We start from the raw sequence: 57671 nt of genomic DNA on the forward strand, positions 1-57671 counted from the left end.
CACGGGCACAGCTCCGCAAGCTTCGCCAGCAGCCAAAAACAACGGGGGGAGAGGGGAGCTGGCCGGTCACCTGAGCCGCCCCACCCACCAACCCTTTCGGCAAAAAAGGAGCAACACCATGAACGACCGCATTGCACGCGCAGCCCTGACCCGCCTGTTCGAACCAAACGACACCGTTGGGCGGACCCTCGTGGGCAGGCTAGGCGCGTACGCCGCGCTGCGGCTCGCCACCGGCGCCCAACCCGCCCACACCCTCCCGGACGTGACAGCCGAGGAACTGGCCGACGCGCTGAAGCGCTGGGCACCCCGCGTGCCGGAGCTGGACCCGGAAAAGGACCTGGCCACCATCGAACGCCTCGGCGGCGGTTTCCTCATCCCCGGCGATGAGCACTGGCCCACAGGCCTGGACGACCTCCCAGACGCGCCCCTGGGCCTCTGGTACCGCGGCAACATCGGAAACGGCATCCCCGACCCATCCAGCTGCGCCGCACTGGCCGGATCACGTGACTGCACGAGCTACGGCGCGGCCGTCACCGGTGACCTCGCCTACAGCCTGGCCCAGCGCGGAATCTGCGTCATCGCCGGCCTCGCCTACGGCATCGACGCCCACGCCCACCGCGCCGCACTGGCCGGAAGCAGCGGAGAAGGCCCGGCCACCATCGCCGTCCTCGCCGGAGGACTGGACCGGGACTACCCTTCGGGCAACGCCGACCTCGCGGCCGCGATCCGCGCCAACGGACTCACCCTCTCCGAGCTGCCCCCAGGAACGGCGCCCACCCGGTACCGCTTCTTGCAGAGGAACCGCATCATTGCAGCCCTTGCCGGGGTGACGTGTGTCGTGGAGGCCCGCTGGCGCTCCGGTGCCCTGAATACCGCCCACCACGCCGAAACCATCGCCCGGCACGTGGCCGCCGTCCCTGGCAGCGTCCACAGCGCCAACTCCGCAGGGTGTCACCGGCTCCTGAAAGAAGGAGGCGCGGAACTGGTGACCGACGCGGCCGAGCTGACCGAACTGCTCGCCAGCTAAGCCCACGGGTGGCCGGTCTTTCGGGGCCGGTCACCGCGGGCGGTCCGCCGTCGTGGCCGGCTTTCGCTGATGGTTGGCGGCGGCGGACCGCCCATCCCGCAGCAACCAAGTGCCGGGGCGGCGCCCGCCGGCGGCAAGCCTGGGCTGGTGGTGTCGTTGGGTTGTTCCTGGCCCGGGAGAGGCAGGCTCGCAGGGCTCGCCCTGGTTTCCGCTGCGCTGCAACCAGTTGAAGGGCGTCCGCTGGCGCGGCCGGCTGCTGGGTGCTGGCGGTCCGTCGCAGAGCTCCTGCCCGTCATCACCTGCTATGTCTGCGACGATGCTCCTATAGTCGTCAAATCCCGGAGGGCGCCGCTGAACGCGGCAGCCTAGATTTTGTCCGGGTGAAAGGCCTCAAACCCCTCGGGTATCCCTCCGAGGGGGCCATCCGGCAGGGGAGTGCCAACGTCTCCCATAAAGACTTCTGTTTCCTGCCGCTCCTGCAAATTGCTCACGACTACGTCCTCTGTGAAGACATCTTCGGATAGCTTAAGGATCCCCTCAGCCCGCAATTTGATGATGAGGTTCAGCGTCATTATTGTGCTGACCATCGCTATTGCGACCAACATTGCTGCAGCTCTGTATCTCTCATTGATGCCGAAAGCATCGCCCTCGGCTCGCCGGAGGAGGTCGGCGTGCACAACGTCCCCGTAAAACCACGCCAACCCCAGCGCGTTGTCCGTTGCCGCGGTAGGTTTAGGGGCGTCTTCCTTCTGTACCTGGACGTAGTATGCACGAGCCTTTCCCGCTGGAGGCTGGACTTTTTTCCAAATTTCCCGCAGGTCTCGGATGGCCTCATCCCTGAAATCCGGTTTCCCATGGCCTAGGTATGACAGTGCCTTAAGCGTCTTACCCCAATACACAGGCTCGGAATTGAGCAGAATGGGGCGTACCCGTGCAGCGGCCGATTCAGTCGTTTCCTCATCGGGTACGGGGCGTGTCAGAAATTGCTTGCCCGTGGAATGGTCGAACTCCAGAGTCATACTCCCTTGAGCCAACGCAAGCAGAGCCTTTTGGTCGGCAGCCAGGGAATGCTGGGCAACTCGCCTTGCACGCAATACGAATGCCTCCACCGTTGCCCGATGCAGCCCAGCCAGTTCTTCCCGCTTCACTTCATCCATGCCTCAACCATGACATGAGCAACCTCTCCGTACGCCTCCAGACCGCCATGGACCGGCTTTCGCCCGCTGGCAGGTTCTGAGCCGGCAATTCATGCGAGGTGCATGCTCGCAGGGCTCGCACCCGTTTGGGCGTCCGCTGGCGCGGCCGGCTGTGGGGTCCAGTGCCGGCTCCGCAGGGCTCCGCCGTCCCTGGCCCTGTGTTGTCTGCGACGCTTTTTGGCTGCTGTCCTGACGGATTCTACGTGTCCGCTCCGGTCGGTCTAGCCCCTCCTTCGTCGGGGCCTGCAGGCCCCAGAATCGGCTCCGGCGCTCCTTCGTCGCTGATTTCCTCCGCAGATTCCACGGCCCTTGCCCTGTGGGTAGACAGGCCTCCGTCGGCCACAGCTCCGCAAGCTTCGCCAGCAGCCAAAAATCAACGGGGGGAGAGGGGAGCTGGCCGGTCACCTGAGCCGCCCCGCCCGCCAACCTTTCGGCAAAAAAGGAGCAACACCACATGAACGCAGCACCCACGCTTGAAATGCTGGACCCGGCCACGCTGACGGTCGATATCAATGTCCGTAAGGACGCTGCCCTGACCGCTGATTTCATCGCCAGCATCAAAGAACATGGCGTGATGGAACCGGTGATCGCCCACCGCAAAGAGGACGGGACCGTGCACGTGCTGATGGGCCAGCGCCGCACCCGCGCCGCCGTGGAAGCGCAGCGGCCGCTGATCCCGGTGATGATCATCGAGTCCCCGGAGGAGGCCGAACGTATCGTGACGCAGGTGGTGGAGAACATTCAGCGCGCTGAACTGACCGAAGCGGACGAGGCCGGCGCCTACCACCAACTGTCCCTGATTGGTGTCTCGGCGGCCGCGATCGCGAAGAAGACCGGGCGCACCAAGACAACGGTGGAGTCCGCATTGAAGGCCAGATCCTCCGACGCGGGAGCCGCCGCCCTGGGCAAAGGATGGACCATCGAGGAGGCGCTGCTCATGGCTGAGTTTGAGTCAGATGAAGAGGCCTCGGCCGAGCTCGAGTCGGTCATCATGGACAAACCTGACCAGCTTCTGCACGTCGCGCAGCATCTGCGAGACCGGCGCGAAAGCGCCGCCGCCCTCGCCGCGCTGATCGCCGACCTGGAAGCCCAGGGCAAGACCATCGTGGAGGATGCCGGACACTACGCCGACGACGACAACCTCTACGTCACTGCCGCCAAACGGGAGGACGGGGAACCGGCCACCGAGGACGACGCCAACGCCGTTCTGATCACCACGGACTACCGGGGCCAGCACCGGACCCACTCCGTGATCGCGGGGTGGAAGGACACGGGCTTCGCACCGAAGTACGAACGCTACGACGGCGGCCGCCCAGCGCAGAAAGGCCCCATGACCGAGGAGCAAAAGGCCGAGCGCAAAACCCTGATTGAGAACAATAAAGCGATGCTGTCCGCGCAGGTGGTACGCCGTGAATTCGTGACCGGCCTGCTGTCGAAGAAGCAGCCACCCAAGGGCTGGCAGTACTTCACCGTCCACGCGATCACCCACCACCCCGAAACGGCCAGCGGTTACGACGGCGAGGTGGCCGCGGGAATGGTCGGGGCGAAGGTTGACGAGCCGAAGACCTGGGCGTGGAACCCGCTCCGCACGCACGTGGCGAAATCCACCGCGCGGCCCGAATTCTCCCTGATCGCACTGATCTGCGCGGGCTATGAGAAAACGATCGCGAAGGACTCGTGGCGGTCCCCCTCCCAGACTCACAGGGACTACCTGAACCAACTGGTTCTTTGGGGATACAAGGCATCAACTGTTGAACAGCTGATCATCGACAGCGGCAAGCCAGCCGAGGAAGAAACCCAAGCGGCCAAACTCCAAACCTTGCCGGGCGGAACACCACCGCCCGGCAAGGTTTCCCCGCCATTCACCACGGCAGGGCCGGGAACCTCGCAAACGTCGGGCGGTCCGCCGCCCGGGGCGAACCACGGCAGCCACTCACCAGCGGCGGACCGCCGTTAGGCGCGGCATGGGCAGAAGCTCACCAGGAGTGCCGCGCACACCAACGTGACGGGTACGCGGCGTCGTCCGGGTCGCGGCATTAAAAGCCGCCGGCACACACGGGGTGCCTAACCAATGCACACCTCATGGCTGCGCTAGAGTCAATGAAAAATTTCCTTTTGCCGAAGGACAAAAAAGGACCGGAATGTTCCGGTCCTTTTTTGTGTGCAGCGGCTTTCAGGGGTGTCAGCGCGGCGGCTTGGGTTTCACAACAGCGTGGGTTTTAAGCTCACTCTTCGCTGAAGGATGTGCCGGATTCCTGGGCGGCATCCTGTTCGGATCCGGCGGAGCGCTTTGCCGTCCGCCGGCGCTTTACCGCAGATGGTTCAAGGCCAAGTTTCTTCAGTTCCTCCGCGCTCCATCCATCCCGGGTGGCCTGCACGTAGGCGCGCTTGTCATCGCGTTCGGCCGCCACAAGCTGGTCCCGCAACTCGGTAATTCGCTGGCGGCTCTTCACCAGGGCAGTGACGGATTCAATGCGGGAGTCCAGCAGCGCGCGGGCTTGGTTTCGTGTCTGTTCAATGTCGAGGGTAGCCATGGATCCAGCCTAACGATCATCCCGACGCCGGCTCCGCCGGACGCGCCCATCCTGGCATGACATGTCCGAGGTAACCGGAGGATCTTGCGCCAGGAGATGGGCGTTCCGGGGATCGTTGAACCAGTCCCGCAGATAGTCGTCGGAGTAGCTGACGGTTCGTGCTGTGAACTGGAAGTATTCGGGCCCGATGCCGCGCCGCCGCCACTGCCGCAGCTGCATCGGGGAAACCCCGTATTGCCTGGCCACTTTGGTAGGTGAGATGAGAGCCAAAACTGTACCTTTCGCTTGCCCTATGCCGCGTTCCTTTCGGCACGCTTGCCGAAACTTGGCCGGTGAAGGAATTGGCCAGTTGGAGCGGCCGGACCGTGGAATACCGGAGCGGAGCGAGGATATGCCGCGAAAGCCGGCTGCGGAGACTTGCCAAGGAAGGACCGGGCAGTAGCCTCAACCAGCCGAAACGGAACGACGCAGTCGTTTTGAACAAGTCAGACGCGCAGCGTCCTGCAGGGCAGTGCCAAGGAACCACGCCAAGCGCTAAATGCGGGCGCAGGTGATTTCCCGGAGCAAGCTAGAGAGTTATGTGCCATAACCCGCGTGTCGAGCCACGGCCTGCGGCCCTGGATGCGGCACACTCGTCAGTGTGGCCCGGAGATTCCGGGGCGCTGCGCTGGGCATTGGGGGAGGGGGCCGGGATGACTGAAGAGCCGAAGTCGCCACGCCGGATCTCCCGCCGCCGCCGCGCCAACATTGACGGCGACACCCAGTACGTGCGGGTGTCGATGTCGGAGTTCGAACGCGCTCAGTTGAAGGTGCTGGAAGAACGGACCGGGCGCAGCCCGTCGGAGATCCTTGTCAGCGCTGCCCTGTACGCGGAGAACTCGGAGTCGCTGGCTGAGCGGCGGGCGATGGCCGTGGAATTCATCGCGGCCCGCCGCTACCTTGCTGCCCTGTCGAACAACGTCAACCAGCTCGCCCGGCACGCGAACGCCACGGACGAATTCCCGGAAGCAGCCCGCACGGTGTTGACCCGGGTCCGTGCCGTCGCTGACCGGATCAATTTAATGCTGGATTCGATGGTGCGCTGATGATTCCCAACATCACCAAGGGCACCCGCATGCACGGGCTCATCGCATACCTTGCCGGTCCCGGCCGGGCGAACGAACACACCGACCCGCACCTTGTCGCGGGGTCACCGTCGATCATGGCCTGGCACAACGACGACGAACTGAACGCCGACGCAGCGCAGGCCATCGCAAAGGAACTGGACCGGGCCCGAAGCGTCCTGGGTGTCGAGATTACCGGCGGCCACGTCTGGCACTGCTCCCTTTCGCTGCGCGCCGAGGAAGGCGACCTGACCGACCAGAAGTGGGCTGAGATTGCGCAGGACGTCATGGACGAGATGGGGTTCACCGAAGCCAGCGGACGGGCCCCGGCCCAGTGGGTGGCGATCCGTCACGGCCACAGCAAAGCCGGAAACGACCACATCCACATCGCGGCCTCCATGGTCCGCGAGGACGGCACGAAGTGGAGCAGCTGGCGGGACTTCCCCCGGGCACAACAAGCCGCCCGTGAGCTTGAGAAAAAGTACGGCCTGGAAGAACTTTCACCCACGCATTCCACCCGTGGCCTCCGGCCCGGTGAGCGTGAAGCCTCCGAACGGCGGGGAGCCCCGGAACCGGAACGCCGGTCCCTGGAACGCAAGGTCCGCGCCTGCGCGACTTCCGCCCAGGATGAGGCCGAATTCATTCGACGCCTGCGCCGCACCGGTGCCCTGGTCAGGCCTCGGTACGCGTCCGGACGTGACGACGTCGTGGTCGGCTACAGCGTGGCAGAACGTCCCCCCAAAGGTGGCCGGCCGGTCTGGTTCGGAGGCGGTCACCTCGCCAAAGACCTTGCCCTGCCCAAGCTCCGTGCCGAGTGGCCTGACACCCCGCAAGGTGCCGCCGAGGCCGTCGCGGAATGGCAGGCAGCTGCACGTGGACGCCGCCCGGTCACCATCGGCCGCGAAGCCCACGAACCGGACCCGCAATTGTGGGAACAATACAGCGACGAAGTTGCCCGGCTCCGCGAAACGCTGCGCTCCGCCCCCCTGGACGATCACGCGACCTGGGCGCACGTTGCACGCGAGACATCTGGCGCCTTCGCAGCCTGGTCCACGGCAACCGAGGCAACGCCCGGACCACTCGCAGCAGCAGCCGACGAGCTGTCCAAGACAGCACAACTGCGGCGCTACCCGGTCCGCCCCATCCGCAGCCCAGGACCATCTGCCCGTGGAGCCTCACTCATGCTCATGGCAGCTTCGATGGGCGGCACCGGAACCGCCGCGCAGGCAATCATGCTGCGCCAGCTGCTCAACGTCGCTAAGGCCGTCCACGACATGCACAAGGCCTCAAATGATCTGCGCAGAGCACACCAGATCAGCCACATGGTGAAGCAGCACCTAAGCAAGGTCGCGGCCGCACTACCCAGCGTTCCAGCGACCACGCTCACAGCGGATAGCGAAGCTGCCGCCGCGGTACACGCGAGTACAGCCGGCCAGGTTGCCGGTCGGTCCGCTGGCTCCGTGCTGCCGCCGAAATACGTGCAGGCACGCACTCAAGCGAGCACCCGAAGCGGGAGTACCCGCCCAGACATTGAGAGATAACACCAAGGAGGGGAACCATGAGCGAATCTGACGGCATTGATGAGGCTCTTGAGGGAATGTCGCGCGTTGCGCTGACCGTCGCCGGCCGGCTCGGTGAGCAGCTGGCCAGGGCACGCGAGCAAGAGCTGCGCCGCGCCCAAGCGGCCGAGGAACAACAGGCCCGCGAACTGCAGGCTCGGTTCGACGCGGAGCGGGCAGTTGCCCGTGCACAGCTCGCTCCCGTCATGGACAACCGGTGGTGGGAAACAGCCAACGGCCGGGACATCGAAAGGGCACATGAGGCGGCCACAGCGTGGAAGGACCACGACCCGGCGGCGCGCGACGCGGCGGAGGTGATCCGTGACCAGGTGCAGCGCCGCTACGGTTTGGACGTGGACAATCTCGGTGCCAATGAAGCGATGGTGGCGGAGGCCCTAACTAAAGCCGAGCGGGACCGTGAACAGGCAGAACAGGAACGCCGTGCCGGCCGTGGTGAAAACGCCCAGGCTGTGCAACTGCTGGCCGAAGCCGACCGGGAAGACGGGGACCGTGAACGAGACGTCATTGAAGAGAACCAGCGCCCTGAAGCGCTGCGTGAAGATGCGGGGATCAAGTACGACTCAGCCGAACGTCGTGCGGACTTAGCCGCCAGTTTGGAAGGTGTCGCTGATCGCGAAGCCGTACAGGCACGGCTCAGTGCCGATCAAGACCAAGGCACGCCACCCAGCGCCTCCGTGGCCAAGGGAGCAGGGCGGAATCCGAAGGCCCGCAAGACACGCGGAGCCAGCGGCCAGACCAAGCTCCTGCAAAAGGGCATGAGCCGGTAGATCCAGGGCCACTGTCCTGCTGTGCCTGTAGCTGGGCACCTTACACAGGAGCCTTTCCCGACTTGAGTCTGTGCGGGCTAATCGGAGGCGCTCCAGCTTGTTCGGTTCTGGGCCTGGAGTTTAGGTGCAGTCATCACCATCTGTTTAGTTCATGATTGGGAAGTCCCTATGTGCGCAACTAGAGCCACTGCTAGTGGAACTGTGAAGAAGAATTTTTGGTTCGACTTCGAGGATCTACCCGGGGATCACATCGGCTACTTTGTCAGAACGGATCAAGCGAATCCGTTCATTAGTGCTGATACTCAGCCCGTAGAGGAAGCATTGGCAGGTTTCTTTCGGGCAGCGGGCCTGCGAGCTCTGAAGGCTCAAGGTAAACCTGTTGGGAGTACGACGGCTGCCATGCTTGTGGCTTTGCTTCCGAAACTCGTTGGCCCAACGATTTCTATCGCTAAATTTTCTATGGGGTGGATGGCTAACAAGGCGTATCAACGGCGGCGCGAGCAGCTTCCACAAGTCAGCATCACTATCCTGGCCGACCATATGGATCCCGTTCGGCGCGGGGAAGTGGCAGCTTATGATTCGGCTCGGACCATTGCCATTCTCCTTCCGGAGTTACTGGCTCATCTGCAGGAAGCCTTTCCGGCGCGACAATTTCGCCTGAAAATACGGGCTCGTGGGGCAAGGGTTGAGCATGTGGAGCTGCGCCTAGGGGCCCTGCCCCTGAGCGACAAGAACGTACTTAGCATCTTGAAGCTCTTAGACCAGGACGCGCCAAAGCTCACGATCATGCACACAAAGGGTTGGTTTGGTCGACCGACCGTCGTGGCGGCCCGGTGGGTGGGACCACCGGATCTCTCTCGGATGGGAAGAGTGTGGGGCCTCGGCAAGACTTGGGGTGTGGAGGAACCCTAGACGAGGTCGATCGCCCGAGTGTGAGGTCGTCGCCCTTGTTCCTAGTTACTCTCCATGTTCACTGGTGGAACTTCCCAGCGTTTCTGGGCTCCCTGCCTGCTGATGCCAAACGCTTTACCGATCTTGTCCCAAGAGACGCCCGACGCCCTGGCGGCGGCCACGGCCTCGTCGAGCTGGGCCTCGAGATCTTTCAAGCTCTGGCCCAGAGTGCGGATGGTGTGCAGCGACAGGTCCGGGGCGATATGCCGGTGCCACACATCCAGGAACAGCGGCTCCAAGTCTTCCCGGTCCCCTATATCAGCGGCGTCGGCGCTGGAGGGATCCCCAGCGTAGAGCCTGTGGGCGGCAGGGTCTTCATCAGCAGGGTCCCAGACCCGTGTCCACAACGGGTCCAGGATGACGTGTTCCCGGAACGGAACACAGCTGCAGGCGACCCGCCAGCCGACCACCTGCGACGGCGGCCGCCATGCGTCCCTGCCCAGCTCATTCTCCTGCGCGACCGGCCGGCCGTCGGGCGTCATCAGGTTGATCTCCATATCCCTGCCACCGGACCCGTACATGCCGTCCGCGAAGACGCAGACCACATAGCCTTCGTGCTCGCTGCCTTCGGTGAACCAGCCCATCGTGCTTCCCTTCATCGGCCGCCAGTTGCTACAGTGACAGTATGGTCGATGACAACTCTTGTTGACAAGCGCTGTAGCTATAGCAACTCTAGTTGACATAATCATAATTATCGGCGTTTGAAGAAGAACGGGGGAGTGCATGCAAAGAGGCTGTTTCCTTTCGTCATTCCTGGCTTCTTCTCCGGTCTCCCTAAGTCGGAAGTGCTCGGCCAGCCCCCAGGAGATGCACGAAGCAAAACTCCTAGCAGAGCCCCGTATGAGGCAGGTCCTAGTACCTGCTCCAGGAGGATGGCAAGCTTCCCAAACAGGTTGAAGCCGAGCTGGAGCTGTTGCGCAGCCTGCGCCGGCCGAGGTTTGGAACTTCACAGCCAGGGCTTTGGGCCCGGTAGATCCAGAGACGTTGAACGCGATAGCCAAGATCCTCGACGAGGCGCAGCGCTGTTTTGTCGGTGTTTCGGGGGAAGATGCCTACATCATGACGGAAGAGCAGATACAGGATATTGCCAACAGGGTTATTGCTGCGCTGGAACAGCTGGCGCCATCCGACCCCGGATTCAGGCTCGCTGACGCCAGTCCCATTGCGGTCCTCATAGCCGCTGTCGTAGCACTTCTCATTGGCCTGGCGACTGTGAAACAGAAGCGTGAAGCCGATGCCCGGAGCGAGTGGTGGAAGCGGACTCAATGGGCCCTCGAAGCCTCTGCCTCGAAAGACCCGAAGATGTATGCCTATGGCACAGGGATGCTCGACTTGCTGGCCCAGAGTGAGCTTGCCGGGCCCAAGGACAAGGAGCTGCTCGACGCTGTCTGGGAGACCGGTGACACCGGGATGAAGGACGAGGACATCGCACAGCTCATCAAGGAGGCCAGCGAGCAGGACGATCTCTCGGCGGAGGACCTGCTGTCGCTGATAAGTTTCGCTTCCGAGGATTTCGATGTTCTTGAACAACTCAGGGAGCAGGCAGACAAACTTCCGCCCGAGGATTCTGCGAAGGCTGCCTTGATATATGGCGTGATAGCCGGCCATGAGGCGATGGCGGCTATGGACGCTAAAGACGCCCGTGCCGCCGCCCGTGCTGCCGATGCACCAGGCGCATCAGGCTCGACAGAGCCGCCGAAACCCGTAGATCATGCGGATATTCCCAGCGGTAAGTTTGCGCGTTTCCGCACATTTTTCAAAAGGGTCGGAAACTCAGCGAAGCCTGCGTCCGTAGACGATTCACTGACCCCGGGCGATAATGTAGAGGACACGAAGGAGGTGCACGATGGCAACAGGTGAGTTCAGAGTCATTCGCAAGAATCGCAAGGAAGAAGTGTTCGACACCCTGCGTCGCGAGATCCTCGCCGCTCGGCTCAAGGTCACCTTGGACGAGCAGCTGAAGCGTCCGACATCCCCCACAGTCAAACGTCTGGCTGGCATGAAGCTGCCACCGATGGTTCGTCCGCATCGCTCTGTCGGTAAAACCCGGGTCCCGAACTAGTTCGATCCGCTAAATCCCGAGCAAAGAAGCCCCCATCCGGATCACCCGAATGGGGCTTCTTTTATTGTCTATTTTGCCTTGAGGTCAGTCAGGCAGCCTGCAACTATGATGCTAAAGGTGTTGTCTTTGACCTGGGGTCATTCGCGCTGCCGGGGATGCAGTCCAGGATGTCCATCTCGTTGATGCCGTACTCCTGGCGAGATTTTACGAGTACGCATCCCGCTCGGTTGTAGCAGTGTCGGAGCCGCAAAGGCGTTGTTCAGGGCCAATTTGATTTCGGTCATCTAAGGGCTGCCGTTGAACGAAATCAACAGCACCACACCTTGGTTGGCCGGGCATCTTGCCCGGCGTGAATGCGGCATCAATGTAACCGCTGACGGCAATACGACTTCTCCCTGGAATTTCACTTCAGCTTGAACCCCTCAGGCTGTCAAAGACGGCCTGCTTGAGCCCTAGGCAGCTTTACGGAATATAAGCTATCGGCTCTTTAATCCGATAGCAGAAGGGGCTATGGAAGCTCCCGATTCCACGGGGAAAGCCAGGGTTCTTCAGACGGAATCTGTGCCTACCGTGCGCGATACTTCCTGGTAATGCTGAGGCGCTGCAGTCAGCTGACGCATGATCCCACGCACTAGAACCAGGCGTGGACTTGAAAACAAGATCCTAAGCATGCTTATGATGCTTGTAGCCGCGTGCGAACGGCTGCCAACCAGAGGAGGAAACACCATGGGATTGGGCGACAAGATTGAGAACGCCGCCGAGAAGGCCGGCGGTAAGGGCAAGGAAGCGGCAGGCGCTGCCACAGGCGATGAGAGCCTGCGGACCGAGGGCCAGGCCGACCAGGCCAAAGGCGATCTGAAGCAGGCCGGCGAGAAGGTCAAGGACGCCTTCAAGAAGGACTGACGAGACCACAGAGAAGGACGCGCCCAGCGAACGGGGCGCGTCCTTTTGTTTGCCCCGAACAGGAGCGGGTACGCGCCATTTCCGCCGTGTCAGCGGGAAGGCCCGGGCACCGGATGACGCCCACCCGAGGGTACTCCCCCTGGCTTATAGCGGCGAGTACCTAAACCCGAGGCGTGGCTCCGACCATAAGGCAGTAATTCACTCTGGCTTCGATGGCAGTTGACGAAATCCTTATATTATCGGCGTTTGAACGATCTGTGGGAGACGGCGCGCATTAGCCCAGTAGGCGCTGGCGTTTGACAACGCCAGCGCCTACCAAAGGTTGTTATGTAGAGAAAGTGGCTCTCAGACTGTTAGTTCGTCAGTGCTTGTGTCGGAGTTTTGGGTTTCGGGTGTTGGGTGTCCATTGAGCGTTGTTAGGGCCAGTACTCCAGCGATGACGAGAATAGCGGCGGCGCCTAGCAACGCTGTACTGTATCCCGCTGTGAGGGCTGCCCCGGGGCTGACGCCGGCGTGTTCCTGCGGCACTGAGATGGTGGCCGCGACAGCGGCCAGTACGGCTAGGCCGAGAGCGACGCCGATCTGCTGGGCTGAGTTGAGCAGTGCCGAGGCGATGCCTGCCTTGTCCTGGTCAACGAGGTAAACGGCGGCCTGTGTGAGCGCAATGACGCCCAGGCCGAATCCGAGGGCGAGCACGAACATGGCTGGAGCCAAGTGGAGCCAGTAGCTGGCGTTCTCGGCGATGGCGGAAAACCAGAGCGCCGCGACGGCGCTGAGGAGTGCCCCGGTTGCAGCGACGAGGCGCGGCGCTATCTTCAGCAGAAGCTTCGGGGCGCTACCGGCGCCCAGTATGAGTCCGGCAGCGAATGGCAGCCAGGCGGCACCGGTCTGGAGCGGGCTGAATTGCTGGACCTGCTGGAGGTAGAGGGTGACGACGTAGAAAGTGCCCATCGGGCCGATGGCGAGCAGCAGCATGGTGGCGTAGGCGCCGGCACGGTTGCGGTCCCTGAAGAGGCTTAGGGGCACCAGGGGGTTTTTGCTGCGAGCCTGAGTGAGTGTGAACGCCAGGAGCAGGACGGCGGAAGCGCCGAAGAGTGCCAGTGCTGCCAGATCAGTGAATCCGGCCTCACCGAAACGTGTGATGGCGTACACGAGTGCGACCATTCCGCCGGTGGCCAGTACCGCGCCGAGGATGCCGGGCTGTCCGTGGTGACCGCGGGTGGCCGGGAGGGTCCGGCTGCCCAGAAAAACGAGCAGACCGATGGGGATGTTGATGAAGAACACCCAGCGCCAGCCGAGGGTGTTCGTCAGGACGCCTCCAAGGAGCAGGCCAATGACGAGGCCGAGGGCGGACATCGCCCCATAAAGGGACAGCGCTGTGTCGCGCATCTTACGGTCAGGGAATGTCGTTGAGATCAGCGCCAAGGCGTTGGGGGCTGCCATAGCTGCACCCAATCCCTGCGCAGCCCTGGCGATGATGAGCATTTCTGTGGTTTGCCCGAGCCCTCCGGCCAAGGAAGCCAATACGAAGATTGCGATGCCCAGCTGCAAGGTGCGCCGCCGGCCCCACAAGTCGCCGAGACGCCCGCCCAGCAGGAGGAGTGCGCCGAACGCCAGGATATAGGCGTTTACAACCCACGGCAGGTGAAGGGCTTCCACGCCCAGCTCCCGCTGGATGCTAGGCAGCGCAATGTTCACAATCGAGTCATCCAGCACCAGCATCATCTGGGTAGTTGCTATGACCAGCAGGGGTATCAAACCGCTCTGCCGTCCTGTTTTGGGTGTCACTTCGTCTCCTACGTCCCAGACGGGACTTACTCCAGTTGCCAAAACCGCAAGATACCCCTAGGGGGTATATTTTCGCTTAACTTTATACCCCTAGGGGGTACCGTGGTCAACTGCAGCAGACCTATGGTCCGAGGTAACTTCTTGAGACGGTGGGTAAGTAGGCGGCCCTTGCAGGGGGCCGGCCCTTTCCCTACCGGACGCCCTTGACGCGGAGGATGGCGGCCACGCCGAGGAGAGTTGATGCGCCGGCGACGATGAAGAGCACAGAGTAGTCGCCTCCCCCCCCGAGGCCAGGATGAGGGGGGCGATGGCAGGGACGATCGATTGCGGGAGTCCACTGGCGATGGTTAAGACTCCGAGATCTTTGGCGGCGGTGCTTGGACCAGGAAGTACATCGGCAACAGTGCCAGATCGACGGCGAAGTAGCGGCCTGTCTGACGAACCCACCGTTGACGACGATCGCCGTCGATCACAAAGTTTAGGCAGATCGCATAGTGGAAATCGTCCTGGCCTGCGAAACGATGCCTCCGCCCAGATACCGGACGTGGCTGAGATGCTCCAGCTCATAGAACGGGAATCCGTCTGACCTTGGCGTAGTGGCGCTGATAGGTGGCCGGCACACAGCGGCGGCGTGCGCCGGCAAGCACAGAAGTTCGCTGGCATCACCTCACGCTGACGGACCCTGGCGGCATCCGGGCCCCGGGGTGCCGGGGATCTGGCCACCGGAAGTACGGCAGGGCAATAGCCCGTCCCACCTGCCGCCACAATAACTAACACGACCCTTGGCCCCGATGCAGTTGGCTTAGACTCGGTTTGACAGAGGAGAACAGTATTGGCCAGTCCCATCGAACCAATTACCAGAGACCGAGTGAGCCAGCTGGTCTACGACGACCTTAAGATGCGCATAGTTGCCGGCGAGTTTGACGTAGATCAACGCCTACCGTCCGAAGGTACCCTAGCGCGTAACTTTGGGGTGAGCCGGTCGTCCGTCCGTGCGGCATTGCAGCGACTGCAAATGCTGGGCCTTGTGGAGATTCGGGTTGGAGAGGGGTCGTTCGTGCAGGAGCGCACCTTCAACAACCTAATGAGCGAGGTGAGTGCGCTGGTCGCCGAGGACGCGATGATCCCGTACGTGCGTGAGCTGCGACAGACGATCGAAATTGCTGCGACGCGCTTAGCGTTGAACCGTGCGAGCGACGAAGAGCTCTCAGGCTTTGTCAAACAGGCCCGAGAGTTGGGCGAAACCGCTCGTCTCGATAATGGGGAAGAGTATATCGAAGCGGACTATCGGTTCCACCTCACGCTCTGCTCGCTAAGCCAAAACCGTCTCTTCGAGCTTGTTTATGCCAGTATCCGTGACCTGTTCCGGCTCGATATCGTAAGGAATCTGGAGAAGTCGAGGACGCTGCATCCCAGCCCGTTCGTCGCGGGTGCAGAGCGACATATTGCTCTTGCGGTGGCCTTGGCGTCGCGTGATGTTGAAAAGGCCATGCGACTCATCGAGGACATTGTGGATTTGCGTGTGAATGAGGAACAGCCCCCTCGTCTTTCAGACTGAGGAGGCTGTTCCTTTAGGTTTTTCCTTGCGGTTTTCCCAGCACTTGCGGTGGCATCCGCCACGCTGCGCCCTCTAGGATCGTCTAGAGCGATCGCCTCATCTGTGCAGACAATCCCGGAAAGTGATTGAGATCAGACGGTCGCCATTTGCCCCGGGGTAAGAGCAATGACTCGTTCGCCGATGCCTTTATCGGTCGCAAGTTTTTTCATGCTCTCGGCGGTTTGACTGAAATGTTCCCACGAATCCGCGTGGATAGGGAGGATCGTCGCATTTTCGAGAATCTCAGCAGCAGCGACAGCCATTTCGTCACTGAAGGCGAGGTAGACACCGTCGAAGACCTCGAACGACGGTCCACCAGCAAAGAGCAGGGCGACAGCAATGTCGGGGAATTTTGCGGCCACCTCATGAACGGGTTCAATAGACGCATTGTCTCCCGAAATGTAGATGATTCGATCGCCAGGAGAACTGATCACGAATCCGATAACCGGTCCAAGCGCGTCCCTAAGATGTTCGGGTCCGTGAATAGCGGGCACGGCCGTGATGCTTACATCGCGGCCGTCGGGCGACTTCACAGTGCGTGTCTCCCACTCAGATAGTCCCTGAGCTCCAGGGATGCTCCGGGCGACGTGCTCAGTTGTGAAGGTGGCGGAGACCGAGGACGCTAGTTCGCGGCCCGAGGAATCCAGATGATCATGATGATCGTGCGTCACCAAGACCACGTCGACGTCCCCGAGCTCGTCCGGTGTGAATGCAGGTGGTACGTTTCGCACTATCGTGACCGGCGCGCCAACAACTTCGGGTCCGTATGACGCTGGCGGATCGAAAGTAGGATCCACCAGGATTCTGAGTCCTCCGTAATCGATAATGGCAGTAGGGCCACCCACGAGTGTGACATTTATAGGAGCCGTCTGGTTAACCTTTGTCATTCATTTCTCCAATTGCAAGCGCAAACTTATTTGGGTTGGGGTTTGTCCGATTGGCGTTGTTGCGGTTGAGTCATGCCGCCATTCACGTGTGTAGGGCGTCCCGCCACTCCATGTGGCAACGCCGCCACGGGGATCGTCACTAGTCGGCCGTGAAGACGGTCCCTTGGGTTTCTCGACCAAGCACCCAGATGGTGATTGCCGTGATGGCGTACATGGAGCCAGCGAAGAATACGGCGGCCTGTACACCAAAACCGCTCATCAGGAACCCGAGCAGGATCGGACCTGCAATAGCGCCCAATCTGCCGATGGAGTTTGCATATCCAACGCCAGTACTGCGGAGGCTTGTGGGCCACAGTTCCGAGGTATAGGTATTGCTCACCTGTCCGAGGGCGTAGGCGAACAAGTTGAACAGCATGCCGAAAATGACCATGAACACGACAGATCCCAGGAGACTGCCGTAGGCCAATGCGACAACGAAGGTTAAAAGGGCGGTGAGGATCGCAACGGGCTTGCGACCGTATTTTTTCAGGAGCCATGGCACAAGGAATGCGCCGAAGACGCCGCCGAGCGTCATGATGGTGGAGTAGCCGATCGAGTTTTGGATCGAGATGCCCTGTTGAACGAAGACCATACTGAACCACGTTTGCAGACCGTACATCGCCAAGAGCATTGCCGGCCATTGGAGTGTGAGCATGAGGGTCGTCCGCCAATGTTCCTTGCTGAACATCCGCTGAAGGGGCACCTTCTCCGTTCTCGTTGTCGACGCAAATGCCTCGGGGAGTCCCGGTTCAAAGACCGGCAAACGGTCGACCTGAGGGAGTGAAAGACCAGTAGAAGTTTCGATTTTCCGCTCCAGCATTGTCATGACGATGTCAGCGTCCTTATGACGTCCCTTCGCCTCGAGCCAGACCGGGGACTCAGGTACGAACTTCCAGATCAGGATCGCGGTTAGCGCTGGCACGGACTCAAGGACTGACACTCCCCGCCAACCGATCACTGGAATCAGCAGGTAGCAGATCAATCCAGCCGCCGACATACCTAGCGGGAACAGCGCCAGCATCGAAATAAGATAGCGTGCGCGGAGGCGTGACGGGACTAACTCGGCAAGGAGTGTGATTGTGGCCGGTAATTGCAGTCCGATCCCAAGCCCGATTGCGATTCGCACGACTATGAGCCACTCGAGCGAACCCACTAGGGCCTGCCATACTCCCGCCACACCCCAGATGATCACCGCGCCAATGATGACGCTTTTGCGGCCGAAGCGATCGGCAATGATGCCTGACAGCAACGTGCCAAGTAGTACCCCGACGTTGCTCATGGTCCCGAGGGCGCCGAGTGCCTCGAAGCGGAGGTTAAATTCCCCTGCGAAAACGGGCAAGAAGTAATTGATCGTACCGCTGTCGACTGCCTCGAAAAAGAACGCGAAACCCAAGACGGCGGTGATGCCGGCGAGGACTTTACCTGACGGCAACCTCTCAATACGCGGCCCGGCCGAGGCCTGGAGTTCCGTTGTTTTCATGCGAGGACCGAACCTTCACGATCGAAGACGCCGCAAACTTCGCCGTAGGCAGGCATTTCCAGCCCTAACTTACGCCCCATGAGGTATGGGTCCTGAAACATCGTGCGCCATTCAACCTGGTGGCCGGCGAGATAGTCGTACATGAGCGATGTGCGGTAGTCGTCCGGCACAGTTGGGAGCACCTGCAGCATGTCCGCCACGGCGTCGAACTCGGGTGGGAACGGGTGCCCGGAGGCTTCGCCAAGAGCAATGAGCTCCTTGCATAGCGCGATCATGAACTCAGTCTTCGCCGGATCCTTCTTGATTTCACCAAGCGTTGCGTTGAAAAAGACCATGGCACCTGAGATAGCAGAGACGCGGCAGAACTTCATGAGAGCGGCTTGAAGCATGTCTTCACTGATGTCCGCGGTGCAGCCGCATTCAATGAGGTCTTTCTTGATCATCTCGGCGAGTTCAAATACGGGCTGGCCTCCGCGTGGACCGAGTACGATGCGGAAAAAGTCGAGTTTATGCTTGCACTTGCCGGGTGCGACTAGTTCGCACGCGACATACGCTTCGCCTTGAGCTACGATCGGCTTCGCCTTCAATCCGGCCTCAATATGCGCGCCGATATCAAGCGCGTTAATGATCGGCAGCACAACTGTGGACTCTGTGCAGATCCGGTCGAGCAACGGATAGATCGAGTCAATTGAATAAGCCTTCACCGCGAGGATCACAACGTCGGGCTGCTCGTGATAGTCGTCTCCGGTGACCGCATTTACTGGCACGAGGAAGCGCTCGTCGTCTGGCGCGTAATGGAGCTCGAGGCCGCCCTGTTTGTGGATCGCCGCGAGGTGGGCTCCCCGAGTGATGAGTGTGACGTCCTTGCCTGCCTTGGTCATGTAAGCGGAGAGCACGGAGCCGATGGCTCCGCCTCCGACAATCAGATATTTCATGTGCGCTTATCTCCTTTGATCAGCGATGTGGTGTCGTGTCAGCTGACGACGACGGTTTCGGCGTTTCGGTACGCCTGGGGGGTGAGGTCTTGTCCGATTCCAGGTAAGTCGGGGATCTCGTAGACGCCAAGCCTCGGCTGGTAGTCATGGAGGCAGAGGTCGATGTTGGCCGGCAGCAGACTCGTGTTGTTGTGCTCGTGGATCACGAAATTCGGGAGCACAGCTTCCAGCTGGAGCGCAGCGGCCGTCGAGAGCGGGCTGCCGATAAGGTGCAGCTGTACTCCTATGTCATACGTCGACGCCAACTCCGCGATCTTCTTAGTCTCTGTGTAGCCGCCGCTGGTCCCGAGATCGGGCTGAATGATGTCGACTACTTGGTGTTCAATGTATGGCCGGAAGCCGAAGGCAGTGTAGAGCCGCTCGCCTGTGGCTATCGGGATTGTTATTTCCCGTTTGATTTTCCGCATCGCTTTCCAGTTCAGCGGCGCGGTCGCTTCTTCGTAATACAGGATCCGAAACTGCTCGAGCTCGCGCCCCAGTTGCACTGCCGTGTTGGCGTCGGTGTGGCAGTGCAACTCGACGATGATGTCCAGTTCGTCGCCACCGGCCGCTCGGACGGCACTTACACGATCAACTGCCGTCCGCACTTGCTCACTACTGAGCAGGCCGCGGGTATTCCAACCCATCCACCGGCCGTTCAGATCAAAGCCGATGGGGTTGACTTTCACGCAGTCGAAACCGTCGTCCATGGCCTTCCGCGTAGCTTCTGCATACTCATCGGGCTTAACCATCGCCCCCATCCGGGGCGCCCAGTCGAACTGAATCTGTGACGCGTAGCTGCGCAGGCGGTCGTTGGTCTTGCCTCCCAAAAGCTGATGCACGGGCACCCCAAGAGCCTTACCCTTGATATCCCACAGCGCGATGTCGATCGCACTCATGATCGCGAAAATGAGGGTACCTCCGCCCATGCCCCAGAACGTTGTCCGGTAAAGCTTCTCCCAAATCGCGGTCGTCTGGAACGGATCCATACCCAGGATCAGTGGAGCGAAGTCCCGTGCGAGTCCCATCTGGCCTTCAGCCGCGTTACCCATAGGTAATCCGATTTCGCCGAGGCCAAAGATCCCTTCGTCGGTTTCGATACGCAGCACCGTGGGGTTCCAAGGGATGCCATAGTCCCCAGGGTTAGGCGACTGCAGTCGCATTATCTTTACGCTTGTAATCCGCAATCCATTCCTCCTTTCAGATGGTACCTGTCGGACAACCGACAGCCTATGGGAAAGTGTGATGTGCGTCAATGGCCACCACCAGTTCCAGTTGCGTGATCCAGGCGCGGGTTTGCCCCGACTGAGGCAAGTTGACGGAATTTCGACCTCCTTCGAGAGCAGGTCAGACTGCTCAGCGGGAGGCCTCTAAGGCGGGAGGCAACTGCATCCGTATGGCCGGGACGCTTGCCTTTACGGGGCCGGAACTACGTAGCGGGCTATCCCTATCCCGCCTCATATTCATAGGCAGCACAGCTATGACGCCGCCGGTTTTGATGGCAACCAAGCTGCCTACTTCTTTCGTCGGCGGTCTGCCTGTTGTACCAGTTCTGTAATCCATGGCCGATGTCCGCGTCGAAATTCCATCCACTCAGGGAGGCCCTGAACGGACGGGCCAGACTTGTCGATGTCGATAGTGATCCGGCCGCCACCAACCGGTGCGTTGGTGATGTGCAGATCCCCGTAGGTTTCGGGCAGTACAGGATCCATCCAGAGTCCCCGACGGGAGACATGAACGTCGTACCGCATCAGGTTTGTCACCAGCAGTATCGGCGCGGTTGCTGCCCAAGCCTGGGGCGAACAAGCGGTTGGATAAGGAACGGGTTCGGCAAACTGGTCGCGGCTGAAGCCGCAGAAGAGCTCGGGCAAGCGCCCACCTGACCATTCCGCCGCTTCCAGCATTGCAGTAGAAATACGCTGAGCTTCCTCCACGAAGCCGTATCGCAACAGGCCGGCAGCGATGATGGCATTGTCGTGGGGCCATATCGAACCGTTGTGATAACTGGCCGGGTTGTATGCACCCATGTCGCTGCCCAGGGTCCGTATACCCCACCCGCTGAACATCTCGGGAGACATAAGCCGCTCGACAACCTGGGAAGCCTTGTCCTCGTCAACGAGGCCGTAGACGAGGCAGTGGCCCATGTTGGAGGCACACGCGTCCACTTGGCGTTTCCTGCCGTCGAGGGCTATTGCATAGTACCCGCGATCCGGTATCCAGAACTGCTCGTTAAACCTTCGTTTGAGCTCTGCTGCCCGATCGGTGAGTTCATCTCCTCTTGCGGTGTCCCCAGAGTCGTATGCCATCCAGGCGCGGGCAGTGTACGCGGCATAGACGTAGGCCTGAACTTCACAGAGCGCGATCGGGGGCTCGGCAAGTGTTCCATCGGCGAAATTGATCCCGTCCCAGGAGTCCTTCCAGCCCTGGTTGATCAGCCCTTGGTCGTTGAGACGTTCATATTCGACGAAACCGTCGCCATCTTTGTCCCCGTAATGCCGTATCCAATCCAAGGCGCGGTCCGCGTGAGGCAGTAAATCAGCGATAATATCAGCGCCAAATCCCCACCGGCTGACGGCTCCAAGCACATCGACAAACAGTGGCGTCGCGTCGACGCTCCCGTAGTAGGCCGATTTGCCTCCAAGGGCCAAACTGGCGTTGACGCTAAACCTTACTTCGTGCAGGATCTTGCCGGGTTCTTCCTCCGTCAGCGGGTCCACGACGCTTCCTTGCCGGTCCGCCAGCGTTTGCAGCGTCCCTAGGGCCAGCGATGGATCCACCGGTAACGCCATTTCTGAGGCCCACAAGGAATCACGGCCAAAGAGCGTCATGAACCACGGGGCACCTGCAGCCACCACAACACGCTCTGGATGGTTCGGGTCCTCAATCCGGAGGGCGCCCAAGTCGTCGTAGCTCCGCCGTAAGGTCCGCTCGATGGATCGATTACTCATGTGTACGACCGGAATCTTGGCAACCCATTCCTTGCGGCGCCGGTCACTTGGGGACAATACTTCCCCATCAGGGTGGACAAGTGCAGCGCTCCGCGCGGAGCCTTCGACCTCAGCCGTAGCACTGACAATCGCGCTCCAGTGACCGTGTGGCGGGACCGATACCAGATAGGTGACCGCTTCCGGCTTCACGTCGGCTCCTGGCGCCTGAATGACTACCCGCTTTCGCATGCCTTGCCAAGCCCCGTCAATGGTCAACTGGTCCCGGTCGACATGGCGGCTTGCGTCCCACGTTCGCTGAATCCGGGCTTCCTTCACTTCGAAAAGGTCTGCGAAATCCGCTTCAACCTCCAGGGACATCACGCACTGGACGGGCTTTGTTGAGAAATTGCGAACCGTAAGTTGTTCTTGGAGACCGGCCCCGACTTCCCGCAGTCGCTCTACGATCAGCGGGCTGTCCGCATATCCGTCGGAGCGGGGAACCCGACCTGCAAACAGGGCACGGAAAGGCTCACGTGTCTCGGCAGCCAGGGACTCAAGCGGTTGACTGTTGACTGTCAGGTTCCAGCGGGACAGGAAGCGGGTGTCCTGGACGAACAGGCCATGCGGGTGCTCAGGATGAATGTCGCCATTGGGCAAGGAAATGCAGAACGAGGTTTCTTCGACCAGGGTGACCGTCCCAGCCCCTACTGGCCCGGCCGCCGTGTCAGCATTCCATCCAGCCATCCTGGTTCCTCCAAGAAAGCAGCGCCGGCACCATGTGGTCTTAGACAGGCTTGGGCGACGGCTTGTTTACTTGACCCTACTCTCCCCCGGCAAAGGGGTGTAGACCTTGTTCCATATCCTGCGTTGCATCCAGACAAGGAACTGGACCAGCAGATCAAACGGCGAAAAAAGGCAGGAAAGGTGGCGAGCCTACAATCCTCAGAGGCATCTGGAATCGGTGCGCTAAACGCTAGAAGGCTGCTGCTCGGGGAGTGAACCAACCGGAGAACTCCGCTGCCCATTCGTGCGGACCAACAAATCCGATAGAGCCCAGCTGCCGTGCATCCTCACAACGGCGAAGACCCCACCACAGATCGTAGAGGACCCGCGGGGCGACATGGATCTGAAGATCCGGGGTACGTTCTGAGCGGCCGATGCTGGCGGTTGTCTTGCTGTTTTCCCTGCAGATCCAACCCTGGAAGGGTGCTCCCCTGACGTTGTCGAACTCGAATGCCAGGACAAGCGACTTCCGAGGCAGGGAATCTGTCACGAGGCTGCGGCCCATATGTTCGAGGAGTGTGCCAAGACCTGCCCGCAGATCATTCTCAAAGGGCTCTTGCCATCGACTTGCCCAGAGACCGAGCGACTCCAAGGTCTGGCGTAACCCGTAGCCGATCGGCGTCAGTCTGTAGCGGCGCGAGCCGCGGGGGCCGGTTTCATCGTTGCGAACGACAAGCTCCAGCTGGACCAGGCGCTTAAGCCGCTGGGAGAGCAGCGTCCGTGAGAGATCGGGCAGCGCGCGGGACATATCATTGAACCCCATCTCACCGCCGAGCAGTTCACGCACGATCAACAGGGACCAGCGGTCGCCCAGCAGCCGCAGCCCTTGCGATATGGACCAATAGTCGGCACTCAGGCGCCCGGCAGCATCCGCCAGGTCGTCGTGATCTCGGGTGAGTTGCTCTGCAATGGTCGTCATCGTCCCTGAGCTCCAAGCGGTCTGTGAGTAGTGCTGCCGCCATTCTTCCGGACCCCTCAGGCGGCTGTATGTGCGCCGCGCACATAAGTTGACGCCGTGCTGTCGTGGTGGACCTTCTCACGTTCTGTCTTTGAAAGAAGAATCGAAGGTTGGGCTGCCAAACGCCCAACCTTCGATTCCATTCCTCCTGTTAGAGCCGGATGTCGGCAGACTCCCCCGGTTTCAGGGCGATGAGCAGATCGCTCAGCCCAGCGTCTGCAAAGAGTTTGCTGATCTGGTCCGCATTTTGGCTGAAATGTGCCCACGAATCCTCGTGCACTGGAACGACCTTTTTGGCTCCCATGATCTTGGCCGCTTCGAGGGCACGGTCATTGCTGAGAGTGATATACGCCCCGTCAGCAATCACATCGAATTTAGCGCCGCCGACGAAGAGCACAGCGATATCAATGGTTGGAAAACGGTCCGCGATTTCGCGCACGATATCGAGCTCGGAGTTGTCACCGCTGATGTACACCGTCGGCATGCCCTCCGCTTCGAGAACAAAGCCGATGACCGGACCAAGCGCGTCCCACACGCCCTCCGGGCCATGATGCGCCGGCACAGCCGTGATCTTCATCTGCCTGCCATCGGGAAGCGCCACGGTATGAACGTCGTAGTCGCTGATCCCCAGGACGTTGGGGCCAAAGCTCTCCGCGGCCTCTGTCGTTGTGAGGGCAAGCGGCACCATCGTGAGAAAACCCCGACCGGCCACGTCCAGATTGTCGATGTGCTCGTGGGAAGCGAGAGCCAGGTCAACTTGACCAAGCTCCTCGGGGGTGGCGCTCGGGCCGAGCTTCTTGGTAACGGGCCCGGCAATTGGGTGGTGGTAGACCTGGGGAGAATCAAAGGTCGGGTCAGTGATCATCCGGTAGCCGGCGATCTCGAGGAGCAGGGTCGGTCCTCCAACGAGGGTTACTTTGACGTCGTCCATAATTTCAGTCCTATCGGTTGGTGCGCCTGATTACGAGAAGTTCAGCTTTTGCTCATCATCTGAGCCGTGATGTCTTCCGCCCCGTGCAGGACGTAGACGAGCTTGCCCTCATCGTCGAACGCCGGGGCGTTCAGGGGCTGGAACCAGCGGGGCTCGAAAATTCCGTCCGAGTTCTCAATGTCATAGCGAACAGGCGGAAGAATGTCGATTTCTCCGGTCTCGACAACACGCTCGATGGAGCTTCGCAGAATCTCTGTTCCCTTCGCATCAGGGTTGTCCGGGTTGTCCGGAAAAGCGTCAAGGATATCCATGCCGACGATTCCCTCACGGCTCTTTCCCGTAGATGCAAGGAACGAGTCAGTGGCGGCGACAATCGTCCTGTCAGGGGCGACGATGATGTATTGGTTCGGCAGACTTTCGAAGATTCTCTGGAAGTCGGGGTTACGTGCATCTGAGGATGACACTTTCGGTTCCTTTCCTGATAAGCGACGTTTTCGCGTCTCGTAATGCCATTGGAGCAGCTGGCCGCGCCCCTAACTAGTGCAAGACATGGACCGGAACGTCCAGTTGCCTCGACCACGAAGCCGCGGGTGACCGTCAGCCTGGGCCATCTACGGCGAGGTGTCCCAGGCCAACTAGAGGCCGAAGGCGGTTCCGTGACCGTGTTCGAACACGAGGTTGGTCTGGGTGCCTGCGACGGCAGGATTCGAAGACAAGTGGTCCAGCACGAATTGACGGATGTGCTCAGTGTTTTTGGCCGTGATGTGGATCAAGAAATCGTCGGCACCGCCCAGTACGAAGAACTGCTTAATTTCGGGAAGGTCCCGCAACTCGTTACCGAAGGCGTTCATGAGGTGACGGGCACCAGGCCTAAGCCGCACGCTCACCAGGGCCTGGAGAGGCAAACCCATGGCTTCGGGTGCGACTTCGACGGTGAACCGCTTGATCACCCCCGACTCCTTGAGCGCCTTAAGGCGCGCAAGACAGGTTGACGGCGCAAGCCCCAGGGCTTCCGACAACGACTGATTGGTACGCCTCGAATTCTTGGACAACAGACCCAGAAGCCTCTGGTCGACTTCGTCCAGAGTCACCTGCTGCAGTTTCTGCGGGTCGAACACCATGTAACGCTCCTCACAACGCAGGAAGTGGCCAATAACTCCTATTTTGCCGCAGATTCTGCAGGCAAAGTTGGATATTTCGCAGTTTCTGTCATTCTTTTGCTCACAAACGTCAATCCCCTCAGAAAGCGTGAGCATGATCATCTCCGTCCCCAAGGAAATCAAGAACAACGAGTTCCGCGTGGCCATCACGGCTGCCGGCGTGCATGAATTCAAAGCAAACGGCCACGACGTGCTCGTGGAAACCGGTGCCGGCGCCGGTTCCGGCATTAGCGATCAGGAGTACGCACTCGCCGGAGCTGAGATCGTTCAGACTGCAGACGAGGTCTGGGCCCGAGCCGACATGGTGATGAAGGTTAAGGAACCCGTGGCGTCCGAATACCGCCACTTCCGCGAGGGACTGCTCCTTTTCACCTACCTTCACCTTGCCGCGGAGCCGGCACTCACTCAGGCGCTTGTCGACTCCGGCGTCACGGCCATCGCTTATGAGACGGTCCAGGAAGGCCGGGCGCTGCCGCTGCTCGCACCCATGTCCGAAGTGGCCGGCCGGCTCTCCGTTCAGGTCGGCGCGACCTCCCTTATGGCGCCCGCCGGCGGCAAAGGCGTGCTGCTCGGCGGGGTACCCGGCGTCCGCCCCGCGAAAGTGGTGGTCCTCGGTGCAGGTGTTGCCGGCACCAACGCCGCCGCCATGGCGCTGGGCCTTGGTGCCGACGTCACCATCCTGGACATCAACATCAACCGCCTGCGCGAACTCGACGCCCAGTACCAGGGCCGGCTCAAAACCGTGGCGTCGAACTCGTACGAGATCGAAAAGTCAGTGATCGATGCTGATCTCGTCATCGGCTCCGTTCTGATTCCGGGAGCGAAGGCTCCCAAGCTCGTCACCAACGACCTCGTGGCCCGGATGAAGCCCGGCTCGGTCCTGGTGGACATCGCGGTGGACCAGGGCGGCTGCTTCGAGGACACGCACCCCACCACGCATCAGGAACCCACGTACAAGGTTCACGAGACGATCTTCTACTGCGTGGCCAACATGCCCGGCGCTGTCCCGAACACCTCCACCTACGCGCTGACCAACGTCACGCTCCGCTACGCGGTTGCTTTGGCCAACTACGGCGTCAAGGGTGCTTTCGACCGGCTCCCCGCTCTGGCGGGCGGTCTGAACGTGGCGGCGGGAAAGGTCACCCACAAGTCTGTCAGCGATGCCCATGGACATGACCTCGCCGACTGGCAGGACCTCGTAACGGTTTAAAACAACGGCTGTGCCTGCCCGAGAGAAGGCAGGCACAGCCCGCTCCGCTCCATAGGAAGGGGACAGCATCAAATGGCATTTCACCTGCAACCCAAATGGCAGCCGCTGGTTGGCCAACTGGTCATCGTGAAACTTCTGGATAAGGAGATCCGCCGCGGAGTTGTCGATGCAGTAACCGACGATGATCAAATCCTGTGGCTCGACAGTGACGGCGCCGAGCCCCGCCGTCTCTTTCACCGGGCAGACGGTTTCAGGGTGTGGGTCGACTATAGATGGGAAACCGACAGGGCCAGCCTCTGCCCTGGCTTCCAGCATGCTGCTGCACCATGAGGTGCGAATACTCCGCTGCGCCTGGACGCGTACAGCTTCCGGAACAGCTGCATGACGATAATGACTTAGCAAGAGCGATTACTCGGCTGCGCTCTGAAACAGTCCAGGATGAAGCGTCAGGCGTTCTTGTCACCTGGCACGGCCCCTGGTCCTACACCCTTGAGCTCAGCCACCAGATTCCTCCTGGACTCGTCTACGAGTGCGTCGCCCCTGAACAACTGAACTTCTCAGACTGATTCAGGACTCGTCTGACTGATCGAGCCCATCAGCGCCCCTCCCCCGGCGTTGGCGCGCCGGCGGCGCCTCCAGCAGGCTGTCAACCTCAATGATGAGCCGACCGCGGTGTCCATCGTCCCCTCACGGATGGGCGCCAGGCACACAGCCGGCGCGAACGCTGTGCCCGCGGTACATGTCGATCATCTGTGCCGGCGCGAAAATGGTGGAAGAGGCGGTAAGCCGCTCCCATTCCTGGTGTGTCGGGAGCGGGACCCCGCCGGCCGTGTGCAACCTGGCAACGCGAAGGAACCCATGATGTCCGAACCTACTGTGGAAAGAGCAGATCTCGGCATGGCCTGGGCGGTGAAAGAGAGCTTTGTACAGTACGTGCAGTCTATGCGCGATGGACGCATACTCCTGCGCGAGGGTGCTGCCGTGACAAATACCCGGCAGTTCTATTTCCCGTTCAGAAGCCTGGATCATTCTGACGGGCACAACTTTGTGCTCCAGTTCGGTGGAGAGGCCCGCTTCCTCGCCCATCACGGGCTTATGTCGGTCTCGATTTGCAACCCAAAAATAATAGTCGGGCCCGACGGGGCATGCTTGTCCATCGAACAAGGAAACGAGATTGTGCACCTCGCCCATCTCGACTTGCCGGCGGTGTCCGTGGAAGACGGCATCAATATGTGGGCAAATGTCCCGGTAGCTCTGACCAGCGCAGGAGCGGCTGTTTTCGCAGATAGCTATTCAGCCGGAGAAACACTGGCTCCGCTGACCATGAGGGCACCATCCTTTGTGGAGGTATCCTGAACCCGTTCTGGGGTGAACTGGCGGTACCAGCTGGGACAAGGTCCTGGGCCTAGACATGAAGACGCCGTGCTTTGCCCCGCTCCGTGCTGGTGGATCCGGGCACGAGGTACTGGCAAGGACCTGTTCCTGCCCGCAGACTCAATGAGTCCAGGGGCAGGAATCGCTGCATTGGCTAGTGTCCAACGTCCACCCCGCGGCCGTAGCGCCACCACGCACTGTTGGTTACTGAGTAGCCACCGTTGCCGTGGTTCGGACCAGGTGGGCGAAGCGTCGCGCCATCGCCTCGGTATGCTCCCTCACGATCTGGTCTTGTTTCTCGAATGCTTTCATTCCGCGGCCGGCCCGCTCCACGGCAACCGTGTCATTCTCATTGACTAGGGACAACCACTGGCGGTAGACCACCGGCGAGATCTCCGGGTGAAACTGAACTCCCCATGACATCTCGCCTACTCGAAAAGCCTGATGCGGATACTGGGCCGTCATCCCGAGCCATACTGCTGACGGCGGGAGTTGGTCGATCATGTCCCCATGCATGGCGCCTGCGAAGAAGGGATCCGGCAATCCGGCCATCAAGGGATCCTCGGCAGCATCGGGCCGTAATGCCACCTCGGCGACCCCCGCTTCGAGGCCTTGGTCTCCTCTGGCCACGGTCCCGCCGAACGTCTGTGCCATCAACTGAGCTCCAAGGCAGATCCCTAGTGTCGGTTTCCTCTGGGTGGCGGCGGCCGCCATGAGGCGCCGGATGTCGGTAAGCCAGTGATAGGCATGGTCGTCCAATGAGCTCATGTCTCCGCCAAGAACCACCAGGGCGTCCTCCTGAATCACGTCCGGGATCACGTCACCACTGAAAGGCTGGATAATTCTGGTGGTTATTCCCTCATCGTGCAGCCAAACACCGAGCCGGTCCAGTGGGCAGTGGAGATCTGGCTGTATGACGAGTGCCTGCAGGGTACCGGTACCTCGGGGCAGGTTTGGCTGATTGGTCATTCTCGAATTCCTTATCGGGCGGTCAGGGTTTCAGCATGCGAAACCTGGGTTGTGAAGGGACGGTGGCATCCTGTGTGGTTAAGCCGGACACCGAAGCCCCATGGCCTTTAGTCCCCGGACCCAGGCGGACAACTTCAACGTAGCGAACAGCATGGCCGGGGTCGCAGTGCCGGTTGCACATTAAGATCCGAATGTGTGTGCCACAGCCTGGTGATCTTGGGATCATCCGAATATTTCCTCAGCGGACCCCGGCCGCTGTTGCCGTCATTGAAGAACAGTGCGGTGGCCTTCGCGCATAGCCAGTCGCGCAGCGATGCCCGTGGGCAGCCAGTCGCCGGCTTCTTCGAATGAATGACCGATGAGCTGCTCTACGCGCTGGAGCCGTTGCCGGAGTGTGTTGCGGTGGATGTGCAGTTTGGAGACCGTGTCGGCAATGGATCCTTTATTGGACAGGAGCATGGCGACGGTTTCGGCCAGCTGGGTTCCATTTTCCGCGTCGTAGCGCATGAGGGACCTGAGTTCGGCGAGCACGTCCCTGATCTCTGCAGACATCCCCTCCCCAACAAGGGGCAGTTCCTGCAGGTGTTCTATGTCGCTGAAAGAGGTGACCCGTCTCCCGGATGTCCTGCCTACCAGTTCTGTCCAGGCCAGTGCGGTTTCGGCGTCTGAGAGCGCTGGCTGCAGAGAGGCGACGTCCCGCGCCAGTGGACCTACGCCGGCGAAAGCTGAGACGCCACGGTGTTCGTCGAGGTCAGAAAGAGTCGTCTCCAGCTTCGCCTTGATCTCTTCTCCGGAGCCGGAAGGGGTATCGATAAAGAGCAGGCTGAGGGGGCCTTCCGTGAAGACCAGGGATCGGGGGCCGGCCAGTTCCTGAAGGTAGGGGGCGATGCGTCTGGACACCGCGTCAGAGTCGAATTTCAGCCGTTTCACTCGCACCAGGACCGGCAGAGTGCGGCCCTTTGACCAGCCTGATTCCTCGAGAATGCGGGCGAATGTGCTCGTGCCGACGCTTCGGAGCAGGCGTGAAGCATGGGATGAGCCGACGGACTCCAGTTCTACTGCTTCAAAGAGGGCGGCCAGCTGAGAGCAAATGGCGCTGAGCCGATCGAGCTCTCTGGTGGAATAGCGGCGTGGACGATAGCACGTGACGATGCCCCGGGTGCTCGTCAGGCCAAAGGAGACAGATATCCGCTCGTGTCCGGCGAAGTTGGATTCAATGAATTCGGACGTTGCTGTTCGTGAGTGAGTGGTTCTAACTACGATTCCGCTTCGCTCGCCCTTGTCCATTGCGATGGCGGTGGGCGGCGATGTGGCTGCCCCCCGGCCGAAATATTCAATAACGCAGCCGTCGGAGCTCATGTGCTTAAGAATCGCCTGGGTGGCCACTTGGGCGCATTGCAGGACGGAAGTGGCGGAGTTGATCGGGAAATCGACAAGGAAGTGCGCTGCTGCGGATTGGCGCCGCAAGTCATCAACTGTCTCAGCCTGCAGCAGGCCGCTGGCAAGCAGCACTCCCACCTCGTCAGCAATCAGCTTTGACTCCCAGGTGAAGGTTTCCTCCTCATATGACCAGAGGCTGAACACGCCAAGGAGGGTCCCGGTCGGTGCCACGATCGGGACAACCAGCATCGAATTGAAATCTTCTTCCTGCAGTTCGCTGATGCTGGCGAACCTCGGGTCCTGCTGAATGTTCTTGTTTAGGACAACCGACTGTTTGGTGAGCCCTGCCCAGCCAGTTACACCTTCGCCGAGGCGAAGGGTGATTCGTCCCATTTGCTGGCTTTGCACTCCAGGGGTGCCTGCGCGCATGACAAGGACTTGTTCCTGTTCATCCCACAGGTAGACGAAAACCCCTGCTGAGTTTGTTGCCCTGGCTACCAAGTCCACTGCTCTTTGAGCAAGCGCGAGTGGATCGGGTCCTTCCATCATGAGCTGCGTGAGCTCGGACAGGGTGTCTGCGCGAAGCTCTGCTATTTGGAGTTTGTGGCGATAGCCAGCGGGCAGGACCTCATTCGGTTGCGGGGCCGCAGGCTCAGCAGGGGGTTTCATCGTTTCAGCTTAGAAGGCTCATGCCCATGGAGGCCCGGCTGAACTGCCTTGGCGCGTTGACGCCGATCCAAGCCACGTCCTCCGCCGCAGATCCAATCCGGTACAAGGCGGCGTTGCGTTCCTCCGCAGCGTATACCTGTACAAGTTCACCTGCCGGCGGAAGCATTCCGTGCACCTGTACCTTTCGGCCGAACTGCTCCGTCCACCCGTACGGAGCCTGTTCCAGTTCGCTGGAGTCGAAGCCTGCAAAGTATTCAGCCAAGGCTGCGCCATGACGTTGGGCCTGGGTCCAACTCTCGAACCGCCGAAAGGTTCCGTCCTCAGCCCGCCGGGCCGAAACGTCTCCGATAGCGAAGATCCCGTCGGCGATTTCACCACTGGTCAGCAGGGCTTTCCCGCCCGCAGTGCAACGGACTCCGTTGGAAATGTCGAGCTCGCTGTAGGTCAGCCATTCGGTGTGGGGGCGTGCGCCGACAGCGCTGATAACCAGGTCCGCGTGCAGGTCCAGGCCGCTGACCCGGACCGTCCACTGCGCATCCGTTTTCTGAATGGATTCCACAGCAACCCCAAAATGAGTTACGACACCGGCCTGATGCATCCATGCCTTCGCTTCCTCACCCAGATGTCCTGAAAAGAAGCGCTGCATTGGTTGCGGAGCCAAATCCACTACCGTGACGGCAAGCCCACGCTGGGCGAGTGTAGATGCCAGTTCCGCACCAATGGTTCCGGCGCCGATGATGATCGCACTGGAAGCTCCTGCATCCACGGCGCTGCGCAGGGCAAGGGCGTCCTGCGCGGTTCTTAGGCTGAGAACGCCCGCTGGCTCGTTCGGCAGCCGGATTGAGCCGGCTCCTGTGGAGATGACGACGGCGTCAGCGGCTACTTCTCCGAGCTTGTCCGTCAGGACAGTCCGCTTGTCGGTGAGCAGCCCGATGGCCTTTGCCTTGAGGATCGGCGTAGCCTCCGGCCACCACTCGGCCGGTTCGACGGGACCGGTGCCAAGAAGGAATTGCTTGGACAGCGGGGGCCGGTCGTAGGGCGCGTTCGGGTCTGAATCAATGACGATAAATTCGCCTGCAAAGCCCAGCTCGCGGCTGCGTTCAATCAGCATCGCCGACGCAACCGAAGCGCCAATGACCGCAACCCGGTCTGGCAGATGTGTCACGATGCCGAAACCTCTGATGCTTTCTCGCCGGCCTCGGCCGTTTCCCGTTCCAGGATCGCCCGTTCGGGGCAGTTCCGGATGGCCTTGCGGACGTTGGGTTCATCGCCGCTGTTTTCGCGGCCAGGAATAACGTGCGCGTAGCCTTCCTCGTCGATCTCAAAGGTTTCGGGTGCCAGAGCCCAGCACCGGGCGTGGCCTTGGCAACGCCCTCCGTCGACCCAAAGTTCTCCCATGGTGATCAAGCTCCAATCTTGAGGGTAAGCGGGCCGACGCCGTGCCACGGTTCGTCGTCGTTTGCCCGTTCGAAGTGAGGGACAGCCTTCAGGAATTCCTCCATGGCGATAACCATTTCGGCGCGGCCAAGGTTCGAGCCGAGGCACCGGTGGATCCCTCCGCCGAAGGCCAGGTGGCGGTTGTCTTCACGGTCGATCTTGATGTCGTTGGGTTCTTCGTAGACCTCCGGGTCACGGTTGCCCGCGCCGAAGACGAGCACAACGCGTTCGCCAGCCTTGATTTCCTGGCCCCGGACAACTGTGTCCTTCTTCGCGGTGCGGGCCATGGCCTGGACCGGGGAGAGGGTCCGCAGGAATTCTTCGGCTGCGGTGGGGATCAGGTCCGGGTCTTCCCGCAACTGCTGCTGGGCCTGCGGGTTGCCGGCCAGGTACCAGAGGGCGGAACGGATCGCCCAGGCGGTCGTGTCGAGCCCGGCCAGGAAGAGGAGGTAGCAGTACGACAGCAGCTCTTCCCGCGTGAGCTTCCGGCCTTTCACTTCCGCTTTCAGGAGCTGGGTGATCAGGTCATTGCTGGCGTCCGCTTCCGGTCCGGCCTTTTCCCGTTCGTCGAGAAGGCGGTCGAAGTAGTCGTTGAGTTCGCGTCCGGCCGCGTATGCGGTTTCCGGATGCGCGGTCCGCTCATAGATGATTTCGTCGATCCACCGGTCGAAGATTGGCCAGTCCTGTTCCGGATATCCGGCCAGGCGGCTGAAGATAATGGTCGGCATCGGGCGGGCAAGCTTTGCCGAGACATCAACGACGTCTCCGGCTGTGAGGACTTCCTGGCACAGCTGCTGGGCGGTCTCCCGCATTCCGGGTGTCAGCTTTGAGATGTTCATGGGGGTGAACATCGGCAGCAGGATTTTGCGGAAGTCAGCGTGGGTCGGGGGATCGATGTCGATCGGAATGAGGGGGACGTCAGTGCCGAACGCCGGGAGGAGCATTGAGGGTCCGACAGCGAAGGTGTCGGGGTCCTGCTCGGCGTTGAAGATATCTTCGCTCTTGGTGATGTACCAAAAGCCTCCATACTTGTTACTGTGCCCGACAGGTCCGTTGGCTAGGATGTCCTGGTATTCGTCGAAAATGTTGTCGAGCGACCGTCCGTGGAAGTCAAAGTCTGACTTGTTGTGGCTGAGTCCCCGCTCAGTTTCTGTGCTCATGAGAATTGCTCCTGAAGTGGTTTCTGTGACTGTGCGTACGCTGCGGCCTTCTCCACGAGATCGACGAAGAGGGCCTTCTGGGCTTCGTGGTAGTCGACCATGTGCTCGGGATGCCATTGGACTCCGATGAGGCGGGCATCGTCGGCTTCAATTGCTTCGATAACGTCGCCTTCCCGTCCCACGACACGAAGGCCTGTTCCGAGCTTTCCCAAGCCCTGGTGGTGGTAGCTGTTCACGGGAATGGTCAGGTCTTTGGCGATCCGGGCAAGTTCGGAACCGGGCTCCAGTTGTACCTGGTGCCATGGTTCATGAGAGGGATGGTCCTGCCAGTGCCCCCTGTCCGGGCTCACTTCCTGGACGAGGTTTCCGCCTCGAATAACGTTGACTAGCTGCATCCCCCGGCAAGTGGCCAGGATGGGCAGGCCGCGGAGCATGGCCTCGTTGTAAAGCTCGATTTCGAAGTCGTCCCTGATGTCGCACACGTCATAGACCGTGTCGGCCGGGTCCTCCCCATACAGCCGGGGGCTGATGTCACCGCCGCCGGTGAGGATCAGCCCGTCGAATCCTTCAAGCGCCGCATCGGGGATCGTTGCCGTGGACGGAAGAATGGCGGGACGGCCGCCTGCGGCAAGCACGCCGTTGGCGTAGGCCATGTTCTGGACCGTTGAAGGCATCGGGCCAAAGGCGGTATCGACGGTCTGCCGGGCCGCGGAAATGGCAATAAGGGGCGCCCGCATGTCAGTAAACCAGCCAACCGCCGTCGACGTGGATGGTGGTACCGGTCACCCAGCTGGCCTCGTCGCTGGCCAGGAACGCGACTGCGTTGGCAACGTCGGAGGGCCGTCCGATTCGTCCGAGCGGCGTGCGGTCGAGCAGGAACTTCACGGCCTCCTGGTTCTCCAGCACGGACTTGGTGAATGGCGTCTCGATGAAGCCGGGGGCGACAGCGTTGACGCGGATTTTGGAAGCTGCGGTTTCGATGGCCAAAGCCTTCGTGAACATAAGAAGTGCACCCTTGGATGCGTTGTAGTGGACCTGGGGGTGTCCGCTGCTGGCGATGACGATGTGGGCCTCGACAGAGGTGATGTTGACGATGGCACTGGTTGAATCGTCGCCCCGGGCGGCAGCGCCCTTCTCCAGCAGCGGCCGTGCGGCCTGGCTGACCAGGAACGGTCCGGTGGAGTTCACGGCGAAGACCTGGTCCCATTCCGCTACGCTCACGTCGTCGAAGTTGCTGCCCTTGACGATTCCTGCGTTGTTGACGAGGGTGTCGAGCCGGCCGAATTTTGCGTCGATCTCGGCCATGCCGCTGCGGACCGAGGCTTCGTCGGCGACGTCCATAACAACAGGCACCATTTCCGGGTGCTGGCCGATCAGACGTTCGAGCGCGGCCTCGTCACGGTCCAGGGCTACGACGGTGGCGCCCTCCTTGAGGAGCTTTTCTGCGATGGCAAGGCCGTTTCCGGACGCGGCTCCGGTGACTGCAGCGATCTTTCCGGGGTGAGTGGTCATTGGGTGCTTCTTTCTGAGTATTTAAAAAATGGAAATGGAGCTCTTAGCGCTGCACTCTGCGCTAGATGCGTTCCAGGTAACGTGCGATCTCGAAGTCGGTGACGCTGGTCTGAAGCTTGCGGAGCTCCCAGCGCCTCGTCTGGACGTAGTGGGTCACGAAGGTTTCGCCGAAGTACGCCTTGGCGACCTCGCTTTTTTCGAACTGTTCGATGGCCTGGTCGAGTGTTCCGGGCAGCTGCTTTACCTGGTGTCCTTCCTCCAGGGCGTAGGCGTTTCCTTCCACCCGCTTCGGGGCGGTCAGTTCCTGCTCCACGCCGTGCAGGCCGGCAGCGATGTTAGCGGCGATGACCAGGTAAGGATTGGCGTCAGCGCCCGGTACCCGGTTTTCAATGCGTGCGGCGCTGCTCTTTGACGGGATGGACCTGATGGCGACCGTTCGGTTGTCCAGGCCCCAGGTGGCGCTGGATCCGGCCCACTGCCCGCCTTCGGTCCGCTTGTAAGAGTTGATGGTGGGCAGGTAGAGGGCCGTGAGCTCCGGTGCCGTCTCGACGACGCCGGCCAGGTAGTTGTATCCGATGGCGCTCAGTTCGCCGGGCTCCTCGGCATTGGCGAAGGCGGACTTGCCCGACTGCGGATCCCAAAGGCTCTGGTGCATGTGCCCGGAGGAGCCGGCCCACTCCGGGTTGATCTTGGCCATGAATGATGCCGTGTAGCCGGCCTCAGCTGCAACCTCCTTGACGGTTGCCTTTAGCCGGAGGGCGTTGTCCGCGGCTGCGAGAGCATCCGAATAGTGGATGTTCATCTCGAACTGGCCCGGACCGTTTTCACTGTTGCTGGCCTCGATGAAAATGCCCTGCTCAGACAGGCGGCGTCGGATCTCACCGATGAGGAACTCGGTGCCTGTGTCCCTGACGAGGCTGTAGGTGTGACTGCCCGCCGTGATGGGGGTCAGGTCGCGCCAGTCCTTGGCGGCAAGGTCCGTCGGGGTGCCTTTGAACAGGTAGAACTCGAACTCGTAGGCGCAGACTGGCGAGTATCCAAGGTCTTCGGCTTTCTGCACGACTCGCTTGAGAATGCTCCGGGGACAGATTGCCGCAGGCTCGCCCGACATCTCGTAGGCGTCGCAAATGACGGAAGCCACGCCGGGTTCCCCCGGAACGACCTTCAGGGTACTGAGATCGGGGAGGAGCGTCACGTCAGGGTAACCCGTGTCCCACCCCGTGTAGCTGAGATCAGAAATGATTTCGTCCTGAATGTCCCAGCCGAAGATGATGTTGCAGATATTCGTTCCGCGCTCAGCGACGCTTTCCAGGAAGTACCTGGCAGGGATGCGCTTGCCGCGCCATACGCCGTCCAGGTCCACGACGCCCACTTTGAACGTTTTGATGTCGTTGTCGGAGACGAACTTTTGCAGTTCGTCATGCGCTGACGCGGCTGAGGATTGATCCTGCATGTCGATAGCCTCGAGTTCGTGGAGGTCCTCCGGGACCTGTGTGATGGGATTCACTATGTACCTCTTATCCTCATTGATATTGGTTACTAAAAACACTAAGAGCGGGGTCCTTTTGGCGTATGTGCAAGGTGCACATCATGATTGCCGGCTACATGCATTCGGTAAGCCAGGTCACTTTCCTGTGCGGTAGGCAGGCCAAGACTTTTTCGTGTTCTGCCCAGTACCCAGGACACGAAAGCCCGGGTGCTGCGCAGGTCGAGCGGGGCCTAGTAGACGTCCTTGACGTAACGTCCTTCGCTCTTCAGGGACTGCAGGTAATCGTGCGCCTTTTCGGGGGTCATTGCGCCGTGGCTGCTGAGCACCGCCAGCAGGGCTTCGTCGATGTCAGGTGCTATTTGTTTGCCGCCGCACACATAGACCGAGGCTCCACCCGATAGCCAGGCAAAGATGTCTTCTCCTTCTTCGCGGATCCGGTCCTGGACATAGACCTTGCCCTGTTGATCGCGGGAGAAAGCCACGCTGAGGCGGTTCAGCACGCCGTTGCTTTGCAGTTCTTCCATTTCCTCCTGATAAAGCCAGGAAGGCTTTTCATGGCGGTCCCCGAAGAACAGCCAGTTTCGTCCCCGGGCTTGTGAGACTTCGCGGTCACGGAGGAAGCCACGGAACGGGGCAACTCCGACGCCTGGACCGACCATGATCACGTCAGCTGAGTTGTCGTGGGGCAGGTGGAACTCGTGCGCCGGCAGCGGGAAGACTTTTATGGTTGTCTTGGTCTGCGCGGCGGACTGGAGGAAACCGCTGCATGCACCCGAGTGCCGGCGGCCGGCGGTCTCGTATTGCACAGTGGAGACCGTCAAGTGGACGCGGTCGCCGTCAGCGAGGGGACTGGATGCAATGGAGTACGACCGGTGCTGCAGGGGCCTCAGCATTGAGAGGAACTCGCCGGGGTCGACATCTGTTGTCCAGGTTTCCTGCAGCACGTCCAGCATGTCCCGTCCCCACAGCCAGTCCTCCAGCGCATTGCGGTCACCGGACTCGACCAGGTTCCGCACGGGATGATCCGGGGCGAGATTTTCGACGAGCCAGGCCACGATGCCTAGGTGGGGCAGCCGTAGCTCATAGTCGTTTTGAAGCGTCTCGCGTACGGTCTTGCCGTCTTCACCGAATACCTCGCTGCCTGCGAGGCCAAGGAATCCGAGGAGGTCTTCCACGAGTTCGATGGAGTTGGTGGGGATTACGGCAAGTGAGTCACCTGGCCGGTAGTTGCGGCTGTCACCGCTGACCTCAAGCTCGTAGTGCCAGACCTCTTTTTCGGACTCTGGAGCGCTGAGGAGGCGGGCCTTGACGACAGTGGCAGTGTCAGGTTCCCGGCGTGTGCCTTTGGGCTGCTCCCCGGGGTTTGCTCCTGGAACAGTGGAGTCTTGCGGGTTGTTGTCTCGCTTCTTGGGAACAACTGTCTTGAAGGTCTCAAGCATGCCCTTGATCCACTTGCCTGACGTCAGGTCATAGTCGACATCGCAGTCGAGGCGGTCAAGGATTCTCTTGCCGCCGAGTTCGCCAAGGCGCTCGTCAAGATCGCTGCCGGCTTTGCAGAAGTCTTCGTACATGGAGTCGCCAATGGCAAGGACTGCGAAGGGAACGTCCTTGAAGAGGTCTGAACCGGCGCTTTGAAGCTGGTCCCAAAACGGTTGCGCATTGTCCGGCATGTGGCCGTTGTCGTGTGTGGCGGTAACGATCAACAGGCGGTCCTTGCGTGCCGCATCTTGCGGGGTCAGCATGTCCAGGCTCATAAGCTCGGCTGCGTAACCCTGGCCGTTTGCCTTGTCCACGATCTTGGACGCAAGGAACTCAGCGTTCCCGGTCTGGCTGCCGTAGAGGACGCTGAGGGTCTGCACGGCGGTACCTGTCTCACTGGATACTTCGGATGAGGTGCCTTGGTTGGTCCGAACCAGCTCCCCTGTGTCAGTTGTCACGGTTCTGTCCTTACAAATACGGTCTTGAGTTCGGTGTATGCCTCGATGGCAGCCTGGCCCAGTCCGCGGCCGATGCCTGACTGTTTGAAGCCGCCATAAGGTGTCTGAATTCGAATGGATGAGTTTGAGTTGACCGACAGAGTCCCGGACTCAAGTGCCCGCGCCGTCCGCAGGGCCTGCCCGACATCGTTGGTCCAGATGGAGCCGCTCAGGCCGTAAATTGAGCTGTTGGCCAGCGCGATGGCTTCCTCTTCGGTGTCGAAGGGAATCACCGAGGCGATGGGGCCGAAAATTTCATCGGTTGCCACCCGGCTCTTGGGGTCCGGGGCGATGACGATTCTGGGCGCCATCCAGAAGCCGGGGCCATCCGGTGCTTCACCGGCGGTGACGACGTTGAGACCGTTTTCGAGGAAGCTGGAAACGGTGTCGCGGTGGGCAGCCGATACCAGAGGTCCCAGGTTGGTCTTGTCGTCCAGAGGGTTACCGATTTTCAGTGCACGCGTAGTCTCGATGAATCCCTCAACGAACTCGTCGAAGATTCCCCGCTGCACGAGAAAGCGGCTACGTGCACAGCAGTCCTGGCCCGTGTTGTCGAAGACCGACATCGGGGCTGCCTGCAGACACTTGGCGAGGTCAACGTCGTTGTAGACGATACTGGCGGACTTCCCGCCGAGCTCAAGAGAAACCCTTTTCATCGTCGTTGAAGCCGCCTGGACGATGGACCGGCCGACCTCGGTGGAACCAGTAAAACTTATCTTGCTAACATCCGGGTGTTCAGCGAGGGCATTGCCGATCCGGGCGCCCGAACCAGTGAGAACCTGAAGCGCGTCCCCGACGACGCCCAGTTCCTTCACGATCTCACCAAATCGGACAGTTGACAGGGGGGTAAGGGCCGCGGGTTTCACAATTACCGAATTACCGCTGGCCAGAGCCGGGGCGATACTCCAGGACGCGATAGGCAGAGGGAAGTTCCACGGGGCAATTACGGCCACAACACCCAACGGCTCGCGGAAAGTCATGCTGACGCCGCCATCGACCGGAATGGTGTCCCCGAGGATCTTGTCCACCGTTCCGGCGTAGTACTTGAAGCACTCGGCGACACCAAGAACTTCCTGTCGGGCCGCCGCCAATGGCTTACCAACGTCGGTGGATTCGAGCAAGGCCAGTTCGTCGCTGTGAGCGATGACAGCATCGGCAATAGCCCAGAGGGCATCACGGCGTTCAGCCAGTGGCTTGCGGACCCAGGCGCGCTGGGCGGCCCCTGCGCGTTCGACCGCTGCATTTACGTCCGGCAGGTCGTAGGCGGGCACCTCGCCTATCTGTTCTTCTGTAGCGGGGTTGTAGACCGAAATAACGCTGCTCATAATCGGGTGCTCCTTCAGGAGAAGTGGGGTTTGTCGAAAATTTCCTAGTCCCGTATGGACTCTGGGAAGCTCCGTTAGTTCCGACAATGCCTGAGGAAACTGCGGCCAGCGAGTGCTGGGAGCACCACGATAAGTAGCTGTATGTGCGCGGTGCACATTCCATAAACTCCTCGTTCATAGGACCGCGTCCATTCTTTTGCCAGCGAATAGCTGTGCATCAAGACCATGCCCAAGACGGATGTATGTGCAGGCTCAACACCGCAAACTCTGGGGCAACTCCTACGCTGTAATCCAACTCACAGTGACGTTCGGCAAGGGGGCCGGCCCGATTGTGGGTTCCGCGATGCCGCTCAATTCCGCCTTGTCGAAGGCATCGCGATGACACTCAGCTTCTACGTCCAGGAGGGACGAATGGCAACTAAAGATGTTAAATTTGAGCCGGTGGATGCGGGACCCAACGGAATCTTGAGCCCAGACCGCTTGCTCAGCAGGGGCCTGGGAGTCCGGTCGATTGTGTTCATGGTTGTGGCGGGAGCTGCGCCCATGACAGCTGTCGTGGCTGGCTGGCCTGTTGTCGTTTCTGCATCGGGAAGCACGGGCGGTCCGCTGTTCTTCCTTATCGCGACCGCTATTCTGTTTCTGTTTGCCGTTGGTTTTACGAGGATGACGCCCTTTGTAAAAAATGCTGGAGCGTTCTATTCCTACATCCAAACGGGGCTGGGCCGAGGTGTTGGCATGGGGGCTGCCACTTTTGCGCTCGGAACATACTTGCTGCTGTTTCTTGCGCTGTGTTCATACCTGGGGTCAGCGGCCCAGACCACGGTTCACGATCTGGGCGGTCCGGAACTTCCCTGGTGGCTGTGCAGTCTGGTGCTGATGGCAACCTGCGGTGCTCTTGCATACCGGGACGTCGAGCTCTCCGCCAAGGTGCTGGGCGTGGTCCTGGTCATCGAAACAGTCGTTCTGCTGGCAGTAAACATCGGGGTGATTGTCCACGGCGGCGCGGAAGGGTTGAGTGCTGACTCGCTGTCCCCCGCGCGTTTGGGTGAAGGTGTCCCGCCTCTGGGCGTCATGTTTGCCTTCTTCTCATTCATCGGCTTTGAGGCCACCGCCGTCTTCCGGAACGAAGCACGTGACCCCGACCGCACTATCCCGCGGGCAACCTATATCGCCGTTATCGGCGTCGGCATCTTCTACACTTTCACTGCCTGGGCACTCCAGGCGGGAGTCGGAAGCAGCCAGATAGTCGAAGTCGCGACGAACGACCCCACCAGCATTGTTGTAGGGCTCGCGGGACAGTACGTGTCCCCGCTCCTTGCCACTCTGCTCCAGGTTTTCCTCATCACCAGCCTTTTCGCCTGCATCCTCACCTTCCAGAACGTACTGACCCGGTACCTCTTTACCCTTGGTACGCAAGGTGTTCTTCCGTCTGGACTTGGTGCAATCCACCCACGTCACCACGCTCCATCCAGGGCAGCCTTGATCGTCTCGGTAGTTGCGATAGCACTGCTTGGTGTCGAGGCGATCATCGGGCTCGACCCGGTAACGCAGGCCTACACCTGGTTCTCAGGCTCGGCCACATTGGGCATCGTTGTTCTGATGGCTCTCACGTCACTCGCGGTGATCGTGTTCTTCCGGAGGAATGCACACAACAAGAAGGTCTGGGGCACGTTGCTGGCCCCCGCGCTTGCCCTTCTCGGACTCGGGGGAATTGTCTTTCTGGTCCTTCAGAACTTCGGGCTCCTCGTCGGCGGCGACTTGGCGGCGGGAATACTGTTGACGCTCATGGCTGCACTCTTCCTGGGCGGCGTGACTACCGCGCTGGTTATGCGATCCAAGCGGCCGGCGACGTATGCCGCACTGATCCCGGCAGGTTCCGGCAGCGAAGAAAGTTCCGCAGGGATTTAGGAACAAAGACTCATCTCCGTAGCCGCCGTCGCACGAGCCTTCTTGGGAACGACGGTAATGGTGGCCGGCTGCGCAAGGCGCGGCCGGCCACTCGCGCCCATGGACAAAAGATCTTCCAGAGATTTCCCCACCCGTCACTGCAGATAGTGAGCTGCGAGAGCAGCTGCCGATATTTAGGAGCTTCCCATTTCCGACAGCGCACTGTTGAAGCAAATCATCGACAAGAAGTACCCGACAGTTGCCTACGGCGAAGGCATCTTCCTGTATGACACGGAAGGGCGCCAGTACCTGGATGGTTCAAGCGGCGCCATGACCGCCAGCATTGGTCACGGCGTGGACGAAATTGCGGAGGCGGTGAAAGAACAGTGCCGCCGCGTAGCTTTTACGTATAGAACCCAGTTCACCAACCTGCCCGCTGAAGAACTCGCCCGCCGGCTCACCGACATCGCTCCCGGGGACCTCGATATGGCGTTTTTCGTCAATAGCGGGTCCGAAGCATCCGAATACGCCATCCGCACCGCAGTGAGCTACTGGCGCGAAAGGGGGCTCCCAGGCAAAGTCAAAATCCTTGGCAGGACCATCAGCTATCACGGCATGACAATGGGCGCCCTGTCGATGTCCGGGCATGCAGCACGCCGCCCCGACTACGGATCCTTGCTCCATGCGTTCTCCTTCGCCCCGCCGGCCTACGCCTACCGCTTCGCGCTTCCAAGCGAGAGCGAGGAAGCGTACGCTGCGCGGGCTACGAAGGCCTTCGAAGATGCCATTCAGAACGAGGACCCCGGCACAGTCGCGGCAGTCATCGTCGAACCAATCGTAGGAGCCGCCGGCGGGGTCCTGACGCCGCCGGCCGGCTACTTCGCCCGCCTTCGCGACATTTGTGATCGGCTGGACGTGCTGCTGATCATCGATGAGGTCATCACGGGAATGGGGCGCACGGGCGACTGGTTCGCGAGTTCCTACGAGGACGTCGTGCCGGACCTTCTTCTTATCGGCAAAGGAATGAGTGCCGGATACTCCCCTGTTGCTGGCGTCCTGCTGCGGAGCCACATCGTCGAGGCGCTCAGAGAGGGCAGCGGCGTCGCTCCGTTCGGGCACACCTTCTCGGGGAACCCACTGGGGGCAGCGACCTGCCTGGCGGTCCTGGACTTCATGGAACGCGAGGATATCCTCGCGAACGTCCGGCAACGGGGGAAGCAGCTTGAAGAGGGTCTGCTCTCCCTGGCAACAAGGTACCGCTGCATCGCCGACGTCCGTGGGCGGGGCCTGCTCTGGGGCTTCGAGTTCGTTATGGACCAGGAAAGCAAGCAGGCACCCGATCCTGCGCTGGGAGCGGCTGGCCTATTCGTCGATGAATGCCTGGACCAAGGGCTCCTTGTCTACCCGGCCGGGATCGCCCCGCTGAACAATGCCGTGATTCTGTCCCCGCCCTTGGTGATCACCGAAGAGGAGACACGGGAACTGCTGGCGAAGCTGGAAAAAGCCCTCCGCGCCATGGAACGTCACGTTAAGCGCTGGGCCGCTGTAGGTGAGAACCGGCATGGATCCCGAGTTGGAACCGGAAGCTGACACTGATCCCGGCCGTTCCAACGTCCGCGCTGGTCAGGTTGCACATAGTGCTCGTAAAGGCTGTTCCGTCCACACACTTTTGAAACTCGACCAGGGCTGAAGATGGTCGAAGCGACCCATCTGCCAGCTCCTCAACCACCAAGGAAGCCAAGTGACTACACCGATTCTTGCCGCCGTGCTGGAAAAGCCCGGAGCCCCTCTTCAGATCCGCGAACTGCTGCTTGATGATCCGGAGGACAATGAGGTTCTCATCCGGACCGAGCGAGTGGGCCTTTGCCATAGCGATCTGCACTATCTGAAGGGGTCGCTGGATATCTCCCTGCCGGTGGTCCTCGGGCATGAAGTCGCAGGCATTGTCGAGCGCGTCGGTTCTGCAGTCACAAGAATTAAGACTGGTGAAAGGGTCGTGGCAACGGTCACCCCCTCCTGCGGGGCATGCCGCAACTGCATAAGCGGGCGCCCGACCCAGTGCGAACGAGTCGACTCGATGCGTGAGCGGCAGCGACCCAGGCTGCTCTCACCTGATGGATCAAGCGTTGAGTCGCTCGGCGGTATCGGCGCGTTTGCAGAGGCCTTCCTCGTGAAGGAGGCATCCGTTGCAGTGGTCGGCTCGGATCTGCCTCCCCAGGTGGCGTGTCTTCTCGGTTGCTGCATTAGTACAGGAGTCGGCGCGGTTATTCACGGCGCAAAGGTAGGACCAGAGGATACTGTTGCCGTAATCGGTTGCGGCGGTGTCGGAATAGCGGCCATTCAAGGTGCCAGGTTGGCTGGGGCACGACGAATCATTGCCATTGACGCTGTGCCGGCGAAGCTGGAGCTCGCCCGTAACTTCGGTGCCACGGACACTGTTGTCTCATCATCCGACCCAACAGAAACACTCATCCAGGTCCGATCACTTCTTCCCCAAGGTGTCAGCCATGCAATCGAGGCGGTGGGCCGCAGCCAGACAGCGGAACTCGCCTTTTCGCTCCTGCGCCCGAACGGAACCGCCACCATCCTCGGTCTCATGCCCACAGGGTCCGAACTGCGTATCCCCGCAGATGCACTCGTATACGGCGACCGACACCTGCAAGGCGCCTACATGGGCGCGAACAGGTTCCTCAGCGACGTCGACATGTTCACGGACCACTACCTGAACAACCGACTGGATCTCGATGCAATGGTCACCAAAGAACTGCCCTTCGAACGTATCAACGAGGGATTCGAAGCGATGGCGGAAGCCTCGACGATCCGAGTTGTGCTGAACATGACCGACAGGCAACTGTGATCCGGACAACTTTGAAGACCGTTTGGCAGCTGACTGTCAGGCCGATCACGATCTGATTTTGCGCCACGGCCAGCGCCGGAACGAAAGCTGCGCACTGTGGCGCTGCAAATCCTCCCGAACATAAACGGTCAAACGTCAATGCCCAGCCCCTGCCGTCGCTGGTCCTGGACGACAAAGACAACAACGAAAACCAGAGGAGCACCTTGAATGACTGCTGAAGGACTAGCACAACTGACCGCTAACACCCCCGACCTTGTCGAGCAACGCTCCTTTGTCCATGGCGCATGGCTGCAGCTCGACGAAAACGGCCGCTACCTTACCAACCCAAATACGGGCGAACCCCGGCAGCCGATGCGAAAGACCGGAAAGGCTGACGTCGAGTGCGCACTCGCCGCAGCGGCGACACTGCACGAGTCCGGGAAACTTGAAGACATCAAACTCCAGGACCGTCTTGAGCTCCTGAGAAAGGTAGGCGCATCTCTCGATGCCCAGAGCGAAGAAATCGCGCTGCAGGACAGCATCAACACGGGAGTCCCTATCCGGACCACTCGCCTGATTGCCGGTGCACTCGGGGACAGAGTCCGGGGAACTATCGCTGAAGCGGAGCAGCTTGGCGACTCGGAGACCCTTGACGGCGGTGACCGGTCTGTGGTCATCCTGCGCAAGCCCCTCGGCCCGGCCCTCATCATTGGCCCCTGGAATGCTCCAACCTTCACCGTGGTAGGCAAGGTGGCAGCAGCAATGGCGGCTGGTTGCCCGGTCATCCTCAAACCCTCCGAGAACGCCCCCGGCGGTTGCCAGCTCTTCGCCGAATCGATCGTCGCCGCCATGACCGAACTCGATTACCCGAGCGCTGCGTTTCAACTGGTTCATGGGAATTCGGAGACAGGATCACTGCTGACCTCGGATCCCCGCATCGAGGCTCTTTCGTTTACAGGGGGCGATTCGGCAGGCCGAACGGTCGCGAAGGCTGCGGCGTCCAATCTGGCTGTCATGCAGATGGAGCTCGGATCCAACAATCCCGTGATCATTCTGGATGATGCCGATGTCAGCTCAGCGGCACAATCCATTGTGCAGGGCATGACCCGTCTCAATGGCCAGTGGTGCGAGGCGCCCGGCAAGGTACTGGTTGACGGGTCGGTTCACGACCGTTTCGTTGAAGCTATGAAGTTCGAACTCAGTAAGCTTCGGGTCGGAAATGCCTTGGATGAGACAACGGAAGTGGGTCCCCTTGCGTTTGAGCGGCAGCGTGATGGTTTGGTAGCCGCAGTGAATCGACTCGTCGAACTGGGGGGAACGCTGGTCACTGCCGGCGATCTACCAGATCTTAACGGCTGGTTCCTGGCACCGGGGATGATCGTCGGATGTCCGGCCGGAGCCGCCGCGGAAGAACTCTTCGGGCCACTGGTCACGGTACATCCCGTGCATTCCGTTGAAGAGGCCCTTAGCCATGCAAACGGACCGGCAACCGGTCTTGATGCCTACGTATTCGGCGGTGACGAAACACGGGCCATCGACGTGGCATCCCGTATTCGTGCCGGGGAGGTCCGCATCAACGGCACGTTCATGAGCGACCTGGCCGGCAATTCGCGGCAGAGTTTCTGGGGTACCAGCGGTATTGGAGGCCACGGTCCCCAGTACGGCGTTCGCTTCTTTACCGGCGACCGCGTGGTTGGCGTGGACAGGACGGATTTGCCGCTCTAGGCGCCGTATCCGACCCCACCAAAGCGTAAGCGAGGCCCTGCGAGGCCTGCGACAGACATTCCAGAAACGTGACGCCTGGCTAAGGCGGAGGCTCCGCGTCCTCTCGGGCAAGCAGCAGGCCAGGGCCTGGCAACATGAGACGAGAAAGCCCTTCAATGACAGATACTTCAACGACAGATACGGTGCGGTTTTCACCGCTGAGTTTCCTTGAGGGCGCCACGGCGGCGATCCCGGCCTTTGGAAGCGACCTGGTCGATTTCCGTAGGGAAATGCACGCCGATCCTGAAGTCGGCCTGTATCTGCCCCGCAGCCAGGCCCGGGTCCTTGAGGCACTCAAGGGACTCGACCTCGAAATAAGCCTGGGAAAAGCGGCCTCGTCCGTGGTTGCGGTACTCCGGGGCGGGGCCACCCAGTCCCCCGTTGGGAGCCGTCCTACTGTACTGCTTAGAGGGGACATGGACGCCCTTCCTGTGGCAGAAAAAACGGGTATACCCTTTGCCTCGACCAATGGCGCAATGCATGCCTGCGGTCATGACCTGCATACAGCGGGCCTGATTGGTGCCGCCCGCTTGCTCTCGTCCGTACGTCACAGCCTGACCGGCGACGTCATCTTCATGTTCCAACCGGGGGAGGAAGGACATGACGGGGCCCGCATCATGCTGGAGGAAGGCGTTCTTAATGCAGCCGGCAGGCGACCGGATGCTGCCTACGCCCTGCATGTCGTTTCAGACATGCCGTCAGGCGTGTTCACGACCCGGGCCGGCTCCTACATGGCAGCCTTCGGAGATCTGTCCGTCAAGGTTATCGGGCGTGGTGGGCACGGTTCCCGCCCCTTCCAGGCTTTGGATCCCATACAGGTAGCTGCTGAAATGCTTGGAGCGCTACAGACGTACATCACCCGGCGATTCAACGTTTTTGATCCCGTGGTTCTTTCCGTGGGCCAGTTCCATGGCGGTTCCGCCTCTAATGTCATACCTGATTCGGCGGAATTCAGGGCCAGCGTCAGATCTTTCAGCCCCGGTGTCGAAGCACGGCTCGCACAGGAGTTGCCGGATCTTATCCGGCAACTGGCGTCCGCTCATCAACTGACAGCCGACGCAACGTTCACTCCAGTTATGCCGGCCACCGTCAATCACGACAGTGACGCCGAACTCTGGGGCAGGACAGCACGGACATTCTTCGGAGAGCACCGGTTCGTGCCCAGCCCGTCCCCCAGGACCGGCTCTGACGATTTCTCCCGGGTCCTCGTGGAGGTCCCCGGAGCGTACGGGCACCTCGGAGCTGGGTCTCCAGATATCGACCCCATGGAGTGGGCTCCCATGCATTCGCCCAGGGCAGTGTTTGACGACAGTATCCTCGTTGATCAGGCACAATTCATGGCGGGTGTGGCGCTTGGAAAGCTTCAGGAGTTGGAGGTGCTGGGGTAGCTCGGAGGGCTTCCGGAGCGGCCACACCTCACTTGAAGCAGTGGATCTAGCAGTACCCGTCTCGAAGCTCGAATGGATAGCACTTCAACCACTATCAGGTTGCCGTACACCCCAATCTCACACCGCTCGGCCGGCCCTTGAATTCCTTGCAAGACGAGCGCCAGGAATAAACCTCATATGCAGTCGGGTGGAAGCGTCCGCTCTACCAAACTAGACGACTGTAAGCAGGTCGTACGATCCGGCAGAAACGACTTAAACGGCAATTCCGACCGTACACGCCGGTCGACCTAGTAAAGGAGGACGTGTGTCCTACCAGTTGCATGAACCGGAAGTCAGCGTTGCCTTCTCGCTAACGAGCGGCGGTCTGTTCCCAAACCCGGCGCTTCCTCTTTCCCTTGAAGTCATCACTTTAGATGAGCCCCAGAGCAGAGACGAGAAGCTAAACCGTGCTATCAACAGACTCATACCCGCCGCTCTCGAACGCAGGCAGGGAATCCTGGTCATACAACGCGATTACGGCAAATATACCGTTCGTGTCGACCACGAAGTGCCATGCGGCACAACTCGGGAGTTCCGCGACTGGATCGTGCGAAGGTGAACCAGAGGACACGACGACTTGACTGCGCCATTTACAAGCCTTGAGGGCAAATTGCCGTCCTGAATGCGGCTGCCGTCTGAATAGATTCCTTAACACCACTTACCCCCATATGTATGAGGTTGCCTTCTCTGTATGAGCTACACCCCAACCTGACGTCAGGTTGGGGTGTAAGCGCTGTCAGAGTAGGGCTTGATTCTTCCTATTCTGACAGCGGCTCGAGGGGCTCTAGAATTCAGCCTGACACCCGGTTTGTCCGGGAGGCCCCTGCGGTCGGCCGCACGTGGCTTGACTTCCACAAACCGGCAGTCAAGCCACGCTCAGGGCGGTGCGATAGTCATCGACAAGGTTGGTCAGAAGCTTCAAGGCAAAGTTCACGTTAAAGGCATCCATTTCCCTGCCGCCGGGCGCTTGCGGAATTCGATGCCCCCGGTGCAGGGGGTTAAGGCAGCGTGTAAGTGTGTGCTGCGAGATTGGCCCCCATTCCCCGTGCACAGCTGCACTTGCAGGGCTGAATATGAGTCGGTAGTCCTCAAGTAAACCGACCTGATCGGCCATCCTTCTAGTGTCGACCGATGCGAAGTTGCCGGCGATACTGATGTGCTGGAACTCCTCCCAAACGTCGCCGTTAACCAACTCTTGGAGTCGATCTATCTGTGCATTTAGCGCCTCGGATGGCTCATCAAGTGAATCGCGAAGCTCCTCCGCATGGAGTTTGTAAAGCTTCAGCTTTCCTCGACCATAGTCCTTGAAACGCGAAAAGATATCGCGATCTTGCCTTATCATCCACTTGAAAACGATCCGCGTCTCGATCAATCCCCTTGTCGTTCCAGCTGCGGAATCGATGTGCCAAAGAGCGGGCGAGTCGATCATGGCTCGCACAAATTCAATCTGACGAAACACTAAACCTGTGAGGACTTCATGCTTATCCGGGTCATACAAGTCTGGGTCGGCATCCTGGCTGATGGAGATTGCATCCGCGTAGAGCTCGTTTAATTGATCCACCCAATGCTTATGCGCGGCTAGTACGACGCCCTCGCCTTCGCCCCCCTGTTGGAGTCTCTTGGTAGTCTCCTCCCGCACGCAATCGAACTTGCACCAGTTCTGCCGCCAAAATGAGCGCGCCCAATCAATACTTCGTTCATTTTCCTCATTTCCCATTTGGGACAAGGTCAGGAAGGTTGAGCGCATGGAAGGCTCAATCCGAGATCTCTCTTCCTCCGTAACACCATCGGGGTATCTCTCCAAAATGGGAAACCAATCTTGCGCGATGGAGGGAGTAAGCTGCAACTTACCTGCATACAGGTAAGCACGTACGATCATCGTTTTCGCTTTAGTTGTGACGTCGCTCTGACCGTGGATACTGTCGAAGACAACCGGTCGAAGAGTGTTTTCGCACGTATCTTCTTCAGTCGGATCGATTGGATATGCCGGGTGCTCAAAGAGCCATCGAGCAGGGAGATCCTCATAGGATAGAAGAGCCTTCCGTAGTTCCGTCGGAAAGGCTCTTTCGTACAACCCGGCCCGGTCAAGCTCTTCGAGGAATGATGGTCGAAACTTAGGCGAAAGGCGGTCGAAGGACGTTAGAGTCCCAGTAAAGACAGGGGAAGGAGAAGCGCCTTCCCCTTCCAAACTTTCGGTCTCTGTAACGTCATGGAGAGGATCGACAACGTTGGCGACTAGCTGCATTCCACGTTTAGCTCCGAGCGAGGAGATGAGCGCACAGATCCAAATCATGTCCGGAAAAGTGTCTCGCAGCCAAGGTAACTGAGTAATGTCCCCTCTCGCTAAAATTGGGGGAACCAGTACCTTACCTTTTTGCTTGTGATCGGAAATACGGCTGTTTCCTGATTGAGTTTTTCTCTTTGCTCGGCTGGTACGTCCGCTCAAGTTGGTGCTCCTACTCTTTGAATGCTCACTTTTGCACATCATAGGCGGCGCTGACAGCCCGATGGCTGCCCACAGCCGGGGACAATCCTGGTGGGTTATCCACCGCTACTGCTGCTGAGGGAGCTTTCCCGATGGCTCCCGATTTCCAGCCGTGGATAACCTGGATTGACCCCAACTATGGACAGCCCGCGTCGGTCACCTTGAGCGTCGGCTAACAAGGTTTAGAACAGCCCTGGGGGTGGTTCCTCGCAGGGTAAAGGGGCGAGTTTGGAGCGGTGGCCGTCGTCCGGGGTGCAGCCCTTGAATGGCCCATCTGTTGAGAGCAGAACGGACATGTGGTGGTCTGCGTGGTCGCGCCACCACACGCTCATCCCTGTGGTGCCGTCCAGGCGCAGGAACTCCCAGGCACGCCAGAGCGCTTCGAGGCGGCTGATCGCTTCGGCGTGTTTCCACCATTGCGGGCACCAGGTCACGCCGCCCTGGACGTTGAGCTGCCGGCGGTAGCTGGTAGCCAGCTTGTTGCTGACGAACTCCGCGACGTTTGGGTAGAACAGTTCAGGAGCTTCCGGCTCCTCTTGGGCCGGCTCGGCGGGGGTTGACGTGTCCTCCAGCTCGTCGTCCCACTCCCCCAAGCCATCACTCATGAGGGGCACCTGCCGCTATCCACCGGTTCCCGGCCGCGGCCGACGGTTGTGCTGCGGGCTTGTTCGCGGGGTCATGTGCGGCGATGGAGGCCCGTACCGCGTCAGCCTGCGGGCCGCTCATCCAGGGCACCGTTTCCAGCAGCGCGGCGGGGGCGCCGGAGGCGAACATGATGGCTCGGCCCCGGGGGAACGCGGCCAGGTCCGAGACGTCCAGGGTGCGTTCTTTGCGGTCGTCGTCGTGGCTGTAGGAGGTGCCTTGTTTGGAGCGGCTTCTGGTCATGTTGGAGTAGCGGTATTCGCCCACGAGCTGTGCAAGTTCGTTGAGGAATTCGGCTTCGGCGACGCCGCCGCCGTAGACCTTGATGTTGGAGGCGCTCCAGAGTTTGCGCATGCCGTCGCGGCCCCACACTTCAACGCCTTGGGACCAGGACTGGAGGATAGTCATTAGGACGATCCCGCGGGAGCCGTAGTGGCTGTAGAGGTTCGGCAGTTCCCGCCAGCGGCACACGTTGGCTGCCTCGTCCAAGACACCGACCATGGGTGTGGCGAGCCGGCCCCCGGGTGAGTGAACGGCGAGTTCTTCGGCTGCCTCGACGGTGGCCACGGTCAGTGCCGTCACCAGCGGGCCGGCGGTGCCTTTGCCTTCCTTGGACAGGCTGTACAGGGTGCCCTTGGAGCGGACGAACGCTGCCGGATCGAACTGCGGCCGCTCGTCGTTTTCGTCTTGGGGTGTGACCCAGCGGGCGACTTGGCGGTTGGTGAGGCAGGATGCCATTTGCAGTGCCGTGCCGTACACGCCGCCTCGCTGTTTCTCGGGTGCGTTGATGACGCCGCCCACTGCGTTGGAGGTCTGGGTGAAGCCGTGGGCCTTGAGGATGTCCACCGCTTCGTCGTCAGCGGGCCGGGTCAGCCAGGTGTGGACCTGCGTGATCGGCCGGTCGTCGAGGGCTGCGGCGAGCAGGAGCCCGGCGAGGAGATCCTGACCGGCTGGATCGAAGTAGGCGTCCGTTTTGGCATCCGGTCCGCGCGAACCTGCTGCGAAGTGGTCGGCCAGGCGAGCCGCCTTCACTTCGTCCGTGACGTAGGACAGGGGGTTCCACCACCAGGAAGGTTCCTCGAGTGCGACCGACTGCGGGTCGAAGACCCAGACCGGGCCCTCGGCTGCCCGGACGTCTCGTGTTCCGTCAACGATGTCCCGCTTGTTCGAGGTCACCAACGCAGCTCCCGGGGCGGCGAGGATCGCCGGGATGGCCCTAGATGTCGTCTTGCCGGTGCGGGGTCCCCAGATGTCGATGTGCATGTCTTCCCAGGAGCCGTAGACCATCTGCCCGCCGAGGACGGTCTTGCCTACCGGGACGCCGGGTGATCCTTTCACTCCGAGACGTTCCGCCGTTGCCGTGGCGCCGCGCAGGCTCAGGGCGCGCAGGTCCCGGCCTTTGGCCATGTGCTGGGCCGCGGCGTCCACACGGGACCGCTTGGATCGCTTGCGGAGCACGGCACGGACCACCAGAACGGCCACAAGGGTGATGAGGACGCCGAAGCCGATCAGTACCCATGTGGCGGCCGCGGGCCACGTGACTTTCTGCGAGATCAGTCCGAAGACCAGTTCAAACGGGTTCGCGGGCAGTTCCTGGCCATCACCGGACAGGATCGAGCCCAGGTGCACGGCGCCGGCGACCGAGCCGACGCCGAGCACCACGGCGGTGATGAAGACCCAGAGTAGGACTGTTTCGGTGTCGAGCTGTGCGCGTTTGCCGCTGCTTGGTGCACCCATCAGTTCTCCCCTTCACCGTTGTTGTTGATCGTCCAGCGCTTGTTCGTATCGTGCAGTTTTTCTTCGACGCTGGTGAGTTTGAGCGCGACCGGGATCCCGGGGCGGCCGCCGACTTTGAAGAGGAATTTGCCCAGGCCCGGGCGGACCCGTTTGCGGGAGCCGCCGACGTCGGTCCATGACCCCGGATCGGCCCAGGAGATGAGGCGGGCCTGCTCGGCGCGGGAGAGGGTGACGGCTTTGTTGAGTTTTTCCATTTCCGCGCCGGGGAGCGCGCCGCAGACGACCATGCCGGAGCGTTCAACGAATCCGCGTGCTTTCATCCGTTCGGATTCGGTGGGGAGGGCTTCGAGGTCACTCATGGTGTGCGTGATCATGGCCTGCCCGACGCCCTCGGTACGGTTCAGGCGGGTGAGCGAGTCGACCCGGTCGACCATGCCTTCACCGGAGCGCAGGGCCCGCCACAGTTCGTCCATGACGACGAAGTAGTTCCGGCGCGGTTCGAGGCCGGCGTCGGCCAGGGTGTGGGCCACCTGGACGGTGGCGAACCCGGTTGACCAGCAGGCCAGCAGGCAGGCCGCTTGGATGTCCCTCTGCGTGTCTGAGATCCCTGACAGGTCGAAGACCACGGGTTTGGTCAGGTCCATCGGCTGGTCCGTGGGCTGGGAGAACATGTCCGAGAACCGGCCCGAGCCGTCGAGGGAGTACAGCGACTGGCGCAGTTGGTCGGTCGCGTCGAGGTAGCGGCTCATATCGCCACGGTCCAAGGCAATGGCCCGCAGCTCGTCGGGTGCGTCTTTGATGACCTCGATCAGATCCCCGATCAGGGGAACGCGGTCCAGGCGCTCGTCCAGGATGTGCAGGGCCCGGTCAATCAGGGATTCCTCGTGGGCGCTTGGCTTGGCGTTCCGCACGATGGTGATCAGCGCCGTAATCATGTTCAGGCGCCGGTTGTGCGAGTCTGCCATCAGCTGTTCGGCCAGCTTCTCCGCCTTCACCGCGGCAGCGAGCAGCTGCGCGGCCGCAGCCTGGTCGCCATCTGGATCGTTCACGGTCCGTTTCGCCTTGGCCCGGTGTTCCTCGGCCGAGGCGAGCAGCCTCACGGCGGCTCCCGTGGCTTCACCGGGGTCCAGGACGTTCAAGTGGCCACGTCCGGGACCCAGGCTGATGACCTGCCCGCCGAGGGCTTCGATCAGGTCAACGTAGTCCGGCTTCAGGTCACCAAGGATCAACGGGTTGATGCTCCGGCCCGCCAGGCCCAGGACGATGTGCCGGACCAGGGTGGACTTGCCGTAGTGCGGCAGGCCGAGGACAAACATAGAGGGGTTGTTGATCATGCCGTGCATGAACCAGCTGATCGGATCGGCCCCGAAGGGCGCTCCGGTGTCGGTGTGAACGCCAATCGGGACACCCAGGATTGGGGTGCCGGACCCGCCCACGAACGGCCAGAGACCACAGACCTGGACCGAGGTTCCGCGCCATTCGTCCGCTGCGGTGACGTAGACAGCTTCGCCCTGTCCGCGGCCGCGCCAGCCCCGCAGGCCCGGGCGCCGGGCGACCGCGGCGGCGAGCTTCGTGGCAGGGGCCTGTGTGCGCTGGTGCTTGGTCTTGCTGCCGAACATCACATGGCCTCGCGGATCTCTTCGGGAACCTTCAAGTGCTTGGGCAGGACCAGACCCAGTGGCAGGGACGCGGCAAACGCAGAATCCTGCGAGCCGTAAGCGCGCCGCAACAGCAGACGTGCCGACGGGCCGAGGTTGCCCTCCACCACGGCCACGGCGTCCTCAAGGTCACGGGCGGACAGCACTGTGGCCGTGACCACCATGCCGAAGTTGACCAGCCCGGCCCCCTTGGCTTCCTCCGCTGCGGTGGCCTGCGCCGCGCGCGCATCGACCAGGGCGCGGGCAGTGGGCCGGTTGGTCGAGGAGGCCCGGGTCAGGGCGCTGGTTTGGTCTGACTCCACAATGGCGGCCGCGCGGCCAGCTTCGATCGGCCGGTACAGCAAGGTGACGCGCTTGCGGTCGATCTCCCCATGCGGTGCGACGAGGCGGCCCAGCGCTGATGCCAGGATGTGCCCGCGCGGGGCACCGGTCATCGTCCAGGACACCGAGTGCCCGGAATCGTGGCGGTAGCCGTCCCAGTTGGATTGGTGGGCGGACGGTCCGACGTCGCCCCAGTCCAGGTCAACGGGTGTGCCCTGGTAGTGGGCTTCGTCGATGAGCCGGGCCGCTGCAGGGTCGTAAGCGACCCGAACGACCTCACACAGTTCCTGGGCGTTTAACGGTGCGCACGCCCCGGCGCCGGTGGATTCCAGACGCTCGGTCAGGCTGGGAAGCCGTGAGGCGAGATCCCTTGCGATTTCTTCTGGGGTGCGTCGTTTGCCGCCTGCCCGGGCAGCGGCGTTGAACGTCAGCGCGACCCAGGCGCGGATCGTGGCCGATCCCTGCGGGTAGGTGTTCAAGGCCTCCCGGAGCATGGCCTTGGCAATGTCAGGGGCGTCGTCGTGGATGTTCGATTCAACTTCCCGGCGCAGCCGTGCCCCGGAATCGGGTGCGGTTTCGACCGTGACGGATGCAGCCACGACGGCAGGTTCATTCGACAACGAAGCGAGCCAGCCGCCCCAGTTAGCCACCCAGGCATCAATCTGCTCGGGATCAACCAGGGACGCACCGTCGGGCTGGGTGCCGAAGACAACGGTGTAGTGCGCGGTGGCGGGAAGGTGGATCAGCGCGAACGGGCGGCCATAGGAGTCGGTGAACTCGTAAAGCTTGGAGCCGGCGGAGATCCCGGGCAGCTGGAACTCGCCCCAGGGCGTCAGTCCCAGCGGGCCGGAGCGGTAGATGTTGGCCTTCTTGCGCCGTGCCGAGCGGAACGCCAGCCGGGCGAAGACCCGCTCCCCTACGGACTTGTTGTGCTTGTCGGTCACCGAGACGACGGCCAGCGCCACCCCAAGGACGAGCAGGGCAATGAGCCCGGCGAACCAGCCGCCGACAAAGAGACAAATCACCGTGATGATGAGGCCAACAAACAAACCCGCTGTTGCCAGCCCGCCGAGGGTGCCGATGCCCGCTTTACGCGGACGCCGCCAGTTGCCGTAGGTCGGTTCCCTGTATGTGTTCTCGATAGCGGCCATTTCAGGCACCCCCCGTGGATTCTTCGCTCATGTCTTTGATGGCCCCGGAAGCGGCCTGGCCTGCTTCTGCGCCCTTCTGTGCTGCCAGTACGGCGACACCGCCCGCGCCCGCGGCCACAGCGCCACTGCTGGCGGCTGCTCCGCTGCCTGCAGCAGCACTGCCGGCACCGGTGGATGGTGCCGCGCCAGTGGCTCCGGCGCTCCGGGTACCTGTCTTCCCCGCTGTGCCGGACGTTCCTGCCGTTCCCTGGCTGCCAGTGCCCGAGGGGCCCTGCGATCCAGGACTTTGGCTCGAGGTGCTGCTGGTTGTCGTCGAGCTGGTGGATGATCCGCCGCCGCGTCCGGCGCTGCCCATGCTGATTGCGCCGGAAGCCAGTGCGCCGACTGTCCCTGCTGCCAGAGCGCCACCGCCGCCAGCGACAGCACCAACCATCGGGGTGACGAACCGCATGAGGGCTGGCATGGCGAACAAGGCAATGATCATCAGAGCCAGCCCGGTGACCGTTGCCAGGAGCGCTGAGCCGAAGTCCTTGCCGTCACCAACGTTTCCGAAGATCTTGCTGCCGCTGAGCTGGAAGGCCGTCGCGTAGATAATGGCGGCCGCGGGCTTGTAGAGAATGAAGGCGATCAGCCAGGCTGTGCACTTCTGGAACCAACCCCTGCCGGCCTCGGTGTTGCTGAAAGCTGCAGCCGTAGGGAAGATCCCTGTCAGGATGACGAGCAGGCCACCGCGGATGATCATGAGCACGATCTGCATTACGGAGGCCAGAATCGCGATGAGTCCCAGGAGGATGATCATGATCGACCCGATCGGGCTGGTGGCCGAAAGCGCCAATAGGGCCGTGATGTTTTCGTTGAACGAGGTCCCGTTCGTGGAATTAGTGATGATCCAGGCTGAGAACTGATCCGCCGCGACTACCAGCAGTCCCACTGCCGCCACACCGGCGCCGGAGACGACGATTAGGGTCGCCAGCGAACGCACCAGATCCCGCAAGGGTGCACCCCTGCGCTCAATCGTCATCTTGGCTGCACCCACGAGGACAGACATCACAGCCAGGGAAGCCGTCCAGAAGTAGAGACTGTTCTGCAGGAACAACACCGGATCACTCGCGGTAGACCCAGCAGGGGTTGCGGTTAGAGCGGGAGTTCCCACGTTCACCCAAAATGTCCCGAGTGTTTGGACTGTTTGTCCAACGGCATCGGCAATAGCTTTCGCCATGTTCTTGACGGCATCATTGGCGACATCTTCGATGGCCGCACCTGCCTGGCAAAAAGGATTTATTGCATTCAAGCCGGAGCAGTCAGCCATTAGACACCGGCCCACTCAACGTAACCACTGAGGTCACTGAGCTGTCGCGCCCCAGTGTCCCCTGTAGCCGGCACAACGAACTTCCAGTCGCCCTCGTACCACTGAAGCGGAACCGGAATGGAGACGAAAGTTCCGTTGGCACCCTTGAATGCGAGATCAATGACGGCTCGGTCAGCCTCGTAAGAACGGAATGTGAAGCCGGCCAATTGGGCGGTCACGGAGTTTGGGGCGGCTGTTGGGGAAGACTTCAGCACCGCATCTCGCTCCGGGCCTGGTACAGCCAACTGCTGATAAACGAGGTCCGCT

The 57671-nt window shown here is 61.0% G+C and carries 49 protein-coding genes (1 of these 49 running past the window's edge); 19 read left to right on the forward strand and 30 right to left on the reverse strand.

Annotated elements, in window-relative coordinates:
- Window positions 1–118 precede the first annotated feature (118 nt).
- Entirely contained in the window at window positions 119–1027 is a 909-nt protein-coding gene (dprA, locus tag BACI349Y_RS19700; RefSeq protein WP_159636003.1) for a DNA-processing protein DprA, read from the forward strand.
- Window positions 1028–1392: 365 nt separating this feature from the next.
- On the opposite strand, the gene BACI349Y_RS19705 is transcribed toward dprA, so the two are convergent.
- A complete protein-coding gene (locus BACI349Y_RS19705; RefSeq protein ID WP_159636006.1) occupies window positions 1393–2184 on the reverse strand; it encodes a hypothetical protein in 792 nt (263 codons plus the stop codon).
- A gap of 493 nt (window positions 2185–2677) precedes the next feature.
- Here BACI349Y_RS19705 and BACI349Y_RS19710 point away from each other — a divergent pair, with 493 nt between their 5' ends.
- Entirely contained in the window at window positions 2678–4180 is a 1503-nt protein-coding gene (locus BACI349Y_RS19710; RefSeq protein WP_236561113.1) for a ParB/RepB/Spo0J family partition protein, read from the forward strand.
- A gap of 268 nt (window positions 4181–4448) precedes the next feature.
- On the opposite strand, the gene BACI349Y_RS19715 is transcribed toward BACI349Y_RS19710, so the two are convergent.
- Window positions 4449–4757: a hypothetical protein gene (locus BACI349Y_RS19715; RefSeq protein ID WP_015061974.1), complete on the reverse strand. Its 309-nt coding sequence runs from the start codon at window positions 4755–4757 to the stop codon at window positions 4449–4451.
- Window positions 4758–5449: 692 nt separating this feature from the next.
- Here BACI349Y_RS19715 and mobC point away from each other — a divergent pair.
- From mobC to BACI349Y_RS19735, 4 genes are all read left to right on the forward strand, one after another.
- A complete protein-coding gene (gene mobC / locus BACI349Y_RS19720; RefSeq protein ID WP_159636009.1) occupies window positions 5450–5842 on the forward strand; it encodes a plasmid mobilization relaxosome protein MobC in 393 nt (130 codons plus the stop codon).
- Complete coding sequence (locus BACI349Y_RS19725) at window positions 5842–7401, forward strand: relaxase/mobilization nuclease domain-containing protein (RefSeq protein WP_159636012.1); 1560 nt, start codon at window positions 5842–5844, stop codon at window positions 7399–7401. The genes mobC and BACI349Y_RS19725 overlap by 1 nt, the downstream gene beginning before the upstream one ends.
- A gap of 17 nt (window positions 7402–7418) precedes the next feature.
- On the forward strand, window positions 7419–8207 hold the full coding sequence (locus BACI349Y_RS19730; protein WP_159636015.1) for a hypothetical protein: 789 nt from the start codon (window positions 7419–7421) through the stop codon (window positions 8205–8207).
- A 201-nt stretch (window positions 8208–8408) separates the two neighbouring features.
- The gene (locus tag BACI349Y_RS19735; protein ID WP_159636018.1) at window positions 8409–9119 is read left to right on the forward strand and encodes a hypothetical protein; all 711 of its coding nucleotides are present in this window, start codon (window positions 8409–8411) and stop codon (window positions 9117–9119) included.
- Between the two features lie 41 nt (window positions 9120–9160).
- On the opposite strand, the gene BACI349Y_RS19740 is transcribed toward BACI349Y_RS19735, so the two are convergent.
- On the reverse strand, window positions 9161–9757 hold the full coding sequence (locus tag BACI349Y_RS19740) for a hypothetical protein (RefSeq protein WP_236561115.1): 597 nt from the start codon (window positions 9755–9757) through the stop codon (window positions 9161–9163).
- Between the two features lie 385 nt (window positions 9758–10142).
- On the opposite strand from BACI349Y_RS19740, the gene BACI349Y_RS19745 reads away from it, so the two are divergent.
- The 3 genes from BACI349Y_RS19745 (at window position 10143) to BACI349Y_RS19755 (ending at window position 12123) form a co-directional block, all read left to right on the forward strand.
- The gene (locus BACI349Y_RS19745; RefSeq protein ID WP_159636024.1) at window positions 10143–11018 is read left to right on the forward strand and encodes a hypothetical protein; all 876 of its coding nucleotides are present in this window, start codon (window positions 10143–10145) and stop codon (window positions 11016–11018) included.
- Window positions 11005–11220 (forward strand): hypothetical protein, encoded by a 216-nt coding sequence (locus BACI349Y_RS19750; RefSeq protein ID WP_159636027.1) that lies wholly within the window; start codon window positions 11005–11007, stop codon window positions 11218–11220. Before BACI349Y_RS19745 ends, BACI349Y_RS19750 begins: the two co-directional genes overlap by 14 nt.
- 726 nt (window positions 11221–11946) lie before the next feature.
- The gene (locus BACI349Y_RS19755; RefSeq protein ID WP_137320645.1) at window positions 11947–12123 is read left to right on the forward strand and encodes a CsbD family protein; all 177 of its coding nucleotides are present in this window, start codon (window positions 11947–11949) and stop codon (window positions 12121–12123) included.
- Between the two features lie 345 nt (window positions 12124–12468).
- Here the strand turns inward: BACI349Y_RS19755 and BACI349Y_RS19760 are convergent, their stop codons facing one another.
- Complete coding sequence (locus BACI349Y_RS19760; RefSeq protein ID WP_236561117.1) at window positions 12469–13911, reverse strand: MFS transporter; 1443 nt, start codon at window positions 13909–13911, stop codon at window positions 12469–12471.
- 868 nt (window positions 13912–14779) lie between these two features.
- On the opposite strand from BACI349Y_RS19760, the gene BACI349Y_RS19765 reads away from it, so the two are divergent.
- Window positions 14780–15469, forward strand: a complete 690-nt coding sequence (locus tag BACI349Y_RS19765) for a FadR/GntR family transcriptional regulator (RefSeq protein ID WP_236561119.1) — start codon at window positions 14780–14782, stop codon at window positions 15467–15469.
- Window positions 15470–15600: 131 nt separating this feature from the next.
- Here the strand turns inward: BACI349Y_RS19765 and BACI349Y_RS19770 are convergent, their stop codons facing one another.
- From BACI349Y_RS19770 to BACI349Y_RS19810, 9 genes are all read right to left on the reverse strand, one after another.
- Window positions 15601–16395 (reverse strand): MBL fold metallo-hydrolase, encoded by a 795-nt coding sequence (locus BACI349Y_RS19770; protein WP_159636033.1) that lies wholly within the window; start codon window positions 16393–16395, stop codon window positions 15601–15603.
- Between the two features lie 139 nt (window positions 16396–16534).
- Window positions 16535–17914: an MFS transporter gene (locus tag BACI349Y_RS19775; RefSeq protein WP_159636036.1), complete on the reverse strand. Its 1380-nt coding sequence runs from the start codon at window positions 17912–17914 to the stop codon at window positions 16535–16537.
- Entirely contained in the window at window positions 17911–18849 is a 939-nt protein-coding gene (locus BACI349Y_RS19780; RefSeq protein WP_159636039.1) for a ketopantoate reductase family protein, read from the reverse strand. Before BACI349Y_RS19780 ends, BACI349Y_RS19775 begins: the two co-directional genes overlap by 4 nt.
- Before the next feature lie 38 nt (window positions 18850–18887).
- Window positions 18888–19997, reverse strand: coding sequence for a mandelate racemase/muconate lactonizing enzyme family protein (locus tag BACI349Y_RS19785; RefSeq protein ID WP_201302547.1), 1110 nt, complete (start codon window positions 19995–19997; stop codon window positions 18888–18890).
- Window positions 19998–20402: 405 nt separating this feature from the next.
- Entirely contained in the window at window positions 20403–22559 is a 2157-nt protein-coding gene (locus tag BACI349Y_RS19790; RefSeq protein WP_159636045.1) for an amylo-alpha-1,6-glucosidase, read from the reverse strand.
- 229 nt (window positions 22560–22788) lie between these two features.
- Window positions 22789–23517: a winged helix-turn-helix transcriptional regulator gene (locus tag BACI349Y_RS19795; protein WP_159636048.1), complete on the reverse strand. Its 729-nt coding sequence runs from the start codon at window positions 23515–23517 to the stop codon at window positions 22789–22791.
- 190 nt (window positions 23518–23707) lie between these two features.
- A complete protein-coding gene (locus tag BACI349Y_RS19800; protein WP_079598570.1) occupies window positions 23708–24487 on the reverse strand; it encodes an MBL fold metallo-hydrolase in 780 nt (259 codons plus the stop codon).
- A gap of 41 nt (window positions 24488–24528) precedes the next feature.
- The gene (locus BACI349Y_RS19805) at window positions 24529–24951 is read right to left on the reverse strand and encodes a PAS domain S-box protein (RefSeq protein ID WP_159636051.1); all 423 of its coding nucleotides are present in this window, start codon (window positions 24949–24951) and stop codon (window positions 24529–24531) included.
- Window positions 24952–25122: 171 nt separating this feature from the next.
- Window positions 25123–25749 (reverse strand): Lrp/AsnC family transcriptional regulator, encoded by a 627-nt coding sequence (locus tag BACI349Y_RS19810; protein WP_328699877.1) that lies wholly within the window; start codon window positions 25747–25749, stop codon window positions 25123–25125.
- On the opposite strand from BACI349Y_RS19810, the gene ald reads away from it, so the two are divergent.
- The 3 genes from ald (at window position 25742) to BACI349Y_RS19825 (ending at window position 28213) form a co-directional block, all read left to right on the forward strand.
- On the forward strand, window positions 25742–26857 hold the full coding sequence (gene ald, locus BACI349Y_RS19815) for an alanine dehydrogenase (protein WP_159636054.1): 1116 nt from the start codon (window positions 25742–25744) through the stop codon (window positions 26855–26857). The genes BACI349Y_RS19810 and ald overlap by 8 nt on opposite strands.
- Before the next feature lie 72 nt (window positions 26858–26929).
- Window positions 26930–27187, forward strand: a complete 258-nt coding sequence (locus BACI349Y_RS19820) for a hypothetical protein (protein ID WP_159636057.1) — start codon at window positions 26930–26932, stop codon at window positions 27185–27187.
- A 528-nt stretch (window positions 27188–27715) separates the two neighbouring features.
- On the forward strand, window positions 27716–28213 hold the full coding sequence (locus tag BACI349Y_RS19825; RefSeq protein ID WP_056331957.1) for an HtaA domain-containing protein: 498 nt from the start codon (window positions 27716–27718) through the stop codon (window positions 28211–28213).
- A 222-nt stretch (window positions 28214–28435) separates the two neighbouring features.
- Here the strand turns inward: BACI349Y_RS19825 and BACI349Y_RS19830 are convergent, their stop codons facing one another.
- The 10 genes from BACI349Y_RS19830 to BACI349Y_RS19875 form a co-directional block, all read right to left on the reverse strand.
- Window positions 28436–29200 (reverse strand): type 1 glutamine amidotransferase, encoded by a 765-nt coding sequence (locus BACI349Y_RS19830; protein WP_159636060.1) that lies wholly within the window; start codon window positions 29198–29200, stop codon window positions 28436–28438.
- Between the two features lie 264 nt (window positions 29201–29464).
- Window positions 29465–31249: a helix-turn-helix domain-containing protein gene (locus BACI349Y_RS19835; protein WP_159636063.1), complete on the reverse strand. Its 1785-nt coding sequence runs from the start codon at window positions 31247–31249 to the stop codon at window positions 29465–29467.
- Window positions 31250–31253: 4 nt separating this feature from the next.
- Window positions 31254–32414: an NAD(P)/FAD-dependent oxidoreductase gene (locus BACI349Y_RS19840; RefSeq protein ID WP_236561121.1), complete on the reverse strand. Its 1161-nt coding sequence runs from the start codon at window positions 32412–32414 to the stop codon at window positions 31254–31256.
- Window positions 32411–32647, reverse strand: a complete 237-nt coding sequence (locus BACI349Y_RS19845) for a ferredoxin (RefSeq protein WP_142059642.1) — start codon at window positions 32645–32647, stop codon at window positions 32411–32413. Before BACI349Y_RS19845 ends, BACI349Y_RS19840 begins: the two co-directional genes overlap by 4 nt.
- Before the next feature lie 5 nt (window positions 32648–32652).
- The gene (locus BACI349Y_RS19850) at window positions 32653–33846 is read right to left on the reverse strand and encodes a cytochrome P450 (protein ID WP_056331965.1); all 1194 of its coding nucleotides are present in this window, start codon (window positions 33844–33846) and stop codon (window positions 32653–32655) included.
- On the reverse strand, window positions 33843–34583 hold the full coding sequence (locus tag BACI349Y_RS19855; protein WP_056331967.1) for a gamma-glutamyl-gamma-aminobutyrate hydrolase family protein: 741 nt from the start codon (window positions 34581–34583) through the stop codon (window positions 33843–33845). Before BACI349Y_RS19855 ends, BACI349Y_RS19850 begins: the two co-directional genes overlap by 4 nt.
- A 1-nt stretch (window position 34584) precedes the next feature.
- Window positions 34585–35358, reverse strand: a complete 774-nt coding sequence (locus BACI349Y_RS19860; RefSeq protein ID WP_159636066.1) for an SDR family NAD(P)-dependent oxidoreductase — start codon at window positions 35356–35358, stop codon at window positions 34585–34587.
- A gap of 61 nt (window positions 35359–35419) precedes the next feature.
- The gene (locus BACI349Y_RS19865; RefSeq protein ID WP_236561123.1) at window positions 35420–36865 is read right to left on the reverse strand and encodes a glutamine synthetase family protein; all 1446 of its coding nucleotides are present in this window, start codon (window positions 36863–36865) and stop codon (window positions 35420–35422) included.
- 212 nt (window positions 36866–37077) lie between these two features.
- Complete coding sequence (locus BACI349Y_RS19870) at window positions 37078–38784, reverse strand: diflavin oxidoreductase (protein WP_159636069.1); 1707 nt, start codon at window positions 38782–38784, stop codon at window positions 37078–37080.
- A complete protein-coding gene (locus tag BACI349Y_RS19875; protein ID WP_159636072.1) occupies window positions 38781–40148 on the reverse strand; it encodes an aldehyde dehydrogenase family protein in 1368 nt (455 codons plus the stop codon). The genes BACI349Y_RS19870 and BACI349Y_RS19875 overlap by 4 nt, the downstream gene beginning before the upstream one ends.
- 378 nt (window positions 40149–40526) lie before the next feature.
- Between BACI349Y_RS19875 and BACI349Y_RS19880 the strand changes: the two genes are divergently transcribed.
- From BACI349Y_RS19880 to BACI349Y_RS19905, 6 genes are all read left to right on the forward strand, one after another.
- Window positions 40527–42056 carry an APC family permease gene (locus tag BACI349Y_RS19880; RefSeq protein WP_236561125.1) on the forward strand — a complete coding sequence of 510 codons (1530 nt, stop codon included), beginning with the start codon at window positions 40527–40529 and terminating at the stop codon, window positions 42054–42056.
- A gap of 204 nt (window positions 42057–42260) precedes the next feature.
- Window positions 42261–43625, forward strand: coding sequence for an aminotransferase family protein (locus tag BACI349Y_RS19885; protein ID WP_236561128.1), 1365 nt, complete (start codon window positions 42261–42263; stop codon window positions 43623–43625).
- 151 nt (window positions 43626–43776) lie between these two features.
- Window positions 43777–44892, forward strand: a complete 1116-nt coding sequence (locus BACI349Y_RS19890) for a Zn-dependent alcohol dehydrogenase (RefSeq protein ID WP_043807263.1) — start codon at window positions 43777–43779, stop codon at window positions 44890–44892.
- A 207-nt stretch (window positions 44893–45099) separates the two neighbouring features.
- Window positions 45100–46596, forward strand: a complete 1497-nt coding sequence (locus BACI349Y_RS19895) for an aldehyde dehydrogenase family protein (protein WP_159636075.1) — start codon at window positions 45100–45102, stop codon at window positions 46594–46596.
- 155 nt (window positions 46597–46751) lie between these two features.
- Window positions 46752–48023 (forward strand): M20 metallopeptidase family protein, encoded by a 1272-nt coding sequence (locus BACI349Y_RS19900; protein WP_159636078.1) that lies wholly within the window; start codon window positions 46752–46754, stop codon window positions 48021–48023.
- A 304-nt stretch (window positions 48024–48327) separates the two neighbouring features.
- On the forward strand, window positions 48328–48621 hold the full coding sequence (locus BACI349Y_RS19905; RefSeq protein WP_236561130.1) for a hypothetical protein: 294 nt from the start codon (window positions 48328–48330) through the stop codon (window positions 48619–48621).
- Between the two features lie 306 nt (window positions 48622–48927).
- Here BACI349Y_RS19905 and BACI349Y_RS19910 read toward each other — a convergent pair whose 3' ends face one another.
- From BACI349Y_RS19910 to BACI349Y_RS19940, 7 genes are all read right to left on the reverse strand, one after another.
- Window positions 48928–50508 (reverse strand): DUF5677 domain-containing protein, encoded by a 1581-nt coding sequence (locus tag BACI349Y_RS19910; protein ID WP_159636081.1) that lies wholly within the window; start codon window positions 50506–50508, stop codon window positions 48928–48930.
- Between the two features lie 221 nt (window positions 50509–50729).
- On the reverse strand, window positions 50730–51152 hold the full coding sequence (locus BACI349Y_RS19915; RefSeq protein WP_159636084.1) for a DUF4913 domain-containing protein: 423 nt from the start codon (window positions 51150–51152) through the stop codon (window positions 50730–50732).
- Window positions 51145–52926 carry a type IV secretory system conjugative DNA transfer family protein gene (locus tag BACI349Y_RS19920; RefSeq protein ID WP_159636087.1) on the reverse strand — a complete coding sequence of 594 codons (1782 nt, stop codon included), beginning with the start codon at window positions 52924–52926 and terminating at the stop codon, window positions 51145–51147. Before BACI349Y_RS19920 ends, BACI349Y_RS19915 begins: the two co-directional genes overlap by 8 nt.
- Window positions 52926–54545: an ATP/GTP-binding protein gene (locus BACI349Y_RS19925; RefSeq protein ID WP_159636090.1), complete on the reverse strand. Its 1620-nt coding sequence runs from the start codon at window positions 54543–54545 to the stop codon at window positions 52926–52928. Before BACI349Y_RS19925 ends, BACI349Y_RS19920 begins: the two co-directional genes overlap by 1 nt.
- The gene (locus tag BACI349Y_RS19930; RefSeq protein ID WP_159636093.1) at window positions 54545–56056 is read right to left on the reverse strand and encodes an SCO6880 family protein; all 1512 of its coding nucleotides are present in this window, start codon (window positions 56054–56056) and stop codon (window positions 54545–54547) included. The genes BACI349Y_RS19925 and BACI349Y_RS19930 overlap by 1 nt, the downstream gene beginning before the upstream one ends.
- 1 nt (window position 56057) lies before the next feature.
- Window positions 56058–57365 carry a hypothetical protein gene (locus BACI349Y_RS19935; protein ID WP_159636096.1) on the reverse strand — a complete coding sequence of 436 codons (1308 nt, stop codon included), beginning with the start codon at window positions 57363–57365 and terminating at the stop codon, window positions 56058–56060.
- On the reverse strand, window positions 57365–57671 hold the 3' end of the coding sequence (locus BACI349Y_RS19940; RefSeq protein WP_159636099.1) for a hypothetical protein. The gene runs 419 nt beyond the window's last position; 307 of the gene's 726 nt are visible here — the last part of the coding sequence; its start codon lies off the right edge, out of view; the stop codon is at window positions 57365–57367. The genes BACI349Y_RS19935 and BACI349Y_RS19940 overlap by 1 nt, the downstream gene beginning before the upstream one ends.

Origin of the sequence: Arthrobacter sp. 8AJ, assembly GCF_902506025.1 — a bacterium.
Classification (GTDB): Bacteria; Actinomycetota; Actinomycetes; order Actinomycetales; family Micrococcaceae; genus Arthrobacter.

Coding starts and splice junctions, on each gene's coding strand:
- dprA (WP_159636003.1), top strand. CDS start 119: ATGAACGACCGCATTGCACGCGCAGCCCTGACCCGCCTGTTCGAACCA.
- BACI349Y_RS19705 (WP_159636006.1), bottom strand. CDS start 2,184: ATGGATGAAGTGAAGCGGGAAGAACTGGCTGGGCTGCATCGGGCAACG.
- BACI349Y_RS19710 (WP_236561113.1), top strand. CDS start 2,678: ATGAACGCAGCACCCACGCTTGAAATGCTGGACCCGGCCACGCTGACG.
- BACI349Y_RS19715 (WP_015061974.1), bottom strand. CDS start 4,757: ATGGCTACCCTCGACATTGAACAGACACGAAACCAAGCCCGCGCGCTG.
- mobC (WP_159636009.1), top strand. CDS start 5,450: ATGACTGAAGAGCCGAAGTCGCCACGCCGGATCTCCCGCCGCCGCCGC.
- BACI349Y_RS19725 (WP_159636012.1), top strand. CDS start 5,842: ATGATTCCCAACATCACCAAGGGCACCCGCATGCACGGGCTCATCGCA.
- BACI349Y_RS19730 (WP_159636015.1), top strand. CDS start 7,419: ATGAGCGAATCTGACGGCATTGATGAGGCTCTTGAGGGAATGTCGCGC.
- BACI349Y_RS19740 (WP_236561115.1), bottom strand. CDS start 9,757: ATGAAGGGAAGCACGATGGGCTGGTTCACCGAAGGCAGCGAGCACGAA.
- BACI349Y_RS19750 (WP_159636027.1), top strand. CDS start 11,005: ATGGCAACAGGTGAGTTCAGAGTCATTCGCAAGAATCGCAAGGAAGAA.
- BACI349Y_RS19755 (WP_137320645.1), top strand. CDS start 11,947: ATGGGATTGGGCGACAAGATTGAGAACGCCGCCGAGAAGGCCGGCGGT.
- BACI349Y_RS19770 (WP_159636033.1), bottom strand. CDS start 16,395: ATGACAAAGGTTAACCAGACGGCTCCTATAAATGTCACACTCGTGGGT.
- BACI349Y_RS19775 (WP_159636036.1), bottom strand. CDS start 17,914: ATGAAAACAACGGAACTCCAGGCCTCGGCCGGGCCGCGTATTGAGAGG.
- BACI349Y_RS19780 (WP_159636039.1), bottom strand. CDS start 18,849: ATGAAATATCTGATTGTCGGAGGCGGAGCCATCGGCTCCGTGCTCTCC.
- BACI349Y_RS19790 (WP_159636045.1), bottom strand. CDS start 22,559: ATGGCTGGATGGAATGCTGACACGGCGGCCGGGCCAGTAGGGGCTGGG.
- BACI349Y_RS19795 (WP_159636048.1), bottom strand. CDS start 23,517: ATGACGACCATTGCAGAGCAACTCACCCGAGATCACGACGACCTGGCG.
- BACI349Y_RS19800 (WP_079598570.1), bottom strand. CDS start 24,487: ATGGACGACGTCAAAGTAACCCTCGTTGGAGGACCGACCCTGCTCCTC.
- ald (WP_159636054.1), top strand. CDS start 25,742: ATGATCATCTCCGTCCCCAAGGAAATCAAGAACAACGAGTTCCGCGTG.
- BACI349Y_RS19810 (WP_328699877.1), bottom strand. CDS start 25,749: ATGATCATGCTCACGCTTTCTGAGGGGATTGACGTTTGTGAGCAAAAG.
- BACI349Y_RS19820 (WP_159636057.1), top strand. CDS start 26,930: ATGGCATTTCACCTGCAACCCAAATGGCAGCCGCTGGTTGGCCAACTG.
- BACI349Y_RS19825 (WP_056331957.1), top strand. CDS start 27,716: ATGATGTCCGAACCTACTGTGGAAAGAGCAGATCTCGGCATGGCCTGG.
- BACI349Y_RS19830 (WP_159636060.1), bottom strand. CDS start 29,200: ATGACCAATCAGCCAAACCTGCCCCGAGGTACCGGTACCCTGCAGGCA.
- BACI349Y_RS19835 (WP_159636063.1), bottom strand. CDS start 31,249: ATGAAACCCCCTGCTGAGCCTGCGGCCCCGCAACCGAATGAGGTCCTG.
- BACI349Y_RS19845 (WP_142059642.1), bottom strand. CDS start 32,647: ATGGGAGAACTTTGGGTCGACGGAGGGCGTTGCCAAGGCCACGCCCGG.
- BACI349Y_RS19850 (WP_056331965.1), bottom strand. CDS start 33,846: ATGAGCACAGAAACTGAGCGGGGACTCAGCCACAACAAGTCAGACTTT.
- BACI349Y_RS19855 (WP_056331967.1), bottom strand. CDS start 34,583: ATGCGGGCGCCCCTTATTGCCATTTCCGCGGCCCGGCAGACCGTCGAT.
- BACI349Y_RS19860 (WP_159636066.1), bottom strand. CDS start 35,358: ATGACCACTCACCCCGGAAAGATCGCTGCAGTCACCGGAGCCGCGTCC.
- BACI349Y_RS19875 (WP_159636072.1), bottom strand. CDS start 40,148: ATGAGCAGCGTTATTTCGGTCTACAACCCCGCTACAGAAGAACAGATA.
- BACI349Y_RS19880 (WP_236561125.1), top strand. CDS start 40,527: ATGACACTCAGCTTCTACGTCCAGGAGGGACGAATGGCAACTAAAGAT.
- BACI349Y_RS19895 (WP_159636075.1), top strand. CDS start 45,100: ATGACTGCTGAAGGACTAGCACAACTGACCGCTAACACCCCCGACCTT.
- BACI349Y_RS19900 (WP_159636078.1), top strand. CDS start 46,752: ATGACAGATACTTCAACGACAGATACGGTGCGGTTTTCACCGCTGAGT.
- BACI349Y_RS19915 (WP_159636084.1), bottom strand. CDS start 51,152: ATGAGTGATGGCTTGGGGGAGTGGGACGACGAGCTGGAGGACACGTCA.
- BACI349Y_RS19920 (WP_159636087.1), bottom strand. CDS start 52,926: ATGGGTGCACCAAGCAGCGGCAAACGCGCACAGCTCGACACCGAAACA.
- BACI349Y_RS19925 (WP_159636090.1), bottom strand. CDS start 54,545: ATGTTCGGCAGCAAGACCAAGCACCAGCGCACACAGGCCCCTGCCACG.
- BACI349Y_RS19930 (WP_159636093.1), bottom strand. CDS start 56,056: ATGGCCGCTATCGAGAACACATACAGGGAACCGACCTACGGCAACTGG.
- BACI349Y_RS19935 (WP_159636096.1), bottom strand. CDS start 57,365: ATGGCTGACTGCTCCGGCTTGAATGCAATAAATCCTTTTTGCCAGGCA.